Source organism: Streptomyces caeruleatus, from assembly GCF_001514235.1.
In the GTDB taxonomy this organism is placed as follows: Bacteria; Actinomycetota; Actinomycetes; order Streptomycetales; family Streptomycetaceae; genus Streptomyces; species Streptomyces caeruleatus.
Genome location: NZ_KQ948926.1, coordinates 429,861 through 486,997 on the forward strand (window position 1 = coordinate 429,861; position 57,137 = coordinate 486,997).

General features: G+C 71.0%; 46 protein-coding genes and 3 pseudogenes (1 of these 49 only partly in view). 23 read left to right on the plus strand and 26 right to left on the minus strand.

Annotated features, from left to right (window positions below):
- Window positions 1-171 precede the first annotated feature (171 nt).
- On the minus strand, window positions 172-978 hold the full coding sequence (locus AQJ67_RS10775) for a nuclease-related domain-containing protein (protein WP_062717867.1): 807 nt from the start codon (window positions 976-978) through the stop codon (window positions 172-174).
- Window positions 979-1,090: 112 nt separating this feature from the next.
- Between AQJ67_RS10775 and AQJ67_RS10780 the strand changes: the two genes are divergently transcribed.
- From AQJ67_RS10780 to AQJ67_RS10805, 6 genes are all read left to right on the plus strand, one after another.
- The gene (locus AQJ67_RS10780) at window positions 1,091-1,597 is read left to right on the plus strand and encodes a protein-tyrosine phosphatase family protein (protein ID WP_062717869.1); all 507 of its coding nucleotides are present in this window, start codon (window positions 1,091-1,093) and stop codon (window positions 1,595-1,597) included.
- A gap of 102 nt (window positions 1,598-1,699) precedes the next feature.
- The gene (locus tag AQJ67_RS10785) at window positions 1,700-2,473 is read left to right on the plus strand and encodes a hypothetical protein (RefSeq protein WP_062717871.1); all 774 of its coding nucleotides are present in this window, start codon (window positions 1,700-1,702) and stop codon (window positions 2,471-2,473) included.
- Complete coding sequence (locus AQJ67_RS10790; RefSeq protein WP_062717872.1) at window positions 2,470-3,705, plus strand: sensor histidine kinase; 1,236 nt, start codon at window positions 2,470-2,472, stop codon at window positions 3,703-3,705. The genes AQJ67_RS10785 and AQJ67_RS10790 overlap by 4 nt, the downstream gene beginning before the upstream one ends.
- Before the next feature lie 128 nt (window positions 3,706-3,833).
- On the plus strand, window positions 3,834-5,216 hold the full coding sequence (locus AQJ67_RS10795; protein ID WP_062717874.1) for an FtsW/RodA/SpoVE family cell cycle protein: 1,383 nt from the start codon (window positions 3,834-3,836) through the stop codon (window positions 5,214-5,216).
- Window positions 5,213-6,688 carry a penicillin-binding transpeptidase domain-containing protein gene (locus AQJ67_RS10800; protein WP_062717876.1) on the plus strand — a complete coding sequence of 492 codons (1,476 nt, stop codon included), beginning with the start codon at window positions 5,213-5,215 and terminating at the stop codon, window positions 6,686-6,688. The genes AQJ67_RS10795 and AQJ67_RS10800 overlap by 4 nt, the downstream gene beginning before the upstream one ends.
- A 73-nt stretch (window positions 6,689-6,761) precedes the next feature.
- On the plus strand, window positions 6,762-7,280 hold the full coding sequence (locus AQJ67_RS10805) for a DUF3291 domain-containing protein (RefSeq protein ID WP_062717878.1): 519 nt from the start codon (window positions 6,762-6,764) through the stop codon (window positions 7,278-7,280).
- Between the two features lie 17 nt (window positions 7,281-7,297).
- On the opposite strand, the gene AQJ67_RS10810 is transcribed toward AQJ67_RS10805, so the two are convergent.
- Entirely contained in the window at window positions 7,298-8,422 is a 1,125-nt protein-coding gene (locus tag AQJ67_RS10810) for a ferritin-like domain-containing protein (protein ID WP_062717880.1), read from the minus strand.
- 126 nt (window positions 8,423-8,548) lie between these two features.
- Here AQJ67_RS10810 and AQJ67_RS10815 point away from each other — a divergent pair, with 126 nt between their 5' ends.
- The 4 genes from AQJ67_RS10815 (at window position 8,549) to AQJ67_RS10830 (ending at window position 11,868) form a co-directional block, all read left to right on the plus strand.
- Window positions 8,549-9,487 carry an AurF N-oxygenase family protein gene (locus AQJ67_RS10815; protein WP_062717882.1) on the plus strand — a complete coding sequence of 313 codons (939 nt, stop codon included), beginning with the start codon at window positions 8,549-8,551 and terminating at the stop codon, window positions 9,485-9,487.
- 166 nt (window positions 9,488-9,653) lie between these two features.
- The gene (locus AQJ67_RS10820) at window positions 9,654-10,301 is read left to right on the plus strand and encodes a TetR/AcrR family transcriptional regulator (protein WP_062717884.1); all 648 of its coding nucleotides are present in this window, start codon (window positions 9,654-9,656) and stop codon (window positions 10,299-10,301) included.
- Window positions 10,294-10,611: a hypothetical protein gene (locus AQJ67_RS10825; RefSeq protein WP_208614940.1), complete on the plus strand. Its 318-nt coding sequence runs from the start codon at window positions 10,294-10,296 to the stop codon at window positions 10,609-10,611. Before AQJ67_RS10820 ends, AQJ67_RS10825 begins: the two co-directional genes overlap by 8 nt.
- Before the next feature lie 102 nt (window positions 10,612-10,713).
- A complete protein-coding gene (locus tag AQJ67_RS10830; protein ID WP_062717888.1) occupies window positions 10,714-11,868 on the plus strand; it encodes a C40 family peptidase in 1,155 nt (384 codons plus the stop codon).
- On the opposite strand, the gene AQJ67_RS10835 is transcribed toward AQJ67_RS10830, so the two are convergent.
- Genes AQJ67_RS10835 through AQJ67_RS10855 form a run of 5 tightly spaced genes read right to left on the minus strand, consistent with a single transcriptional unit; the run spans window position 11,786 to window position 17,727 of the window.
- Window positions 11,786-13,039 carry a styrene monooxygenase/indole monooxygenase family protein gene (locus AQJ67_RS10835; protein ID WP_062717890.1) on the minus strand — a complete coding sequence of 418 codons (1,254 nt, stop codon included), beginning with the start codon at window positions 13,037-13,039 and terminating at the stop codon, window positions 11,786-11,788. The two genes, AQJ67_RS10830 and AQJ67_RS10835, sit on opposite strands and share 83 nt — an antisense overlap.
- A 24-nt stretch (window positions 13,040-13,063) precedes the next feature.
- Window positions 13,064-13,702: a GTP-binding protein gene (locus AQJ67_RS10840; RefSeq protein WP_062717892.1), complete on the minus strand. Its 639-nt coding sequence runs from the start codon at window positions 13,700-13,702 to the stop codon at window positions 13,064-13,066.
- Window positions 13,683-14,111: a DUF742 domain-containing protein gene (locus tag AQJ67_RS10845; RefSeq protein ID WP_062717894.1), complete on the minus strand. Its 429-nt coding sequence runs from the start codon at window positions 14,109-14,111 to the stop codon at window positions 13,683-13,685. The genes AQJ67_RS10840 and AQJ67_RS10845 overlap by 20 nt, the downstream gene beginning before the upstream one ends.
- Entirely contained in the window at window positions 14,108-14,611 is a 504-nt protein-coding gene (locus tag AQJ67_RS10850) for a roadblock/LC7 domain-containing protein (RefSeq protein ID WP_062717897.1), read from the minus strand. Before AQJ67_RS10850 ends, AQJ67_RS10845 begins: the two co-directional genes overlap by 4 nt.
- Window positions 14,608-17,727: a nitrate- and nitrite sensing domain-containing protein gene (locus tag AQJ67_RS10855; RefSeq protein WP_079055880.1), complete on the minus strand. Its 3,120-nt coding sequence runs from the start codon at window positions 17,725-17,727 to the stop codon at window positions 14,608-14,610. The genes AQJ67_RS10850 and AQJ67_RS10855 overlap by 4 nt, the downstream gene beginning before the upstream one ends.
- A gap of 432 nt (window positions 17,728-18,159) precedes the next feature.
- Here AQJ67_RS10855 and AQJ67_RS10860 point away from each other — a divergent pair, with 432 nt between their 5' ends.
- On the plus strand, window positions 18,160-18,948 hold the full coding sequence (locus AQJ67_RS10860) for a protein phosphatase 2C domain-containing protein (protein WP_062717901.1): 789 nt from the start codon (window positions 18,160-18,162) through the stop codon (window positions 18,946-18,948).
- Window positions 18,949-19,038: 90 nt separating this feature from the next.
- On the opposite strand, the gene AQJ67_RS10865 is transcribed toward AQJ67_RS10860, so the two are convergent.
- Window positions 19,039-19,551, minus strand: a complete 513-nt coding sequence (locus AQJ67_RS10865) for a MarR family winged helix-turn-helix transcriptional regulator (RefSeq protein WP_062717902.1) — start codon at window positions 19,549-19,551, stop codon at window positions 19,039-19,041.
- A gap of 253 nt (window positions 19,552-19,804) precedes the next feature.
- On the opposite strand from AQJ67_RS10865, the gene AQJ67_RS10870 reads away from it, so the two are divergent.
- A complete protein-coding gene (locus AQJ67_RS10870; protein ID WP_062717904.1) occupies window positions 19,805-20,644 on the plus strand; it encodes a lysozyme in 840 nt (279 codons plus the stop codon).
- Window positions 20,645-20,896: 252 nt separating this feature from the next.
- Here AQJ67_RS10870 and lon read toward each other — a convergent pair whose 3' ends face one another.
- Both lon and AQJ67_RS10880 read right to left on the minus strand, forming a co-directional pair.
- A complete protein-coding gene (gene lon / locus AQJ67_RS10875; RefSeq protein WP_062717906.1) occupies window positions 20,897-23,311 on the minus strand; it encodes an endopeptidase La in 2,415 nt (804 codons plus the stop codon).
- Between the two features lie 89 nt (window positions 23,312-23,400).
- On the minus strand, window positions 23,401-24,264 hold the full coding sequence (locus tag AQJ67_RS10880; RefSeq protein WP_062717908.1) for a rhomboid-like protein: 864 nt from the start codon (window positions 24,262-24,264) through the stop codon (window positions 23,401-23,403).
- Window positions 24,265-24,441: 177 nt separating this feature from the next.
- Here AQJ67_RS10880 and AQJ67_RS10885 point away from each other — a divergent pair, with 177 nt between their 5' ends.
- From AQJ67_RS10885 to AQJ67_RS10900, 4 genes are all read left to right on the plus strand, one after another.
- Entirely contained in the window at window positions 24,442-25,119 is a 678-nt protein-coding gene (locus AQJ67_RS10885; protein WP_062717910.1) for a spermidine synthase family protein, read from the plus strand.
- A gap of 132 nt (window positions 25,120-25,251) precedes the next feature.
- Entirely contained in the window at window positions 25,252-25,989 is a 738-nt protein-coding gene (locus tag AQJ67_RS10890; RefSeq protein ID WP_003997964.1) for a response regulator transcription factor, read from the plus strand.
- Entirely contained in the window at window positions 25,986-27,092 is a 1,107-nt protein-coding gene (locus AQJ67_RS10895; protein ID WP_062717912.1) for a sensor histidine kinase, read from the plus strand. Before AQJ67_RS10890 ends, AQJ67_RS10895 begins: the two co-directional genes overlap by 4 nt.
- A 291-nt stretch (window positions 27,093-27,383) precedes the next feature.
- A complete protein-coding gene (locus tag AQJ67_RS10900; RefSeq protein ID WP_062717914.1) occupies window positions 27,384-31,178 on the plus strand; it encodes a multifunctional oxoglutarate decarboxylase/oxoglutarate dehydrogenase thiamine pyrophosphate-binding subunit/dihydrolipoyllysine-residue succinyltransferase subunit in 3,795 nt (1,264 codons plus the stop codon).
- A 266-nt stretch (window positions 31,179-31,444) separates the two neighbouring features.
- Here the strand turns inward: AQJ67_RS10900 and fxsT are convergent, their stop codons facing one another.
- From fxsT to AQJ67_RS10940, 9 genes are all read right to left on the minus strand, one after another.
- Window positions 31,445-34,405 carry an FxSxx-COOH system tetratricopeptide repeat protein gene (gene fxsT, locus AQJ67_RS10905; protein ID WP_062717915.1) on the minus strand — a complete coding sequence of 987 codons (2,961 nt, stop codon included), beginning with the start codon at window positions 34,403-34,405 and terminating at the stop codon, window positions 31,445-31,447.
- Between the two features lie 101 nt (window positions 34,406-34,506).
- Window positions 34,507-35,706 (minus strand): FxsB family cyclophane-forming radical SAM/SPASM peptide maturase, encoded by a 1,200-nt coding sequence (locus AQJ67_RS10910; RefSeq protein ID WP_079055881.1) that lies wholly within the window; start codon window positions 35,704-35,706, stop codon window positions 34,507-34,509.
- Window positions 35,703-35,855: a hypothetical protein gene (locus tag AQJ67_RS47585; RefSeq protein WP_159058751.1), complete on the minus strand. Its 153-nt coding sequence runs from the start codon at window positions 35,853-35,855 to the stop codon at window positions 35,703-35,705. The genes AQJ67_RS10910 and AQJ67_RS47585 overlap by 4 nt, the downstream gene beginning before the upstream one ends.
- Entirely contained in the window at window positions 35,852-39,115 is a 3,264-nt protein-coding gene (locus AQJ67_RS10915; protein WP_062717917.1) for a tetratricopeptide repeat protein, read from the minus strand. Before AQJ67_RS10915 ends, AQJ67_RS47585 begins: the two co-directional genes overlap by 4 nt.
- Window positions 39,116-39,117: 2 nt before the next feature.
- Window positions 39,118-40,116, minus strand: a complete 999-nt coding sequence (locus tag AQJ67_RS10920; protein WP_062717919.1) for an AAA family ATPase — start codon at window positions 40,114-40,116, stop codon at window positions 39,118-39,120.
- Window positions 40,117-40,252: 136 nt separating this feature from the next.
- A complete protein-coding gene (locus tag AQJ67_RS10925) occupies window positions 40,253-42,205 on the minus strand; it encodes a VMAP-C domain-containing protein (RefSeq protein ID WP_062717921.1) in 1,953 nt (650 codons plus the stop codon).
- Window positions 42,202-42,558 (minus strand): CU044_2847 family protein, encoded by a 357-nt coding sequence (locus AQJ67_RS10930; RefSeq protein WP_062717923.1) that lies wholly within the window; start codon window positions 42,556-42,558, stop codon window positions 42,202-42,204. The genes AQJ67_RS10925 and AQJ67_RS10930 overlap by 4 nt, the downstream gene beginning before the upstream one ends.
- Before the next feature lie 179 nt (window positions 42,559-42,737).
- Entirely contained in the window at window positions 42,738-42,917 is a 180-nt protein-coding gene (locus AQJ67_RS10935; RefSeq protein ID WP_030049542.1) for a DUF6104 family protein, read from the minus strand.
- Window positions 42,918-43,000: 83 nt separating this feature from the next.
- On the minus strand, window positions 43,001-43,846 hold the full coding sequence (locus AQJ67_RS10940) for a hypothetical protein (RefSeq protein WP_062717926.1): 846 nt from the start codon (window positions 43,844-43,846) through the stop codon (window positions 43,001-43,003).
- A gap of 171 nt (window positions 43,847-44,017) precedes the next feature.
- On the opposite strand from AQJ67_RS10940, the gene AQJ67_RS10945 reads away from it, so the two are divergent.
- Window positions 44,018-45,022, plus strand: a complete 1,005-nt coding sequence (locus AQJ67_RS10945; protein ID WP_062717928.1) for a DUF4097 family beta strand repeat-containing protein — start codon at window positions 44,018-44,020, stop codon at window positions 45,020-45,022.
- 1 nt (window position 45,023) lies between these two features.
- The gene (locus tag AQJ67_RS10950) at window positions 45,024-46,073 is read left to right on the plus strand and encodes a PadR family transcriptional regulator (RefSeq protein WP_062717931.1); all 1,050 of its coding nucleotides are present in this window, start codon (window positions 45,024-45,026) and stop codon (window positions 46,071-46,073) included.
- A 148-nt stretch (window positions 46,074-46,221) separates the two neighbouring features.
- Here the strand turns inward: AQJ67_RS10950 and AQJ67_RS10955 are convergent, their stop codons facing one another.
- The 4 genes from AQJ67_RS10955 to AQJ67_RS10970 all read right to left on the minus strand — a co-directional run bounded on the left by AQJ67_RS10955 (window position 46,222) and on the right by AQJ67_RS10970 (window position 49,638).
- Window positions 46,222-46,776, minus strand: a complete 555-nt coding sequence (locus AQJ67_RS10955) for a Clp protease N-terminal domain-containing protein (protein ID WP_062717933.1) — start codon at window positions 46,774-46,776, stop codon at window positions 46,222-46,224.
- The gene (locus AQJ67_RS10960; RefSeq protein WP_030049537.1) at window positions 46,776-46,985 is read right to left on the minus strand and encodes a helix-turn-helix domain-containing protein; all 210 of its coding nucleotides are present in this window, start codon (window positions 46,983-46,985) and stop codon (window positions 46,776-46,778) included. The genes AQJ67_RS10955 and AQJ67_RS10960 overlap by 1 nt, the downstream gene beginning before the upstream one ends.
- Before the next feature lie 117 nt (window positions 46,986-47,102).
- Window positions 47,103-48,065, minus strand: a complete 963-nt coding sequence (locus AQJ67_RS10965; RefSeq protein ID WP_062717934.1) for a zinc-binding dehydrogenase — start codon at window positions 48,063-48,065, stop codon at window positions 47,103-47,105.
- A gap of 349 nt (window positions 48,066-48,414) precedes the next feature.
- Complete coding sequence (locus AQJ67_RS10970; protein WP_062717936.1) at window positions 48,415-49,638, minus strand: NAD(P)-dependent malic enzyme; 1,224 nt, start codon at window positions 49,636-49,638, stop codon at window positions 48,415-48,417.
- A gap of 696 nt (window positions 49,639-50,334) precedes the next feature.
- Between AQJ67_RS10970 and AQJ67_RS10975 the strand changes: the two genes are divergently transcribed.
- The 4 genes from AQJ67_RS10975 to AQJ67_RS10990 all read left to right on the plus strand — a co-directional run bounded on the left by AQJ67_RS10975 (window position 50,335) and on the right by AQJ67_RS10990 (window position 54,982).
- Window positions 50,335-51,285: an ABC transporter substrate-binding protein gene (locus tag AQJ67_RS10975; RefSeq protein WP_062717938.1), complete on the plus strand. Its 951-nt coding sequence runs from the start codon at window positions 50,335-50,337 to the stop codon at window positions 51,283-51,285.
- Between the two features lie 31 nt (window positions 51,286-51,316).
- A complete protein-coding gene (locus tag AQJ67_RS10980) occupies window positions 51,317-52,273 on the plus strand; it encodes an amino acid ABC transporter permease (RefSeq protein WP_062717940.1) in 957 nt (318 codons plus the stop codon).
- Window positions 52,274-52,276: 3 nt separating this feature from the next.
- Window positions 52,277-53,038 (plus strand): amino acid ABC transporter ATP-binding protein, encoded by a 762-nt coding sequence (locus tag AQJ67_RS10985; protein ID WP_062717942.1) that lies wholly within the window; start codon window positions 52,277-52,279, stop codon window positions 53,036-53,038.
- Between the two features lie 285 nt (window positions 53,039-53,323).
- Window positions 53,324-54,982, plus strand: coding sequence for an AfsR/SARP family transcriptional regulator (locus tag AQJ67_RS10990; protein ID WP_208614941.1), 1,659 nt, complete (start codon window positions 53,324-53,326; stop codon window positions 54,980-54,982).
- A gap of 221 nt (window positions 54,983-55,203) precedes the next feature.
- Here the strand turns inward: AQJ67_RS10990 and AQJ67_RS48560 are convergent.
- A pseudogene (locus AQJ67_RS48560) lies at window positions 55,204-55,413 on the minus strand (helix-turn-helix domain-containing protein); the annotation flags it as partial.
- Window positions 55,410-55,664 (minus strand): annotated as a pseudogene (gene tnpA, locus AQJ67_RS11000) (IS200/IS605 family transposase); the annotation flags it as partial. The pseudogenes tnpA and AQJ67_RS48560, both read right to left, overlap by 4 nt.
- A 107-nt stretch (window positions 55,665-55,771) precedes the next feature.
- Between tnpA and AQJ67_RS11005 the strand changes: the two are divergent.
- The gene (locus AQJ67_RS11005) at window positions 55,772-56,437 is read left to right on the plus strand and encodes a hypothetical protein (protein ID WP_062717947.1); all 666 of its coding nucleotides are present in this window, start codon (window positions 55,772-55,774) and stop codon (window positions 56,435-56,437) included.
- Between the two features lie 292 nt (window positions 56,438-56,729).
- Here the strand turns inward: AQJ67_RS11005 and AQJ67_RS11010 are convergent.
- Window positions 56,730-57,137: pseudogene (locus AQJ67_RS11010) on the minus strand (SAM-dependent methyltransferase) (its annotated part continues 3 nt past the right edge of the window); the annotation flags it as partial.

The following is a 57,137-nucleotide window of genomic DNA, read 5'->3' on the forward strand; positions in this document are numbered from 1 at the left end:
GGGGGGGGCGTGGGGGCTTCCTCGCCGTGTGTGGCTGACGGTTGGTGGGGGCTGAGCGCGCAGTTCCCCGCGCCCCTGGGGGGTGAGCGGGCCGTAGGTTTCAGGGGCGCCGGTGTTTTTTGGGGGCTGGGGGTGTAGGTTTCCGCGGCTCTGGGGTCGTGAGGGTGTCCCTCAGGCTTGGGCGGACCACACTCGGCGGTCTCTCGCTATCGCGTGGAGGGACTCCACGTCTGCCGGTTTCAGTACGCCGCCCAGGTGGGCCAGGCCTGGTAGGTCGGTGTGCTGGAGGACGCGGATGTCCAGGTGGGGGGCGGTGATGGTGATGTCGGTGGGGGCGAGGAGGGCGAGGGCTGGGTGGACCTCGGCGGTGAGGGCGTGGGAGGCGCGGTCGGCGTTGTGGCGGAGGTGGCGCAGGAGGGGGGTGGGTTCGCGGCGGCCGAGGGAGATCATCGGGTCGGCGACGGTCACCTTCTGCTTACGGGCGTAGAGGGAGTGGACGGCGAACAGGCCGCCGGGGCCGAGCAGCAGATGGTGGATGCGGTCGCCGCCCGGGAGCGGCACGGAGTGCAGCGTGTGCCAGCCCGCGCCGTCCAGACGGTCCAGGGCCTCGCCGACCGTCTGCTCCGCGGTCAGCGCCCGGCGACGCGGGTCGGCGCGCAGCCGGTGGGAGGGGCCCGGGTCCCGGTCGAGGGCGACGAGGAGCGCCTCGCCGGGGCGGTTGGGCGCGAGGTCGTCGTCCGGGTGGAGGGCCAGCCGGGCCAGTTCGGCGGGGGTGGGGACCGGGGGCGGGCCGATGGTCACCGGGCCGGTCACGAAGGGGCCGAGGGCCTCCAGCACAGCGTCCTCGCGGTCGGCGGAGAGCAGGTTGATCCTGGCTGCCTCCCGGTCGTACCAGGCGACGTTCCGCCCGTCCTTGAGGCAGACGTAGAGCCGTTCCTGGCCGTGTCGCCAGGTCGGTATGACGCGCAGTCCGCTCATGCACCATCACCCCACTGACCATGGGAACAGGCGGGGTGCTGCGGGGGCAAGAACCCGGTTACCTTTGAGAGGAGTTGGGCAGACCGCCCTGGGGGTGGTTGGGGAGGCGCCGTTGCGTACCCGCAGGAAGCAACCCGACGTACCGGCTCCGGACAGCCCGTGGAGCGAGATCGAGCCAGGCCTGTGGATGGGCGGGCACGAGTTCCGGGGGCAGTCGGGGCGACTGGAGTTCGCGGTCGTCCGGGACCAGTTCGATCTCGTACAGACGCTGCTGCGCCTGCCCGGGCACGGGCCGGATCCCGGCGTCGAGCACCATGTGTGGCCGATTCCCGACGGGCCGCTGGACGGGACCCAGCTCGCGGGGGTGATACGGCTGGCGGAGGCGGCGTGCGAGGCGCTGGACGAGGGCCGCAGGGTCCTCGTCCGCTGTTGTCACGGGTACAACCGCTCGGGGCTCGTCGTCGCCCACGCCCTGACCCGCCGGAGCCGCTCCCCCGAGCAGGCGATCCGGCTGATACGCTCCCGCCGCTCTCCCTGGGCCCTGCACAACGAGCTGTTCGTCGACTACCTCCGAACCGGCCTGTCGACCGCCCGGCTCCTCGAAGAGCTCGCCGAGTAACCGTTTCCCACCGTTTCGCCCGTCCGCCCACCGGGTGCGCAAAAAGGACTTCCGTCCGAATAGTGTGTACGGGCCGACACCGCCCCGAGCCCCAGGAGAACCGTGCCCCGCAGCCGCCCCACGCGCGTCACCGCGCTCGTCGCCCTGCTGCTGGCGGCCGCGACGGCCTGCGGTGACGCCGGGGAGCTCCAGGGCGCGGGCCCGACCGAGACCGCGGTCAGCCCGGACAAGCTCTGGCCCAGTCTGACGCCGGCGTCCCGTCCCGCGTATGAGATCGGCGAGGTGAACCGGGAGGCCGTGAAGGGCGTCACCGTCCCCGGCGGGGATCTGCGCGACGTGAACCCGGTGGAGGTCGTCCGCAAGGAGATCGCCAAGAGCCGGGGGGACTACGAGGGCGCCGACGCGCCGTACCGCGACACCGGCCGGCTGATGGCCGACTGCGCCAAGGGCGCCGGGCACGGGAAGTGCCCGGTGCTGCGGCCGTACTACCGGGATCTGACCGGCGACGGGCGGCCCGAGCTGACCCTCGGGTTCCGGCTGCTGCCGGGCAAGACGACCGCGGTGCGCGTCTACACCGTGGAGAAGGACCGGCTGGTGCAGGTGATGAGCTGGGACGACGCCGTCAGCGCCGTCGAGCTGGCCCGGCGGTCGGTGATCATACGCTCACCGTCCGAGGTGGCCGGCTACGAGTACCGGCTCCAGTGGACCTGGGACGCGGACCAGAAGGCGATGCTGCTCACGCACGACGAGATGCTGCGCACCGGCCCGCGCAAGAAGAAGACGCCGAGCCCCTCGCCGTCGCACCCCGCCTCGCCGTCACGCTCCACCTCACCGTCCGGCTCGCATTCCGCGTCCCCCTCGGCGAGCACCCCATGAGGCTCGGGCTCCCCCAGTGGGCCGGCACGCTCGCCGCGAAGGCCGCCGTCTTCATCACGGTGATGTGCTGCGCGCTCGCCGCGCTGCTCGGCATCCTGGTGCACGTCTCGGTGACGAACCAGACCGTCGGCCAGGCCCGCGAGCTCGCGCTGTCCCGGCTGGAGGACGCGACCGCGGCGTTCGAGGCCGGCGACACCCTCCGGCACGGTGTCTCCGTCGACCCGCCCGAGCTGCCGGACTCCCTGCGCGAACTGGCCGTCGCCGGGGAGCGCGGCACGATGGTCGCCGACTCCCGGGGGCGGCCCACGATGTGGGCGGCGGGCCCCGCCGACGGTGCGCACGCCCTCGCGGTCGAGGTCGACTACTCGCAGCAGGCCCGCACCATCGAGGGTCTCGACCGGGCGATCCTGTGGTCGTCGGGGCTGGCGATCGGGGCGACGCTGCTGGTGGGCGCGTTCGCGGTGACGCGGGTGACGCGCCGGTTGCATGCCACGGCCCAGGTGGCCCGGCGGATCAGCGGGGGCGCCCTGGACGCGCGCGTCGACGATCCCCGTACGAAGGACCCGACCCGGCCGCAGGACGAGGTGGCCGCCGTGGCCGCCGCCCTCGACTCCATGGCGTCGTCGCTGCAGAGCAAGCTGCTGGCCGAGCAGCGGTTCACCGCGGACGTCGCGCACGAGCTGCGTACGCCGCTGACCGGGCTGCACGCGGCGGCGGAGTTGCTGCCGCCGGGGCGGCCGACGGAGCTGGTGCGGGACCGGGTGGCCGCGTTGCGGACGCTGACCGAGGACCTGCTGGAGATCTCGCGGCTGGACACCGGGCGTGAGCGGTCGGAGCTGGACACCGAGCCGCTCGCCGCGCTGGCGGAGCGGGTTGTCCGGGCGTCCGGGACCGAGACCGAGGTCGTTGTCGTGCGGGACCTTGTGGTGGAGACCGATCGGCGCCGGCTGGAGCGGGTGCTGGGGAACCTGGTGGCCAACGCGCACAAGCACGGGCGGGGGCCGGTGTCCCTGACGGTGGACGGGTCGGTGGTCACCGTTCGGGATCACGGGGACGGCTATCCGCAGTATCTCGTCGCGCATGGGCCGCAGCGGTTCCGTACGGAGGGTGGGGCCAAGGGGCATGGGCTGGGGCTGACCATCGCGTTGGGGCAGGCGGAGGTGCTGGGGGCGCGGCTGTCGTTTGCCAATGCGGTGGATGGGGGTGCTGTCGCGACTCTGGTGTTGCGGTGAGCGGGGGAAGCGGAAAAGGGCCCGGGCCCACAGGTCGTTTGCCGTCTGCCCGCATCCGAGGTACTCCTAGCCACGCTGGTGCTGAGCCATAAGGCACACAAGACGGACTAATTGTGTAAGTTCCGGACATGACCAAGGCCGGAACCACCCTGGTGGCAGCGGACACGCCCGCTCCCGCCGTACGTCTCCCCCGGCGCCGTGGCATCGAACTGGCCCTCATCGTCGTGGCCGTCCTGCTCTCCGTGTACGGCTACTGCGCGGTCGGTATCGCCCAGCACGGCACCGTCCCGCCCGGCGCCGCCGGCTACGGCGCCGGGCTCGGCGTACTCGCGTTGGTCGCGCATCTGGCGGTGCGTCTGCGCGCCCCCTGTGCCGACCCGTTGCTGCTGCCGATCGGCGTGCTGCTCAACGGCCTCGGTCTGGTCCTGATCTACCGGCTCGACCTGGAGACACCGGACGACCTGGCGGCCCCCGCCCAACTCGTGTGGTCCACCCTGGGCGTGGCGCTGTTCATCGTGGTCGTCCTCCTGCTGCGCGACCACCGGGTCCTCCAGCGCTACTCCTACGTCTGCGTCGTCGCCGCCCTCGTGCTCCTCACCCTGCCGATCTTCTTCCCCTCCGTGAACGGCGCCCGCATCTGGATCCGGATCGCCGGATTCTCCATCCAGCCCGGCGAGTTCGCGAAGGTGCTGCTGGCGGTGTTCTTCGCGGCGTATCTGGCCGCCAACCGCAGCGCGCTGGCGTACACGGGCCGGCGGGTCCTCGGGATCGACCGGCTGCAACTGCCCACCGGGCGTGTCCTCGGCCCGATCGTCGCCATCTGGCTGCTGAGCGTGGGCGTCCTGATCCTCGAACGCGACCTCGGCACCTCGCTGCTGTTCTTCGGCCTGTTCGTGGTCCTTCTCTACGTCGCCACCGGCCGCACCGGCTGGATCGCGCTCGGTCTGCTGCTCGCGGCGCTGGGCGCGGTGGCCGTCGGGCAGTTGGAGCCGCATGTGCACGGCAGGGTCGAGGACTGGCGGCATCCGTTCGCGTCGATCGAGGCGGGCGAGGGCCCGAACCAGCTGTCGCAGTCGCTGTTCGCGTTCGCGGCGGGCGGCATGCTCGGCACGGGGCTGGGCCGCGGTCACTCGATCCTGATCGGCTTCGCGGCCAAGTCGGACTTCATCCTCGCGACGGCCGGGGAGGAGCTGGGCCTGGCGGGCCTGTCCGCGATCTTCATCCTGTACGGCCTGCTGGTGGAGCGCGGCTACCGCGCCGGGCTCGCCCTGCGCGACCCCTTCGGCCGGCTGCTCGCGGTGGGGCTGGCCTCGATCGTGGCGCTCCAGGTGTTCGTCATCGCGGGCGGGGTGACGGGCCTGATCCCGCTGACCGGTATGGCGATGCCGTTCCTGGCGCAGGGCGGCTCGTCGGTGGTGACCAACTGGGCGATCGTGGCGCTGCTGATCCGGGTGAGCGACAGGGCGCGCAGCCGGCTCGGCGTGCCCAAGGGCGAGGAGGCGGCCCGATGACCCGGCACATCCGCCACGCCGCCTTCTTCTGCGCCGTACTGCTGGTCGCACTGCTGGTGAACGCCGCCCGCATCCAGGTCTTCGAGGCCCCGTCCTACGACGACAACATCGCCAACCGCCGCACCACGATCTCCCGCTTCGGCCAACCGCGCGGCGACATCCTGGTCGACGGGGCCCCGGTCACCGGATCCCGCGACACCCGGGAGCCGCTGCGCTACGAACGGACGTACACGAACGGCCCGATGTACGCCCCGGTCACCGGCTTCGCCTCCCAGGTGTACGGCACGACCCTGCTGGAGCACACGGAGGACGGCGTCCTGTCGGGCACGGACCCGCTGCTCTCGCCCTTCCCGCTCTGGAACGGCTCCGCCCGCGACCGGTATCCCAGCGGCGACGTCGTCACCACTCTCCGCGGGGCCGCGCAGCGGGCGGCGTACGAGGGGCTGGCGGGCCGCAAGGGGGCGGTGGCGGCCGTGGAGCCGGCGACGGGCCGCGTCCTGGCGCTGGTGTCGGCCCCGTCGTACGACCCGTCCGTGCTGTCCGGGAACCGTTCGGCGGTGGCCCGGTCCTGGGCGACGCTGAACCGCGACCCGGACAAGCCGATGCTGAACCGGGCGGTGCGCAAGACGTATCCGCCGGGTTCGACCTTCAAGGTGCTGACGGCGGCCGCCGCCCTGGACTCGGGAGTGATCGAGGACCTCGACAAGCCGACCGACTCCCCCGACCCCTACACCCTTCCCGGCACCAGGACCTCCCTCACGAACGAGTCCAAGGGCTGCAAGGACGTCCCGCTGCGCAAGGCGTTCGAGTTCTCGTGCAACACGGTGTTCGCGAAGCTCGGGGTCAAGGTGGGTGTGGACCGGATGGCGAGGACCGCGGAGGCCTTCGGCTTCAACGACGCGGACCTGAAGATCCCCTACTCGGTCGCCGAGAGCACCTTCGACACGAAGGTGGACAAGGCGCAGCTCGCCCTGTCGTCGATCGGCCAGTACAACACCCGTGCCACCCCGCTCCAGATGGCGATGGTCGCGGCGGCCGTGGCCAACGGCGGTCAGGTGCGCTCGCCGTATCTGGTGGAGCGCACGACCCGGGCGGGCGGTTCCACGGTGTCGACGGGCGGGTCGCGCCCGGCACGGCAGGCCATGCGGCCCTCTACGGCCGTCCTCCTCAAGGAACTCATGGTGGACGTGGTGCGCGAGGGCACCGGCTCGAACGCCTGGATCCCGGGTGCGACGGTCGGCGGCAAGACCGGCACGGCCCAGCACGGCCTCGGCAACTCCGGGACCCCGTACGCCTGGTTCGTCTCCTGGGCGAAGGGCGACACGGACCTGGAACCCAAGGTCGCCGTCGCCGTCGTGGTGGAGGACGCGGACGCCGACCGGGGTGAGATCAGCGGTGGCGGGGACGCGGCGCCGATCGCGCGGGCGGTGATGGAGGCGGTGCTGAACTCGCCGTCGCAGGACGCCCGTTGACGACACAGCCCGGGCGCCCACGTACTGAGACACCCCCTGGACCTGCTGTCCGCCCCGACCTACCGTTCGGTACATGACGACATCTGCCGCTCCGGAAGCCGCCTACGAACTCGCCCAGGTCAACATCGCCCGCCTCAAGGCCCCGTTGGACTCCCCGCAGTTGAAGGACTTCGTCGACAACCTCGAACCCGTGAACGCCGACGCCGACGCCGCCGACGGCTTCGTGTGGCGGCTGAAGGGGAACTCCGGCGACGCGACCGATGTGAGCGTCTTCGGCGACGAGTGGCTGATCATCAATCTGACGATGTGGCGCGACACGAACGCGCTGACCGCGTACATGTACCAGGGCCGTCACCGCGAGATGCTGGCCCGTCGCCGGGAGTGGTTCGAGCGGGTGCAGGAGGCGATGACGGCCCTGTGGTGGGTGCCCGCTGGCCACCGCCCGACGGTCGCCGAGGCGGAGTCCCGCCTCCTCCACCTCCGCACGAACGGCCCGACGCCGTACGCCTTCACGCTGCGTACGTCGTTCCCGCCGCAGGGAGCGGAGCCGGTGCTCGGCGAAGTGCCGGACGGCCTGGGCTGCTCGGCCTAGGGCCCGTCAGAACACCCCTAGACCTCGCCCGCCCCCTCCTCGCTCGCCCCCTCCTCGATCGCCTGCCCGACCTCGGCGACCCGCTCCCGCTCCTCGGCGGCGAACCGCTCGGCGTCCAGCTTCTCGGCGATCTCCTCGTCCTGTGCCATCAGCAGGTCCAGATTCGAGTTCCCCATCTCGAAGACGCCCATGTCCACATAGGCCTGCTGAAGGCGCGGGCCCCACAGCCCGATGTCCTTCACACAGGGAACGATCCGGGAGAAGAGCAACCGCCGGAACAGCTGCAGGAACTCCGACCGCTCACTGATCTGCTCGGCCTCCGTCTTCGCGATGCCGAAGTTCTCCAGAACCTCGACACCCCGCAGCCGGTCCCGCATCAGATAGCAGCCCTCGATGACGAACTCCTCGCGTTCACGGAGCTCGGCATCGGTCAACTGCTTGTAGTAGTCCCTGAGCGCCATCCGGCCGAAGGCCACGTGCCGGGCCTCGTCCTGCATCACATACGCCAGGATCTGCTTGGGCAGCGGCTTGGTGGTGGTGTCCCGGATCATCCCGAAGGCGGCCAGCGCGAGCCCTTCGATCAGCACCTGCATACCGAGATACGGCATGTCCCAGCGGCTGTCGCGCAGGGTGTCGCCCAGCAGGGCCTGGAGATTGTCGTTGATCGGATAGAGCATCCCGATCTTCTCGTGCAGAAAGCGCCCGTAGATCTCGGCGTGCCGCGCCTCGTCCATCGTCTGGGTCGCCGAATAGAACTTCGCGTCCATGTCGGGCACCGACTCGACGATCCGCGCCGCACAGATCATCGCGCCCTGCTCACCGTGGAGGAACTGGCTGAACTGCCAGGAGGCGTAGTGCTTGCGCAGCTCGCCGCGCTCCCGCTCGCTCATCTTCGCCCAGTACGACGTCCCGTACAGGGCCATCGCCTCCTCGGGCGTACCGAGCGCGTCGCACGGATCGACCTCCAGGTCCCAGTCGATCCTGAGCTGCCCGTCCCACTGCTTGTCCTTGCCCTTCTGGTACAGGGCCAGAAGCCGCTCACGCCCGTCGTCGTACTCCCAGCCGAAACGGGCGGCACCGGCCGCGGGCACCTGCCAGAGCGGCTCTCCGGGGTCGTTGGCGTACAGGTCATAGGTCGGCATGCCCCGCAGGCTCACACGCGATAGACGAGGCGTCAACAAGTCGCGCGCAAGGGATTGACGGTCTTGCTGACAAGCAGTCTCATAAGACGCGGACGGCATACCCCCGGTAACAGAGGTGAGCGACCGATGACGACCCTGACGGAAGCCGACGCGCTCGACGGACTGCGCGACGCACTCGGCCTGCTCAAGGACCGCGAACAGGTGGCCGAACGCCTCCTGGCCTCCTCGGCCAAGCACTCCTTCGACCCCGACAAGGAGCTGGACTGGGACGCGCCCTTCGAGGAGGGCAAGTGGTTCTGGCCCCCGGAGCTGGTCTCGCTCTACGACACGCCCCTGTGGAAGCGCATGAGCGAGGAACAGCGGATCCTCCTCTCCCAGCACGAGGCCGCCGCCCTCGCCTCCCTCGGCATCTGGTTCGAGATCATCCTCATGCAGCTCCTGGTCCGCCACATCTACGACAAGGCGGCGACGAGCGCCCACGTCCGCTACGCCCTCACCGAGATCGAGGACGAGTGCCGGCACTCCAAGATGTTCGCCCGCCTGATCTCCCACGGCGACACCCCCTGGTACCCCGTCAGCCGCGCCCATCAGCACCTCGGCCGCCTCTTCAAGACGATCTCCACCACCCCGGGCTCCTTCACCGCCACCCTGCTCGGCGAGGAGGTCCTCGACTGGATGCAGCGGCTGACGTTCCCGGACGAGCGGGTGCAGCCGCTGATCCGGGGCGTGACGCGCATCCACGTCGTGGAGGAGGCCCGCCACGTCCGCTACGCCCGTGAGGAGCTGCGCCGCCAGATGGTGACGGCCCCGAAGTGGTCCCAGGAGTTCACACGGGTCACCTCCGGCGAGTTCGCCCGGGTGTTCTCCGTGGCCTTCGTGAATCCCGAGGTGTACACGAACGTGGGCCTGGACCAGCGGGAGGCGATGGCCCAGGTGAAGGCGAGCGGGCATCGCCGGGAGGTGATGCAGACCGGGGCGAAGAGGCTGACGGACTTCCTGGACGACATCGGGGTGCTGCGGGGGGTGGGGCGGCGACTGTGGAGGTCGTCCGGTCTGCTGGCGTGAGCGGGGCTGAGCTCGGGGGGTGTCGCTCGCCCGCGCCGGCGGCGCGCCGGCCAACCCAGGGGCGCGGGGCGGTGTCGATATGCGGCTCCGCCGCGCGGGCGCGACCAGCCACAACGCACCCGCAGCCGCCAAATCTCAGCACCCCTACGGCGACTAGGCTGCACACATGCCCCCAGCCGCCCCGGCCTACCGCCGCCTCAGCGTCGAGGAGCGACGTAGTCAGCTCCTCGACGCCGCACTGGAACTGTTCGCGCACCGTACCCCCGAGGACGTCTCCCTCGACGACGTGGCGGAGGCGGCCGGGGTGTCACGGCCCCTGGTGTACCGGTACTTCCCGGGCGGCAAGCAACAGCTCTACGAGGCCGCCCTCCGCTCGGCCGCCGAAGAGCTCCAGCACTGCTTCGACGAACCCCGCGACGGCCCCCTCCTTCCCCGCCTCTCCCGCGCCCTCGACCGCTACCTCACCTTCGTCGACGAGCACGACACCGGCTTCAGCGCCCTCCTCCAGGGCGGCAGCGTCGTGGAGACCTCCCGGACGACAGCCATAGTGGACGGAGTCCGCCGCGCCGCGGCCGAGCACATCCTCAGCCACCTTGAGGTCACCGACCCCGGCCTCCACCTGCGCATGACCGTCCGCATGTGGATCACCGCGGTCGAGGCGGCGTCCCTGATCTGGCTCGACGAGGGGAAGCAGCCCCCCGTGGAGGAACTGCGGGACTGGCTGGTCGACCAGTTCGCCGCCGTACTCTCCGTCACCGCGAACCGTGACCCCCAGACCGCCGCCCTGGCCGAGAAGCTCGCGGCGGATGGCTGACACTGGTGCCGTGAAGAGCGAAGACACCCCCTTCGAGGGCGGCCCCCTGGACGGCCGCGTCCTGCCCGTGCTGCTGGGCATCACCGGCCACCCGCCCAAGACGTACCGCGTCCCGGTCCCCGACCCGCACGGCGGCCCGCCCACGGTCCTCGTCTACCACCGCGTGCCGCGCACCCCGGGCCGCATGGGCCTCTCCCGGCGCTGGAAGTACGAGTACGACCCCGAGGGCAGGCAGACCCGCCGTCTGAACTGGCCGTGGTCCAAGCCAGCCGCCACGCCGCAGGGCAAGCCGGACGACACGAACGAGTGATCGGGTTCCGCCGACCCGAGCACACCCGTCGCGCGAACACGTCGTCCCGGGCTAAGGCTCGCGATGCGGAGCAGAGATCCTCTCCGCATCGGAGGTGATGACGTGTCAGGAAGGCTTCTGCGTCTGGCGTGTACGGCGGCGTCGGCCGCCACGATCCTCGCGTCGGCCCCGGCGCCCGCGACGGCGGCACCCGAGCCGTCGTCCCCCGACCCGCAGGAGCGCTCCACCGCGAGCCTCCTGACGGACCTTCAGCGGCTGTACCGACAGACCGAACAGGCCACGGAGACCTACAACGCCACCGAGGAGAAGCTGAAGAAGCAGCGCACCGAGGTGACCCGCCTGGACGCCGCCCTGGCCCGCGCCCGTGTCTCCCTGCACCACAGCCGGGGCGCGGCCGGCCGCCTGGCCCGCCAGCAGTACCAGAACACCTCGGACATCTCCCCGTACATCCGTCTGCTCCTGGCCCGCGACCCCCAGCACGCCCTGGACCAGGGCCATGTCATCGGCCTGCTGGCACGCGAGCGCGCGGCGGCGGTCGGCCGGCTGACCGGCACGGAACGCAAGGCCGACGAGCTGGCCCGCAAGGCCCGCAAGGCCCTCGACGCGCGACTCGCCCTGGCGGCGCGTCAGAAGAAGGACAGGGACACCGTGAAGAAGCGCCTCAAGAAGGTCGAGGAGCTCCTGGCGTCCCTGACCACCGACCAGCTGGCGGCCCTGGCCGAGTTCGAGAAGACCGGCATCGCCAAGGCCCAGCGGGCCTTCCTGGCGTCCGGCGCCCTGGCCAAGGACGACCACAAACCGTCCTCCGAGGCCGACCGGGCCATCCGCTACGCCAGGAAGCAGCTGGGAAAGCCGTACAAGTGGGGCGCCGAGGGCCCCAGGTCGTACGACTGCTCAGGTCTGACGTCCGAGGCCTGGGCCCATGCCGGCACCCCGATCCCCCGCACCAGCCAGGAGCAGTGGGCGCGGCTGGAGCGCATCCCGCTGACCGAGCTGCGCCCGGGCGACCTGGTCGTCTACTTCCCGGACGCCACCCATGTGGCGATGTACCTCGGCAAGGGCAAGGTGATCCAGGCTCCGCGCACCGGCGAGAAGATCAAGGTCTCGCCGATCGCGTCGAACCCGGTCCTGGGAGCCGTCCGCCCGCAGGAGCCCTCGCAGGCGGACAAGCAGGTCAGGTCCCGGAAACCGCAGCGAGATATGCCGCGGTCTTCTCCGGATCGTAGAAGAAGTTCTCGAAGTCAGCCGGGTCGTTGAACCCGTTGGCGAACCGGTCGGCGACCGGCGGCAGCTGTCCGGCCGCGCCGATGAGGTTCAGGATGTGCTCCGGCGGCGGCGCCAGCATCGCGTTGGTCCACTTGGTGACGTGCTGCGCGGTGGCCCAGTACCGGTCGAACGTGGCGCGCATCCACGCCTCGTCGAACTCCTTCTCCCCGTGCTCGACGATCGAGGCGAGGTAGGCGGCGGCGCACTTGGAGGCCGAGTTGGAGCCCTGTCCGGTGATCGGGTCGTTCGCCACGACGACGTCCGCGACCCCCAGCACCAGCCCGCCGCCGGGGAGGCGCCCGATCGGGTTGCGCACGGTCGGCGCGTACCGCCCGCTCAGCACGCCGCCCGCGTCCGTGAGTTCGGCCTTGGTGGCCCGCGCGTACTCCCAGGGGACGTACTTCTCCATGAGTTCCAGGGTCAGGGAGAGGTGTTCCGCCGGGTCCTTCACGCCGTCGAAGACGTCGAGCGGGCCGCCGGGTATGCCCTCCCAGAACAGGATGTCCGCGCGCCCGGACGTCGTCAGGGTGGGCATGACGAACAGCTCGCCGACGCCGGGGACGAGGTTGCAGCGCACGGCCTCCTGGTCCGGGTGCTCCGGACGCGGGCCGAGTCCGTGGACGTACGACACGGCCAGCGCGCGCTGCGGCTCGCTGTACGGGGACCGCTCGGCGTCCCGCTCGAACATCTGGACGAGCTCGCCCTTGCCGGACGAGATCAGCACCAGGTCGTACGTGCGGGAGAAGTAGTCGAGGTCGCCGACCGCCGCGCCGTGGATGACCAGCTGGCCGCCGCGCTGCGCGAACGTCTCCATCCAGCCGGCCATCTTCACCCGCTGGTCGACCGACTGCGCGTACCCGTCGAGGTGCCCCCGCCAGTCGATCGCCCGCGCCGCCGGACCCTCGCTCCAGGAGCCGGGGGCCGCCACCGAGACGCCGAGTCCTTCGATCTTCGGGGCCTGGGACTCCCAGAAGTTCAGCTGGAGATCGCGCTCGTGCTGGAGTGCCGTGTGGAACATGCACTGCGTGGACATGACCCGACCGGAGCGGATCTCGTCCGCCGTCCGGTTGGACATCAGGGTGACCTCGTACCCGTGCGACTGGAGTCCGAGGGCGATCTGGAGTCCGGACTGACCGGCTCCGACGACGAGTATCTTCCGCATCCGGGGCTGTTCTCCTACTCGGCTCTACTCGGGGGTTTCGTCCAGGGCGTGTCGGACGAGGGCCAACAGGGTCTCGATGGCCGAAATCCGACGCCGCGCGTCCATGATCATGACAGGTATGTGCGCGGGCACGGTCAGGGCCTCGCGGACGTCCTCCGGCTCGAACAGCTCGCTGTCGTCGAAGTGGTTGACGGCGACGACGTACGGCAGCCCGCAGCTCTCGAAGTAGTCCAGCGCCGGGAAGCAGTCCTTCAGACGCCGGGTGTCGGCCAGGACGACCGCGCCGATCGCGCCACGCACCAGGTCGTCCCACATGAACCAGAACCGCTGCTGGCCCGGCGTGCCGAACAGGTAGAGCACCAGGTCGTCGTCGAGCGTGATGCGGCCGTAGTCCATGGCCACGGTGGTGGTCTGCTTGCCGGGCGTCGAGGTGAGGTCGTCGGTCCCCTCGCTCGCCTCGGTCATCAGGGCCTCGGTCTGCAGGGGCGTGATCTCCGAGACGGCGCTGACCAGCGTGGTCTTGCCGACGCCGAAGCCGCCCGCCACGACTATCTTCGTGGCGATCGGGGCCCGGGTGCGGTCGCTCTGCCAGGGCTGTTCGGGCCCCTCGTCGGCGAGGAGCGGGGAGACGCCGCGAGCGACGTCAGAGACGACGGAGTCCACTCAGCACCCTTTCCAGCAGCGCGCGTTCCGGCCGGCCCGTGCCATGGCCGGTTCCGGTGCCGTACACACGGATCTTTCCCTGGTCCGCGAGGTCGCTGAGGAGCACCCGGACCACACCGAGCGGCATCTTCAGCAGCGCGGCGATCTCGGCCACCGTGCGCATACGGCGGCACAGTTCGACGATGGCCCGCATCTCCGGCATCACCCGGGTGGAGAGGGAGCCATTCGTCAGTTCCCTGCGCTCCTCGGCGGCCTCCAGCGCGGCCGTGCTGCCGACGAACGTCTCCACGAGGAGGACGTGGCCGAAACGGGTACGGCCGCCGGTGAGCGAGTAGGGGCGCACGCGGGCGGGCTTGCGGTCGCCGCCGCGGACGGGGAGCTGGGGCCTGCTGTGCGGGGCGTTGCTCATCGGGTACTCCCTGCCGACGCGGTCTCGAGGGACTTCCGTAGCTCGCTGCGGAGTTCGGGGGTGAGCACGTGGCCGGCCCGGCCGACGAAGAGCGCCATGTGGTACGCCACGACGCTCATGTCGCAGTCGGCGGAGCCGTGTACGCCGAGCAGTGAGCCGTCGCTGATCGACATCACGAACAGGCTGCCCTCGTCCATCGCGACCATCGTGTGCTTCACGCCGCCGAACTGCATCAGCTTGGCGGCGCCGATGGTGAGGCTGCCGATGCCGGAGACGATGGTGGCCAGGTCGGCGGAGGAGCCTCGCGGGCCGGTGGGCTTGTCGGGCCTGGTTTCCCGGGCCTCGGCGTTTCGGGCGTGGTCAGAGGAGAGCAGGAGCAATCCGTCGGAGGAGACCACCGCGACTGACTGGATGCCCGGCACCTCCTCGACCAGATTCGTCAACAACCAGTGCAGGTTGCGGGCTTCACTGCTCAGTCCGAAGGTACTGGGCGCGGTCAACTGCTTGCCTCCTCGACTGTGCCCCCCGTGGCTGCTTCGGATTCTGCTATCGGGGCCTTGTGCTGGCCCGTCTGTTCGGCGATCTCTGCCTGTACCTCGCGGTGTCCCGCCTCCGCTCCCCTGCGGAATCCGCCGAGTCTCCTGCGGAGGGCTTCGGCGTCTACGGTGCCGGTCCGCCGGCGCGGGGCCTGTGCGGGGGTGGTGATCTTCGGGGTTCGCTTGGGGAGGCCCTTGTCGGTGAGGGGGTCCTCGTCCGGGGTGCGGGTGTGTTCCGCCTCGGCTGCGCCTTCGGCGGGGATTTCGTTCCCACCCGCACCACCCGTGCGGCCATCGTCGTCGGGTGCGGGTGGCCCCGGTGGGGCGTCCGCACCGTCGGCGGCCGCGGGCAGTCCGTCACTCCCCGGCGGTGGCCCCAGTGGGGCGTCCTCACCGTCGGCGACCGCGGGCGGTCCGTCACTTCCCGGCAGTGGCCCCAGTGGGGCGTCCTCACCGTCGGCAGCCGCGGGCGGTCCGTCAGTTCCCGGCGGTGGCCCCAGTGGGGCGTCCTCACCGTCGGCAGCCGCGGGCGGTCCGTCAGTTCCCGGCGGTGGCCCCGGTGGGGCGCCCTCACCATCAGTAGCCGCGGGCAGTCCGTCACTCCCCGGCCCACCGAACGCCTCAGCCGCCGCCCCGCCATCCTGCGGCCCACCAGCCGCCGGGCCACCGGGTGTGCGCTCTCCGGACGCCGGCTCGGTCAGCGGCTCTGCCGGGAGCAGGAGTTCCATCGTGGTCTCGGCAGGGTGTTCGCGCTCCTGCTCGGGCTCGGGGGCCGTCGGGGGGGCCTGGGGGGTCTCCCGTACGGCTTTCTCCGCGAGTTCCACCAAGGGGTCGGTGGCCTTGGCGCGGCCGTGGAGGACGTTGGAGTTGGCCTCCGCGTCGGCGCCGGGGAGGGAGAAGGTGTGGGTGCCGTCGGGGTGCCGTGCGTCCGAGGGGACCGCGGCCGTGGGTGCGGGGGCCAGGAGGCCCTTCGGCAGGACCGCGACCGCGGCCACACCGCCCTGCTTCTGCTCGCGGAGCTGGACGCGGACGCCGTGGCGGTGGGCGAGGCGGGCGACGACGTAGAGACCGAGGCCCAGGCCGTCGTCGCCCTCCTGGTCGTAGGAGTGCTCGGGGTCGAAGTCGGCGAGGCGGGAGTTGAGGCGGGTCAGGCGCTCGCTCGTCATGCCGATGCCCTCGTCCTGGACCGACAGCATGACCTCGCCGCTCTCCAGCAGCCAGCCGGAGACCTCGACGGGCAGGTCGGGCGGGGAGAACGAGGTCGCGTTCTCCATCAGCTCGGCCAGGAGGTGGGAAAGGTCGTCGGCCGCGAAGCCCGCCACGTGCGCGTGGGGCGGGAGCGCCGCGATGCGTACGCGCTCGTAGCGCTCGATCTCGCTGACCGCGGCCCGTACGACGTCGACCAGCGGGACCGGTCCCGCGTGCTGCTGGACATGCTCGGTGCCCGCCAGGACGAGGAGGTTCTCGCTGTGCCGGCGCATGACGGTGGCGAAGTGGTCGAGCTTGAAGAGCGTGGCGAGGCGCTCGGGGTCCTGCTCGCGCTCCTCCAGGCCCTCGATGACCGCGAGTTGGCGCTCGACGAGGCCGAGGGTGCGCAGGGCGAGGTTGACGAAGGTGTTGCCGATGCTGCCGCGCAGGCGCTCCAGCTGGGCGGTCGATTCCGCGAGTTCGGTGCGCAGACCCTCGCGCGCGTCGGCCATCTTCTGCCGCTGGCCGACGAGGTGCTTGCGGTCGGACTCCAGGGTGGTGATGCGCTCGTGGCGGGCGAGGGCGTGCGCGTGCAGGGCGTTGACGGAGTCGACGACCTGGGCGAACTCGTCCTTGCGGCCGGTGAACTTGACCGGCTCCTCGGCCGCCGGGTCCTCGGCGCGGGCGAGCCGGGCGGAGCCGAGGCGCAGCACGGCGAGGGGCCGGGTGAGGCTGCGGGCCATACCGGTGGCGACGCCGACGGCGAGCAGCGTCAGGGCGCCGAGGATCGCGATCCGGATCTCCAGCGCGGTGACGTCGTCGTCGCGCAGTTGCTCCAGGTCCTTGGTGCGGCGGTCGTAGAGGGCGGACTCCACACCGCGCATCAGGTCGACGCGGGCGGAGAGGGCGGCCTCGGCGCGCTTGGTGTTCGTGGCCAGGTCACGGTCGGAGAGCGCGGGCTGGTCGGTGAGGGCGGCGAGATAGCGGTTGGCGGTGTTGACCTCGGGGCCGGTGACCGTGGAGTCGTACGACGTGCGTGCCGTCTTGGGCGCGGTGTCGTGGAAGTCGGCGAGGGCGGCGTCGGAGCGCAGCCGGGCCTGCTGGGCGGCGGCGCTGAGGGCGGCGCGCTGCCGGGCGTCGGCGTCCGAGGAGGTCTTCTGGGTGCTCGCGATGCCGGTGATCGGGTCGACGACCGTCTCGGTGGTGGTCGGCACGCTCAGCGCGGCGAGCAGCAGCCCCCGCGCGGCGGCGGCCTGCTGGACGGCGGAGTCCAGCTCGGCGAGCGCGTGGGCGCCGGCCCCGGCGCGGGGCGGCGTCTGCTCGGCCAGGCTCTCGGCGATCCGGTGGAGTTCGGTGATGGTGGCCGAGTAGGCGGTGTGCGTTTCCAGCGCGGTGCTCTTGCCGGTGAGCGCGCCCCTGCGTACGGCGGCGATGGCGTCGAGGTCGTCGCGCAGCGAGGCGGGGGCGTCGGGGTCGGCGCGCAGTTCCTCGACCTGCCGGTCGACGCGGACGCTGCGCTGCTCGCTGGGCGCCTTGGACTTGGGGCGGCCGGCGGCGACGTACGACGTGACCTCGTCACGCTCGTCGGCGAGGGAGTGGGCGAGCGTGAGCGCGTTCTCCGTCTGCTCGGCGAGGGTCACCAGTTCCTGGGAGTCGTGCAGTTGCGCTGAGGCGGTGACGACCGAGGGGACGCCTGCGCCCGCGATGGCGGCGGCCACGACGGCCACGGCGACGATCAGCCGGTTCCGTACGTGTGTCGGACGCCCCTTGCCCGCGGGTGGGGCGTCGCCTGTGGTGCCGGTCGCGGCGCCGGGAGTGGGCTGCGTGCCCCCTGCGGAGGCCGTCTGCTTGCCTGAGCGACGAGGCCGCGTCTTCTGCACCGGTGCTCGCATTCCTGACTCGTGATACCCATGGGTCCGGATGACGCTCCGTCAACTACCGCCGACCTCGCGTACACCCCTCCCCCAAGCTCTCGCCCGCGAGCGGAGCTCGCTGATTGATGCAGCATTCGAGCAGGGGGTGTCCTCACCGGTCCCCGACCCTCCCAGTGCCGGTCGGTGACGGCCGCGCATCACCTGACCCGCCACCCGAAGGAGTGAACCCCGGAGGGGAGTTGGCGGGCAAGTTCCTCCGGCGCGTGCACACGCCTTGTACGGCAGGCCGGTTGGACGTCTGCGGCACGCGGTGGCAGGATTCGCCGCCACGCCTTCCCGGAGCGCTCCATTCCATCCCAAATCCGACGTCTGACCTGCGAGCCATCGCTCATTCAGCAGTCGATGTGACCCCTTCGTGGACCTTGTGAAGGGCTCGTGCAGACTGGCCGAATGCGAACAGAGCTTGTTTCGGAGCCCGGCGATCCGGCCCGCCCCAACGAGGACTTCGCGAGCGTCGGCCTTCCCGCCTCGGGACAGGGCGGCGTACTGGTGGTCCTGGACGGAGTGACCCCACCGCGGGGTGAGACGGGCTGTCTGCATTCGGTCCCCTGGTTCACGGCCCGGCTCGGCGGAGCCCTGACCGAACTGACCGTTTCACTCCCCGATGTGCCGCTCGCCGAGGCGCTGAGCCGGGCCATCACACGTACCGCTGACGCACACGCCCAAACCTGTGACCTTTCTCACCCACGCACCCCACAGGCCACGGCGGTTCTGGCCCGCTGGTCGCCGGAGACGGTCGAGTACCTGATCCTCTCCGACTCGGCCCTCCTGCTGGAGTCGCCCGACGGCACCATCACCCCGTGCCTGGACGACCGTCTGGCCCGGCTCCCCCGTGCCTCGCTGGCCACGGACGCCCTGATCGACGCCCATGTCCGCAACAAGGAGGGCGGCTTCTTCACGGCGGCCGCGGATCCGTCGGTGGCGGCGCGGGCGGTGACGGGGGTGCTGCCGCGCGGTGAGGTCCGGGCCCTGGCGGCGCTGACGGACGGGGCGACGCGCTGGGTGGAGAAGTTCCGGGAGGGCGACTGGGGGGACTGCTTCACTTTCGTACGGAAGGAGGGGGCGCAGGGCCTGGTGGACCGGGTGCGGGCGCTGGAACGGGCGGACGCGGAGGAGCGGACGTATCTGGGGCGGAGCAAGACGCACGACGACGCGACGGTGGTGTACGTGGAGTGGTGAGCGGGCAGGGGCTCCCGTGCTCGCCCCGGCCGGCCCGCGGCCCGATTCGGCGCTCCCCGGTGAAGCGCCGCGGCACCCCTTCGGCCTGCCCTACTTCTCCATGCCCCGGTTCAGCTGGTTGAGCAGCCGGCCCAGCTCCGCGACCTCGCGCGGGTCCCAGTGGGAGAGCTGCTCCACATAGCGCGCCCGCCGTGCCTCGCGCACCTTGGCGACCCGGCCCCGCCCCTCCTCCGTGAGGTGCACCAGCCACGCCCGTCCGTCGGCGGGGTCGGGCTCGCGGGCGACCAGGCCCAGGTCCTCCAGAGCGCGCAGCTGGCGGGACATGGTGGCCTTGCCGACGCCGATGTAGGCGGCGAGTTCGGTGGCGCGCAGCCGACCGGACTCGTCGAGCCGCACCAGCAGCCCGTACGCCGCCGACTCCAGGTCGGGATGGACCTCGCGGGCCATCTCGCCCTGCTTGGCCCGGGCGCGCCGGAACAGAACGGTCAACTCCCGTTCCAGATCGAGGAACTCGGGCCGGCCCGGAACACCGCCGGACGCCTCCTCGGAGGGCGCGCTCGCCGACCGCCCTCGCCGTTCGTCCCCGTTTCCGTCTTCCCGCACGTCAGCCCCTGCCTCGATTTTCCCGGTCCTGAAAGTTTCCGCCGCCCGCCGTCGTTGCCGCAGCTCCGTCAGTATTTCGCAGGCTCAGACCAACGGCAGCCGCCGGACCCCCTTCCACCAGCTCTTCTCGCTGCCTGGCGGCTCTGCCGAGACCGTTGCCGACATGCCCACGCCACAGAGTGGCCGGACGGCGGCCGGTCACGGATACGCGCCACTTCCCCACCGAGCGTCACCGAGCCTGCGGAGGCACGCTATGCCCGTGCACAGACCCGAACCGCTCCGCTCCCGGCACACCCCTGTCGCCGGGCTCCTGCTCGCAGCCCTCCTGACCCTGACCCTCCTTCTGCTGACCACCCGGCCCGCCTCCGCGTCCGCCGACGATCCCCCGGCCCGCGGCTCCGCCCACATGGGCATGGGCGTCCTCACCCACGACGGCACGGACGGCGAACCCGTCGCTGACCTGGCCGCTCAGACGGAAGGCGTGGACGTCTCCAGCCACCAGGGCGACGTCGCCTGGTCGACCCTGTGGGACAGCGGGGTGAAGTGGGCCTATGTGAAGGCCACCGAGGGGACCTACTACACCAACCCCTACTTCGCCCAGCAGTACGACGGCTCCTACGACGTCGGCATGATCCGCGGCGCCTACCACTTCGCCACCCCGGACACCACCAATGGCGCAACCCAGGCCGACTATTTCGTCGACCACGGCGGCGGCTGGTCCCGCGACGGCAAGACCCTGCCGGGCGCCCTCGACATCGAGTGGAACCCGTACGGCGACGCCTGCTACGGCAAGACCCCGACCGCGATGGTCACCTGGATCCGCGACTTCGTGAACCAGTACAAGGCCCGCACCGGCCGCGCCCCCGTCATCTACACGGCGACGAGCTGGTGGAAGCAGTGCACCGGCAACCACAGCGGCTTCGCCACCGCCAACCCGCTGTGGGTCGCCCGGTACGCCGCCGAGGTGGGGGAACTGCCGGCGGGCTGGGACTACTACACGATGTGGCAGTACACGTCCTCCGGCCCGACCGTCGGCGACCACAACCACTTCAACGGGGCGCTCGACCGGTTGAAGGCATTGGCCGACGGATAGCACGACGCCCCCGGCTGGGGGTCCGGGGGTTATCCCCCGGAAGATGCAGCAACGGGGCGCTGGACCGGTTGAAGGCATTGGCCGACGGTTAGCACAACGCCCCGGCTGGGGGTCCGGGGGTTATCCCCCGGAAGATGCAGCAACAGGGCGCTGGACCGGTTGAAGGCATTGGCCGACGGCTGATCCCTCTCGCGGTGGCGAAGGCCCGGGTCCCTCACGGGGCCCGGGCCCTGCCTTTCCGGTCGACGTCCGTCACGCCGCGACCGGAACCTCCGGCGCCGCGCCGTTGGTGGCCGGCGACAGCGCCAGCTCCAGGACCTGGCGGACGTCGGTCACGGCGTGGACGTCGAGCTTGTCCAGCACCTCGGCCGGGACGTCGTCCAGGTCGGGCTCGTTGCGCTTGGGGATGACGACGGTCGTGACGCCCGCCCGGTGGGCCGCCAGCAGCTTCTGCTTCACCCCGCCGATGGGCAGCACCCGGCCGGTCAGCGAGACCTCACCGGTCATCGCCACGTCCGTGCGGACCAGGCGGCCGGACAGCAGCGACGCCAGCGCCGTCGTCATCGTGACGCCCGCGCTCGGACCGTCCTTCGGCACCGCACCCGCCGGGAAGTGGATGTGCACGCCCCGGTCCTTCAGATCGGCGACGGGCAGCTCCAGTTCGGCGCCGTGCGAGCGCAGGAAGGACAGGGCGATCTGTGCGCTCTCCTTCATCACGTCACCCAGTTGGCCCGTCAGGGTCAGGCCCGCCGCGCCCGTCTCCGGGTCGGCCAGCGACGCCTCGACGTACAGGACGTCACCGCCCGCGCCGGTCACCGCGAGGCCGGTCGCGACGCCCGGGACCGCCGTACGCCGCTCGGCCGGGTCCTGCGCCGACTCGGGCACGTGGTGCGGCCGGCCGATCAGTCCGCGCAGGTCGCCGTCGCCGATGGTGAACGGCAGCTCCCGCTCGCCCAGTTCGTGCTGGGCCGCGACCTTGCGCAGCAGCCGTGCGATCGAGCGCTCCAGGGTGCGTACGCCCGCCTCGCGGGTGTACTCGCCGGCGAGCTTGCGCAGCGCGCCCTCGTCGAGCGCGACCTCGTCCGCCTTCAGACCTGCCCGCTCCAGCTGACGCGGGAGCAGGTGGTCGCGGGCGATGACGACCTTCTCGTCCTCGGTGTAGCCGTCCAGGCGGACCAGCTCCATGCGGTCGAGCAGGGCCTCCGGGATGGCTTCCAGGACGTTGGCGGTGGCGAGGAAGACGACGTCGGACAGGTCCAGTTCCACTTCCAGGTAGTGGTCGCGGAACGTGTGGTTCTGAGCCGGGTCCAGCACCTCCAGCAGGGCCGCCGCCGGGTCGCCCCGGAAGTCGGAGCCCACCTTGTCGATCTCGTCCAGGAGGACGACCGGGTTCATCGAACCGGCCTCCTTGATCGCGCGCACGATCCGGCCGGGCAGCGCGCCGACGTAGGTACGGCGGTGGCCGCGGATCTCGGCCTCGTCGCGGACGCCGCCGAGGGCGACCCGGACGAACTTGCGCCCCATGGCGTGCGCCACGGACTCGCCGAGCGAGGTCTTGCCGACGCCGGGCGGGCCGACGAGCGCGAGCACGGCACCGCCGCGCCGCCCACCGACGACACCGAGACCCCGGTCCGTACGACGCTTGCGCACCGCCAGGTACTCGGTGATGCGCTCCTTCACGTCCTCCAGGCCGGCGTGCTCGGCGTCGAGGATCGCCTTGGCGCCCTGGATGTCGTACGCGTCCTCGGTCCGCTCGTTCCACGGCAGTTCGAGCACGGTGTCGAGCCAGGTGCGGATCCACGACCCCTCGGGCGACTGGTCGGAGGACCGCTCCAGCTTGTCGACCTCCTTGAGCGCCGCCTCCCGGACCTTCTCCGGCAGGTCGGCGGCCTCCACGCGGGCGCGGTAGTCGTCGGACTCCTCGCCGTCCTGTTCGCCGTTCAGCTCGCGCAGTTCCTTGCGGACGGCCTCCAGCTGACGCCGCAGCAGGAACTCGCGCTGCTGCTTGTCGACGCCCTCCTGGACGTCCTTGGCGATGGTCTCGGCGACGTCCTGCTCGGCGAGGTGGTCGCGCAGTTGCTGGGTGGCGAGCTTGAGGCGGGTGACCGGATCGGCGGTCTCCAGGAGCTCGACCTTCTGCTCGGTGGTCAGGAAGGGCGAGTAACCGGAGTTGTCGGCGAGCTGGGACACGTCGTCGATGGCCTGGACGCGGTCGACGACCTGCCAGGCGCCGCGCTTGCGCAGCCAGGCGGTGGCGAGGGCCTTGTACTCCTTCACCAGTTCGGCGACCTGTCCGGGCAGCGGCTCGGGCACGCTCTCGTCGACCCGCGCGCCCTCGACCCACAGGGCCGCGCCCGGCCCGGTCGTCCCGGCGCCGATCCGCACCCGGCCGCGTCCCCGGATCAGGACGCCGGGGTCGCCGTCGGCCAGCCGGCCGACCTGCTCGACGGTGCCGAGCACACCGGTGCTCGCGTACGTCCCGTCGATGCGCGGCACCAGGAGCACCCGTGGCTTCCCGGGCTGCGAACGGGCGGCCGCTTGAGCGGCCTCCACCGCGGCGCGTACATCGGCGTCGTTCAAGTCCAGCGGGACCACCATCCCGGGCAGCACGACCTCGTCGTCGAGCGGCAGCACGGGCAGGGTGAGCGGTGTGGACGTCGAAGCCATGATCTCCCCTTAGGCAGTCAAGTTGAGTTATGCCGACTCAATGCACGGGGAGGCTCGAATGTTCCCGGACCCGGGTTCGCTGTGAGCGATCAGCGGCCGCACATACGGTGACCTCGGGCTTTCGTGGGATCAACGGTCAACGGGGCTCGATCCTTCCCGCCCGTCCCACCGCGAGCCCAGCGCCTGACGATCGGCCACATCCCGATCCCGATGGCCAGCGAGATGAGGTGTCCCCAATTGGTCAGCGGGTCCGTGAGGTTCAGGAGGTCCTGGAGCAGCATCCCGCCGAACAGCGCCAGTACCGGCCACCGCAGCCAGGGCCGCAGCAGCCCGGCCAGGGCACCGGTGCTGGTGGCGACGCCGAAGCTGATGCCGTAGTCGAGGCGGTACAGCGAACTGTCGGGAAGGTGGCCGACCAGCACGGCGAGCCCCACGGGGACCTCGGTCGCGAGCGTGGCCAGGGCGTGTCCGGTCAGGAAGACAAGGGCTGTGCGCACGCCGCCGATCCGCCGTTCCAGCGCGGTCAGCACGAGCAGGAAGCCGAGCGTGTACGGCCCCAGGAAGCCGCCCGCCACCCACAGGGCGCTGGCGAGCAGCACCAGCACGGGCGTCCGCACGAGGTGCGCGACATCGGTGCTGGAGCCCTGGTGCAGGGCGTGGACGAGGTCAGGGTCGGCGTAGGTGGCGATCAGCGAGGTGACGGCCAGGACGGCGGCGTAGGCGAGGGTGAACGGGGTGCCGGTGGGGGTGGGGAGCAGGCGCCAGGGGCGGAACGGACGGGTGCGCGGCGCGGTGGCCCCTGCGGGGACCGGCATCACGGGCGGCTTCGGTGTCACCGGAGGCGCCGTCACGGCGGCGACCGGCCCGCGCTGGCGGGGCATCCCGTCCAGCAGCTCCGCGACCTCGGGCTCGGGAACCGAGTCCGTCACGCCCCCGACCGCAGTCCGTTCCAAGGTGAGGCGCTCCTTCCGTTTTCCCCACCCTCGGACCACGGATCATCCATGTCTGTGATCTGCGCCACAGAACAGCGGATTCTCAGCAACCTCTCAACAAGTTCTCGCGTCTCACCCCTTCACGCATTCGAAGGTAAATCCCTCGGCCGGCCCGGCCGGACCTGCCAGGATGACCGGATGCCCACTTCGTTCGACATCCCCGAAGTCCTGGACCGTCGCGAGGGGCCGCACGGCGAGATCGTGCTGCGTCGGCACGGCGAACTGCTCCAGATCATCGCCAACGGCTGCTTCCTGATGGACACCTCCGACGGACGCTCGGAGCGGCTGCTGGTCGACGCGGCGCTCGGCGCGCTGGACGGGCGGCCCGCCCCGGAGGTGCTGATCGGCGGGCTCGGCGTCGGGTTCTCGCTCGCACATGCCGCCGCCGATCCGCGTCCGGGACGGATCGCCGTCGTGGAGCGTGAGCGCGCGATTATCGACTGGCATCTCGACGGCCCGTTGTCCGACTTCTCCGCCCCGGCCCTCGCCGATCCGCGCACCGAGATTCTGGAAACGGATCTCGTGGCGTACGTACATGAGACTTCCGCCACGTATGACGCCCTGTGTCTCGACATCGACAACGGGCCCGACTGGACCGTCACCGAGGGCAACGACAGCCTGTACTCACCGGCCGGACTGGCGGGCTGCGCAGGGGTGTTGAGGCCCGGCGGGGTGCTTGCCGTCTGGTCCGCCCAGCCGTCTCCGGAATTCGAAGAAACCTTGTGTAATGCCGGATTCCAACAGGTGCGTACCGAAGAGATCCCCGTTGCCCGGGGCGTTCCGGACGTCGTGCACCTCGCCGTACGGCCTGGATAGCCGTGGCGCGGTGACTCCCCGTACTCTGCTCACCTGACGCGGATCATTCAAGCGTCAATCGCAAGCATGCGCAGGCATAGCCAGTTAGCGGGATCACCCCACGGATTCCGGAAAGCAACTTTGGGGCGGGCGATGGAGCAGACACACACCTCCCACAACGGCACGGCGGCGACCCCCGGCGCCCAGCGCCGGGTCCTCGTGGTCGAGGACGATCCGACCATCGTGGACGCCATCGCGGCCCGCCTGCGCGCCGAGGGCTTCCTCGTGCAGACCGCGGGCGACGGTCCGGCGGCGGTCGACACGGCCGAGGCGTGGCAGCCCGACCTGCTGATCCTCGACATCATGCTGCCGGGCTTCGACGGCCTGGAGGTCTGTCGCCGGGTGCAGGCCCAGCGGCCGGTGCCGGTGCTGATGCTGACCGCGCGCGACGACGAGACCGACATGCTGGTCGGGCTCGGCGTGGGCGCCGACGACTACATGACCAAGCCGTTCTCGATGCGGGAGCTGGCGGCACGCGTGCACGTGCTGCTGCGCCGCGTCGAGCGGGCCGCGCTGGCCGCCACGACCCCGCGGTCGGGCATCCTGCGCCTCGGCGAGCTGGAGATCGACCACGCGCAGCGGCGGGTGCGGGTGCGCAGTGAGGACGTTCACCTCACCCCCACCGAGTTCGACCTGCTGGTGTGCCTGGCGAACACCCCGCGCGCGGTGCTCTCCCGTGAGCAGCTGCTCGCCGAGGTGTGGGACTGGGCGGACGCCTCCGGCACCCGGACCGTCGACAGCCACATCAAGGCGCTGCGCCGGAAGATCGGCGCCGAGCGGATCCGCACGGTGCACGGCGTGGGCTACGCCCTGGAGACCCCGACGCCATGAGCGACGGACCGGCCGCGCGGAGAGGCCCCGGGGGACCCTGGGGCGGCGTACGACCGTTCTCGATCAAGACCAAGCTGGGCGCGCTGGTCATCATCGCGGTGCTGATCACCACCGGCCTGTCGATGATCGCCGTGCGCACCCAGACGGAGCTGCGCTTCATCACGGTCTTCTCGATGATCGCCACACTGCTCATTACGCAGTTCGTGGCCCATTCGCTCACCGCGCCGCTGGACGAGATGAACGCGGTGGCCCGGTCCATCTCGCACGGCGACTACACCCGCCGGGTGCGCGACAACCGCCGGGACGAGCTGGGCGACCTCGCCGGCACGATCAACCTCATGGCCGACGAGCTGGAGGCCCAGGACCAGCAGCGCAAGGAGCTGGTGGCGAACGTCTCGCACGAGCTGCGCACCCCGATCGCGGGCCTGCGGGCGGTTCTGGAGAACGTCGTCGACGGCATCGCCGAGGCCGACCCCGAGACCATGCGCACGGCGCTGAAGCAGACCGAGCGCCTCGGCCGGCTCGTGGAGACCCTCCTCGACCTGTCCCGCCTGGACAACGGCGTCGTACCGCTGCGGCTGCGGCGCTTCGAGGTGTGGCCGTACCTGTCCGGGGTGCTGAAGGAGGCCAACATGGTCTCCTCGGCGCGCGGCGGCATGGCGTCGGGCTCCGGCAGCCACACCCGCACCGACGTCCATCTGCATCTCGACGTCTCCCCGCCGGAGCTGACCGCGCACGCCGACCCCGAGCGCATCCACCAGGTCGTCGCCAACCTCATCGACAACGCGATCAAGCACAGCCCCCCGCACGGCCGCGTGACGGTCAAGGCGCGGCGCGGCGCGCACCCGGAGTCGCTGGTGCTGGAGGTCCTGGACGAGGGTCCGGGCATTCCGCGCTCCGACTGGCACCGGGTCTTCGAGCGGTTCAACCGGGGTGCCGTGAGCCGTCCGCACGGGCCGGGCAGCGACGGCGGTACGGGGCTGGGGCTGGCCATCGCGCGCTGGGCCGTCGATCTGCACGGCGGCCGGATCGGAGTGGCCGAATCCGATCGGGGTTGCCGGATTCTTGTCACACTTCCAGGGCAGCCATCCGTACCAAGTTGACGTAAAGTTCGAAGCGGAGCGTCAAGATCCACGTCTGTCCTGGCTGACGGACACGTGTGATCAGGTACAGACCTGCGCCTTCGGCGTGTCAGGTCGTGATCGCGCCTTCCCATCTGAGGTCATCCGAAGCGGAACCACGCTTGTTTCCCGCCATTTCCAGGCACGAAACACGCTTTCCGATGTGACTTACGCGACGATGACCTTGCTCAGCCTGACCTTCCCGGCCATGGGGGCGTAGCCTTAATTCCCGCTGTCCATCACCTTGTGAAGCGGAAGAGGGCGGTTGCCGCCGTGTCGCCACAGTCCCCCAGTAACTCGAGCATCTCGACCGACGCAGACCAAGCGGGCAAGAATCCCGCGGCCGCGTTCGGTCCGAACGAGTGGCTCGTCGACGAGATCTATCAGCAGTACCTCCAGGACCCCAATTCGGTGGACCGAGCCTGGTGGGACTTCTTCGCCGACTACAAGCCTGGGGCGGCCGCCGCCTCGGCTCCGGCGGGTACTGCGGCCGCGGGGGCCGCAGAGACCACCACCACCGCTCCGGCCGCTCCGGCCGCCCCGTCGGTCCCCGCGCCGGCCCCCGCGGCCCCGAAGCCCGCGGCCGCCGCGCCCGCGGCTCCGGCCGCCCCGGCCCCGGCCGCCGCGAAGCCCGCCGCGCCCGCGCCGGCCGCGAAGCCCGCTCAGCCGAAGAAGGCCGAGCCCGCTGCCGCCGCTGCCGACGGTCCCGAGCTCGTGACGCTGCGCGGCCCCGCCGCCGCGGTCGCGAAGAACATGAACGCCTCGCTGGAGGTGCCCACGGCCACGTCCGTGCGCGCGGTCCCGGTGAAGCTGCTCTTCGACAACCGCATCGTCATCAACAACCACCTGAAGCGCGCCCGGGGCGGGAAGATCTCCTTCACGCACCTCATCGGGTACGCGATGGTGCAGGCCATCAAGGCCATGCCGTCGATGAACTACTCCTTCGCGGAGAAGGACGGCAAGCCGACCCTGGTCAAGCCGGAGCACATCAACTTCGGCCTCGCCATCGACCTGGTCAAGCCCAACGGCGACCGCCAGCTCGTGGTCGCGGGCATCAAGAAGGCCGAGACGCTGAACTTCTTCGAGTTCTGGCAGGCCTACGAGGACATCGTCCGCCGTGCCCGCGACGGCAAGCTGGGCATGGACGACTTCACCGGCGTGACGGTCTCCCTGACCAACCCCGGCGGCCTCGGCACCGTCCACTCGGTCCCGCGTCTGATGCCCGGCCAGTCGGTCATCATGGGCGTCGGCTCCATGGACTACCCGGCGGAGTTCCAGGGCACCTCCCAGGACACCCTGAACAAGCTCGGCATCTCGAAGGTCATGACGCTCACGTCGACCTACGACCACCGGGTCATCCAGGGCGCCGCCTCCGGCGAGTTCCTGCGGATCGTCGCGAACCTCCTCCTCGGTGAGAACGGCTTCTACGACGACATCTTCGAGGCGCTGCGCATCCCCTACGAGCCGGTCCGCTGGCTCAAGGACATCGACGCCAGCCACGACGACGACGTCACCAAGGCCGCCCGGGTCTTCGAGCTGATCCACTCCTACCGGGTCCGCGGCCACGTCATGGCCGACACCGACCCGCTGGAGTACCAGCAGCGCAAGCACCCCGACCTGGACATCACCGAGCACGGCCTCACCCTGTGGGACCTGGAGCGCGAGTTCGCCGTCGGTGGCTTCGCGGGCAAGTCCCTGATGAAGCTGCGGGACATCCTCGGTGTGCTGCGCGACTCGTACTGCCGCACCACCGGCGTCGAGTTCATGCACATCCAGGACCCCAAGCAGCGCCGGTGGATCCAGGACCGCATCGAGCGCGCCCACACCAAGCCGGAGCGCGAGGAGCAGCTGCGCATCCTGCGCCGGCTGAACGCCGCGGAGGCCTTCGAGACCTTCCTGCAGACGAAGTACGTCGGCCAGAAGCGCTTCTCGCTTGAGGGCGGCGAGTCCGTCATCCCGCTGCTGGACGCGGTCATCGACAGCGCCGCCGAGTCCCGCCTGGACGAGGTCGTCATCGGCATGGCCCACCGCGGCCGCCTGAACGTCCTGGCCAACATCGTCGGCAAGTCGTACGCCCAGATCTTCCGCGAGTTCGAGGGCAACCTCGACCCGAAGTCGATGCATGGCTCCGGTGACGTGAAGTACCACCTGGGCGCCGAGGGCACCTTCACCGGTCTCGACGGCGAGCAGATCAAGGTCTCCCTGGTCGCGAACCCCTCGCACCTGGAGGCGGTGGACCCGGTCCTGGAGGGCGTCTCGCGCGCCAAGCAGGACATCATCAACAAGGGCGGCACGGACTTCACCGTCCTGCCGGTGGCGATCCACGGCGACGCGGCCTTCGCGGGCCAGGGCGTGGTGGCCGAGACCCTGAACATGTCGCAGCTGCGCGGCTACCGCACCGGCGGCACGGTCCACATCGTCATCAACAACCAGGTCGGCTTCACGGCGGCCCCCGAGTCGTCGCGCTCCTCGATGTACGCCACCGACGTGGCCCGCATGATCGAGGCGCCGATCTTCCACGTGAACGGCGACGACCCCGAGGCGGTCGTCCGCGTTGCCCGTCTGGCCTTCGAGTTCCGCCAGGCGTTCAACAAGGACGTCGTGATCGACCTCATCTGCTACCGCCGCCGCGGTCACAACGAGTCGGACAACCCGGCCTTCACCCAGCCGCTGATGTACGACCTGATCGACAAGAAGCGCTCGGTGCGCAAGCTCTACACCGAGTCCCTCATCGGTCGCGGCGACATCACCCTGGAAGAGGCCGAGCAGGCGCTGCAGGACTACCAGGGCCAGCTGGAGAAGGTCTTCACGGAGGTCCGCGAGGCCACCTCGCAGCCGGCCGCCGCGGAGCCCTCGGACCCGCAGGCCGAGTTCCCGGTCGCCGTCAACACCGCGATCACCTCGGAGACCGTCAAGCGGATCGCCGAGTCCCAGGTCAACATCCCCGACCACATCACCGTCCACCCGCGGCTGCTTCCGCAGCTGCAGCGCCGGGCGTCGATGGTCGAGGACGGCACCATCGACTGGGGCATGGGCGAGACCCTCGCGATCGGCTCCCTCCTGCTGGAGGGCGTCCCGGTCCGGCTCGCCGGTCAGGACTCGCAGCGCGGTACGTTCGGCCAGCGCCACGCGGTCATCATCGACCGTGAGACGGGCGAGGAGTACACGCCGCTGCAGTACCTCTCCGAGGACCAGTCGCGGCTGAACGTCTACAACTCGCTGCTGTCCGAGTACGCCGCGATGGGCTTCGAGTACGGCTACTCGCTGGCCCGCCCCGAGGCGCTCGTGATGTGGGAGGCGCAGTTCGGCGACTTCGTCAACGGCGCGCAGACGGTCGTGGACGAGTTCATCTCCTCGGCCGAGCAGAAGTGGGCGCAGACCTCCGGCGTCGTCCTGCTGCTGCCGCACGGCTACGAGGGCCAGGGCCCGGACCACTCCTCGGCCCGCCCGGAGCGCTTCCTCCAGATGTGCGCGCAGAACAACATGACGGTCGCGATGCCGACCTCGCCGTCGAACTACTTCCACCTCCTGCGGTGGCAGGTGCACAACCCGCACCACAAGCCGCTGGTCGTCTTCACCCCGAAGTCGATGCTGCGTCTGAAGGCGGCGGCGGCGACGGCGGAGGAGTTCACGACCGGGCAGTTCCAGCCGGTCATCGGCGACTCCTCGGTCGACCCGGCCGCGGTCAAGAAGGTCGTCTTCTGCGCCGGCAAGGTCTACTACGACCTGGAGGCCGAGCGGAAGAAGCGCGGCGTCACGGACACGGCGATCATCCGCATCGAGCGCCTGTACCCGCTGCCGGGTGCCGAGCTCCAGGCCGAGATCGCCAAGTACCCGAACGCCGAGAAGTACCTGTGGGCCCAGGAGGAGCCGGCGAACCAGGGTGCCTGGCCGTTCATCGCGCTCAACCTGATCGACCACCTGGACCTGGCCGTCGGCGCCGAGGTCCCGCACGGCGAGCGGCTGCGGCGCATCTCGCGTCCGCACGGCTCGTCCCCGGCCGTCGGTTCCGCCAAGCGGCACCAGGCCGAGCAGGAGCAGCTGGTGCGTGAGGTGTTCGAGGCGTAAGCCTCCGGCGGTTCAGCCGACGCTCAGGGCCCGGTACCGAGTTCTCGCTCGGCACCGGGCCCTTCGCCCATCCCTGGGGGCCGTGGAGACCGTACGCGGCTGCGGGCCCGTCGTGGCTCGTCGCGCAGTTCCCCGCGCCCCTTGGGAACTGCGGTGCCGTCGGCTCATCAGAGCGGCCCGGATCTCCTTCGACCCGGCCAACCGGTTCACCGAGAAGCAGAAGATCGGGCTCTCGGTATTCGGGTTCAGCTTTCTGTGCCTGGGTGTCAGATCGGCTGAGGCTCGAAGTCCCAGTACGGCCGCTGCCGTTCGAGGATGTGCCGGGTCTGCGGGTGGTCGGCGCCGAGCCGTGAGGTCAGCCGGGCCACCGTGTCCCGGTGCAGCGCCTCGGACTCCTCCCGCTCGCCCAGCTGGGCCAGGTCCAGTGCGAGACCGGCCCGCAGGCTGATGGTGAGCACATGCGCGTCGCCCAGGACGCGCGCGGAACGCTCGGCGCTCTCCCGGCCCAGCGCCGCCGCGGCCTCGACCTCTCCTACGCCGGCCAGCGCGGCGACCTCGTTCTTCGCGCAGCCGATGGCCCAGGGGTGGTCCCGGCCAACCGCCCGTCGCATCTGGGCCGTGGTCTGCCGGGACAGCGCCAGCGCGGCCCGGTGCTCGCCCATGTCCCGCATGACGGTGCCGACGTTGTCCCGCGCGCCGATCGCGTACGGGTGGCGTTCGCCCAGCTGGGCGGCGTACTGGGTGGCGGTGGCCTCGGCCAGGCCCCTGGCCTCCTCCGTGAGTTCCAGGTCGCGCAGCAGCATCGCGTAGTCGCAGGACGCCATCAGCGTCTCGGGGTGCAGGGCGCCACGGCGGCGGATCAGCTTCTCGCGGACGCCGCGCAGCATGGCGTGCGCGAACTGGAGGTCTCCGACGCGCCGGGCGCACAGCGCGAGGTTGTGCTCGGCGAGCAGGGTCTGGCTGTGGGTGCGGTCCAGGACCTGGCTGTGGACCCGGGAGTTGTGGCCCTGGATGGTGAGCGCCTCGCGGTAGCTGCCGAGCAGCCGCAGCATCCAGGCGGTGCGCAGCGAGGAGTTGAGGGTGAGGGCGTCGCGCTCGCCGAGCAGGTCCAGCCGGGCCTCGTAGATCCTGCGGTGCAGCGCGAGGGACTCGGTGTAGTGGCCCTGGAGGCCGAGGGCGACGGCGAGGTTGCTGCGGATGGCGAGGGTGCGCGGCACCTGCTCGCCGCCGAGTTCGGAGGCGGCGCTCGCGGCGGCCTCGTCGAACAGGGCGCGGGCCTCCGGGTAGCGGCCGAGCGCCATGAGGGTGCCGCCGAGGCCGTCCTTGGCGCGGATCACCTCGATCGGGCGGACGTCCTCGGAGCGTTCGAGCCGGCCGAGGATCTCGCGGCCGACGGTCTCCGCCTCCGTGTACTTGCCCAGCCGGCGCAGCATGTTGGCGAGCTGGTGGACGGCGATGAGCACCGAGCGGTCGGTGTCGCCGGAGGTGCCCCGCCAGTGCTCCACGGCCTGGCGGCTGAGCCACCAGCCGTCGTGGTACTCGCCGCGCATCCGCAGGTACTCGATGCAGTTGAGGACGAGTTCGCGGGCGTCGTCGTCGGCCGACTCCAGGGCACCGGAGGGTTCCAGGTGCGGGATGAGGGCGGCGTACCGGGCCCAGTTGCCGGCCGAGGAGGAGTCGCGGGGGTCGGCGGAGACGAGGACCTTGCGGGCGGCGGCCGAGTAGCGCTGGGCGTCGGCCGGCGACTGGATGGACCGTACGAAGCGGTGGAAGAGGCGGTGCATGCGCAGGGTGCCGACGGTCTGGGTGTCCATGCGCGGCCCGGCCTCGTACTCGATCCGCATGGAGGTGATCTCGGACAGCCGGCGCAGGGCGGTGTTCCAGCTGCTGGGCTCGGCGATCAGCTCGTCCAGCTCGGCGGGCAGGTCGCCGTGCCGGGCGGTCTGCAACAGCCGTACCGGCACCACGTCGTGGGAGAAGCAGACCAGCAGGTTGAGCAGCTGCCAGGCGGATTCCGAGCCGTCGCGCAGGGTGTTGACGAGTTTGGCCCAGGCGACCTCGAAGCTCTCCGGGTACTGGCCGGAGGCCATGACGCCGAAGCGGTCCGGGCGGCCGTCGCGGATGTCCCGGATGTAGTCGTCGACCGGCACGGTCGGGTTGATGTCCAGCCAGGCGGCCGTCTGGTCGAGCAGCAGCGGCATGTCCTCCACGGCCTCGGCGAGCCGCTCGGCCTGGATGCCGCTGAGGCGCTCGGTGCGGCGCCCGGCGAAGGCGACGCTCTCGCGGCGTTCGAAGACGGGTACGGCGATGTTCTCGGCGTGGGCGCCCCACTCGCTGCGGTGGGTGGTGACGAGGATGTGGCCGCGTCCCTCGGGCACCAGGTCGATCAGCCGCTCCGGGTCGCCGGCGCCGTCCAGGACGAGCAGCCAGGGCCGGGCGGTGCGGTCGAGTTCCCGGCGGACGGCGGTGATGGTGTTCGCGAGGTCGCCGGAGTCGCGCAGGTCCAGGGCGGCGGCGAGGTCGGCGAACTGCTGGCGGGCGGTGACGCGTTGGGCGGCGTTGATCCACCAGACGATGTCGTACTCGCCGGCGAACCGGTGGACGTACTCCAGGGCCAGCTGGGTCTTGCCGAAGCCGCCGGGGCCGAGCAGCGCCACGGCGGCGCCGGTGGGTCCGGCGGCGGAGAGGGCGCCGTAGACCTTCTCCAGCAGTTCGGTGCGGCCGACGAAGCGGAGGTTGCGGCGCGGGACGTGCCAGACGTCCGGCGGATCGTCGGGGAAGCGGGGGCCGCGGCGCAGGTCGATCAGGACGCCCGGGGCGGGTATGCCGGCGCACTCCAGGACCCGGCTGCGCGCCACCTCGGGGCGCAGTCCGCGCAGTTCGACGGGGGCGAGGGCGATGACGGCCTCGGGCATGGGCCGGGCGGTGATGCTGACGGCGGCGATCCGGTCCTGGTACGTCGGCAGGACCTGGCGCAGTGCCTCGGCCCAGGCCTCGAACCGCTCGTTGCCCAGCCGTTCGTGCCAGTCGTCTATCACGAGCAGGACGCGCCCGGGCGCGCTGAGCAGGCTGGTGAAGGCCGCGGCGGTGGGCGGTCGGCGCAGCGGGTTCCACCTGATCAGCGTGGTGCCCCGTCCCGCGGCCCGGATCTGGTGGTCGATCCACTTGGCCCAGGACTCGCTCTGTCCGGCGAAGACCACCGTGACGTGTCCGAGTTCCGCCGCCATCTCGCCGTTTCCCCTCGACTGAACCTGGTCACGTCTGTGCACAGGTCATTCAATTGTGCGTCAAATGGGTTCCAGAGGTAATGAGTTGAGCATTGTTCCTGTCACCGAGCCGCGCGTGACGTCCGCTGGAGCCGGTGTGCGATGTGCCGGACGAGCCGCTCCAGGTCGGCGCAGTAGACACTGGGGTGCCGGAACCCGGTCCCGGGAGCGTACCGGTGCACGTAGTTCCCGCCCCCGCACACCTTGCCCACGGGACAGCCCAGACACTCTTCGGCCAGCGCCCGCTCCCCCAGCTGGCGTGCGGCGACGCCGGGGTGGCGCAGGGCCTGGTCGAAGGAGTGCCGGAAGACGTCGAGCCCGGTCTCCGAGGCTCCCTCGTACGCCGACCTGAGCGAGTCGACCTGCTCGATGGCGCCGTCCGTCTCCACCACGACGGCCGCCATCGGCGAGAGCCCCACGGCCTCGGCGCGGCTGGGCGAGCCGAGCAGCAGCCCGGCGATCTCCTGGAACAGCCGGATGCGCGTGCTGAGCCGCCCCTCGTCCCACCAGGCGTCGAAGACGGCGGCGAGCCAGTCGCCGTACGGCGTGGGGGTGGGCCGGTGCCGGCCCGGGGGCCGGCCAGGGATGCCGGGCGGCGGCCGGTCCCAGTTGGCGTGCGGGAGGAGGAAGTCGACGCCGGGCGGGCGCAGGGCGAGGAGCGAGCGGTAGACGTCCAGGGGGTCGACGGCCAGGTCGATCGTGCAGAGGATTCCGGCGTACGCCCGCGGTCGTGCCGCGAGCCGCTCGGCAGCCGCGCGGGCGGCGGGCCAGGCGGGGCGTCCGGCGTGGTCGACCCGGCGGGCGTTGTGCGCGGCGCGTCCGCCGTCGAGGCTGAGGCCGACCCGGATGCCGGCGGCGGCGAGGCGGTCGAGGGCGCCCGCCGTCAGCCGGGTGCCGTTGGTCTGGACGGTTGCGGTCACCCGGCAGTCGACGGCCTCGCGCACCGCGTCGGCGTAGGCGAGGACGGGGTCGGGGCCGGTCAGGAGGGGTTCGCCGCCGTGGAGTTCGACGCGGATGGCGTCGAGGCGGTGGCCGCGGACGTGCTCGGCGATTCGGTCCGCGACGCGGCGCATGGTGCGCTCGGGGGTGCGGGCCGGCCGGTCGCGCCAGCCGTGGTCGGGGCCCTGGTAGAGGTAGCAGTAGGTGCAGTCGAGGTTGCACCGGCCGTGCACCTTCAGCACGAACTGCCGGAAGGGGACGGGCCGGTGGGCCGTGGTGTCGAGCAGGGCGTACGGCCAGGGCGGGTGCGGGTGGGTCGTCATGGCGCGTCTTCGTAGTGGGCGACGACGAGGGGGTCCTGCTGCCGGTCGCGGAGTTCGGTGAGGATCGCGGCCAGTACCGGGTGGTCGGTCTGGTCGGGGGGTGCGATCTCCGGGAGGGGTATGTGGGTGTCGTCGACGGGGAAGGTCACTCGGCGGCCGTTTCGGGGGACTGACGGGACAGGAGCGCGCGCAGGAGACGGATGCGGTCGCGGTCGTCCGTGAGGCCGAGGGCACGGTCGTAGTCGGTACGGGCCTCGTAGTCCCTGCCCATCGCGGCGCGTGCCCGGCCCCGTTCGGTGAGGGCGGCGGCCACCAGCTCCACCTCGCCCGCCTCGTCGGCGATCTCGACGGCCTGGCTGAAGAAGTCGACGGCCTTGTGCAGGTCGGCGACGGCCGCCGTGCGCTCGTACCGCAGCCGGGCCACGTTGCCCCGGTTGATCAGGCACTGGGCGAGCAGCCATGGGTGCTCGGATCCGCGGGCGGCCTCCGCGAACAGCCAGTCCGCCTCGTACAGGTCGGTCAGCACACCGGCAAAGAGGTAGCGCCGGTAGTAGGCGCGCCCCAGGTTCCGGCGCAGCCACGGAAGCTGGGGGTCGTCCGGCAGGCACTCCTCGACCGCCTGACGCAGATGGTCGACGCTCCCGCCGATGTCCTCGGGCTCTCCTCTGAGGCCGAACCGGACGTACAGGGCCCGGCCGAGGTCGGCCAGCGTCCGCGGCCGTCGCCGGTCGTCCTCACCGAGCAGCCGCACCGCCTGCTCCCATGCCTCGATGGCGCGGTTGAGCTCGATCAGCCCTCCGGTCTGGTCGTGGCGGTCGCGGTATATCCGCCCGGCCCGCAGCAGGCACTCGAACCTGAGCTCCGGGTCGTCGCCCGCGGCTCGCTCGGCCTGCTCCACGGCGTACAGCAGCAGGCTCTCCTCGCGCTCGGTCGGCGGGATCTCCACGGCGGCGGCCACGTCCAGCCAGATCCGGCAGCGGTCGGCGGCCGGCAGGGCGGTCTCGTCCCGGACGGCCTCCATGAGGTCCTCGGCGGCGCTCGCGGCCGCGTCCGCGGCGGCGTCGGCGACCGGTGCGTACCCCTCGTGCTCCCGGGCCAGGTCGAGCCACAGCCGTCCTCGGGCGACCAGGGCGCGCACGGAGCCGGACAGCTGGAACCACACGTTCGCCGCGTCGACGGCCCGATGCAGGTGCAGCACGCGCCAGTCCGGGGCGTAGGGTCCCACGTCCGTCAGTGACCGGCGTACGCCGGTGAGCGCCTCCGCTGCGGCGCTTCTGCGGGCCTGTGTCGCAGGCTCCGTGTCCTCGTCGGCCACGACCGCGCCGAGGTGGAGGTCGGCCAGGTACAGCAGTACATCGCGCGCCCGCTCCGCCGCCCGCCCCGGCTCGCCCCGAGCCCAGTCCCGCAGGCTCTCAGGGATCCCGTCGAACTCGACCCCGCTCCCCCGCACCTCCTGCGCCTGAGCCCAGTGCACCAGTCCGAGGACGAGCCGGCCGCGCATCGTGACCGCCCGGCCGTCGAGCGTCTCCCACGCCTCCCGCAGGTCCTCGCCCACGCGGCGCACCCGCCACCGGGCGAGCAGCGCCTGGGCCAGCTCCTCGCCGGCGGTGACCCGTTCGCCGCCCGAGCCCGCGACCGCGACCGCCTGCCGTGCGTACTCCACCGCGGCGTCGAGTTCCCGGGTGAGCCCCTCGCCGTTGAACCGCGCCAGCGCCTTCCGGCCCAGATCGAGCAGTTCCGTCGCGCTCTGCCCGGCCGCCGTGGCGCCCGCCGCCGCGGGCAGCCGCGCCCCCAGGTCCCTGAGCACCTCGGCCGACACCTCGGCGAAGGCCCGCAGCCCGGCCGGTTCCCGCTCGCCCGGGCCCATGAGCTGTTCCGGGGCCGCGCCCGGCGGCACCGCGCCCCGCAGGAACGCGCCCGCGAGCGCGGGGAAGTTCCGCGCGCTGCGCCCGAACTTCCGTTCCACGTACTCGGAGCAGTGCTTGAACAGCAGCTCCACCTCGTCGACCGACAGCCGGGAGCGCAGCTCGCTCGCCACCCCCGGCAGGAAGTCGTAGCGCACGGCCCGTGGATCGTCCGCGTCCTCCCGCCGCCGCAGCAGCCCGCTGAGCAGCACCTCGGACAGGACGTCCGGTCCGCTCCCGGCCAGCATGGCGTGCTGGACGAGCTGCATCACCGGCAGGTACAGCGGCACCGCGGACAGGTACACCGCGAGGCGGCGCGCCTCGGACGACGCCGGGCGCCAGAACGTGCGAACGCGGTCCGCTCCGCTGCGTTCCTGCGCGGCCCGCACCGGCGCCGCGGACGCGGGATGGTCGGCCCGCACCCAGCCGGCCGCGGCGGACAGCGACTGTCCCGTCGCGCCGGACACCAGCCGCGCCCAGCCCTCCACCGACTCCCGCCGCAGCGCGAGCACGGGTACGGGCAGCGCGCCGCAGGCCACCGGCTCCTTGTCGGGCCGGAACAGCAGCGATCCGGCCGGGCCTTCACGCCGGTGCAACACCCCACGCCGGGCGGGCAGATGGGTGCGCAGCCACATCCGCTGCGGCAGCGGCTGTACGACGGCGACGGGCGCGGTGCCGGCCCAGCGGTGCAGCAGCCGCTGCACCTGTCCGCTGCGCCACATGGGCCCGGCGCAGTCGCTGAGGAGCAGGGTGACCCGGCGTCCGGTGGGGTCGCTGAGCTGCTCCGGTGCGTGCAGGGCGGCACCGGGCTCGGGGCCGGCCGCGCAGCCGGGGCGGCCGCCGGGCGCCTCGTGCAGATAGCGCACCTGCACCTCGCGGAAGGCGCCGGCGCGGGCACAGACCTGGCGCAGTTCGTCGAGGGCCTGCTGCCATACGACCGTCGAGGTGGAGACGTCCATCAGGAGCAGCAGCCGGGCCTCGCGGCGCCGGTCGGTGCGCAGGACGGGCAGGACGAGGCCGGACTCGGCGGCGCGCTCGGCGGTGGCGTGCTCGTCGAGGGTGCGCGGGACGGGGCGGACGGGGGCGCGGTAGCGCTGGAGGGGCCGTAACCCTCGTTGCAGGGCGAGGGGTTCGGGCAGGGCCGGTGCGGCGGGGACGCGGACCGGGGTCATCCGGACGTCGGTGCCGTCGCCGCCCGGGCCGGGCGCGAACAGGCGGGCGCTGTCGGGCTGCCGCTCCTCGTCGTCCTCGGCGGGCGTGCCGGGGGGCCGGGATGGGAGCGGGGGGAGTGTGCCGGTGCCGAGGGCCGGTTCCGGGCCGGGCGCGGGGGCCGTCTTCGCCCTGCCGGCCCGGTCCGGGGAGGCCGGCAGCCAGCGGGCCAGCCACAGGGCGTCGGCCAGTTCCTCGACGCCGGGTGGGATGCCCGCGTCCCGCATACGCGCGACCAGCGCCGTGAGCACGGGGCTCACGCCGTCGGCCGGGAGGTCGGGGGCGCGGGGCGTCATGGCTAGCGGGGCCCTCGGTCGAGGGGCTGCATCAGCAGTTCCGAGATCTCCTCGCGGCGCCGGTCGGCCTCCCGGGCGGCGTGCTGGGCGAGGAAGATGGCGTTGAGCAGCTGGTCGGTGGGGCGCAGCGCGCCGTCCGCCTCGGACTGGGTGAACTGGTCGACGAGGTCGCGGTTGGCCTCGTAGGCGCCGTGCCCGAAGTGGGCCTGGACCAGGGCGGCGAGCCTTTCGTCGCGCGGGGCCTTGAGGTCGAGCGGGATGCAGCGGCGCATCAGGGCGGCGGGGAACTCGCGCTCGCGGTTGCTGGTCATGATGACGAACGGGAAGGCGTGGCAGTGGACCTGACCGCCGGTCACCGTGACCCGGCGCCCGTCGTCGGTGAGGACGCGTACCTCGGGGTCGCGGTCGGCGATGCGCTCCAGCTCGGGGATGGCGAAGCGGCCCTCCTCCAGGACGTTCAGCAGGTCGTTCGGCAGGTCGATGTCGCTCTTGTCGAGCTCGTCGATGAGTAGCACCCGGGGCTTGTCGGCGGCGAGCAGCGCGGTGCCGAGCGGGCCGAGCTTGATGTACCGGCCGATGTCCTGGGCGCCTTCCTCGCCGGGCAGCTGGGCGTCCTGCAGGCGGCCGATGGCGTCGTAGGTGTAGAGGCCGTCGCGCAGTTCGCTGCGGCTGACGATCGGCCACTCCAGGACCCGGCCGAGGTCGAGCTCGTAGGCGACGGAGTGGGCGAGTGTCGACTTGCCGACACCGGGTTCGCCGGTGACGAGCAGCGGGCGCCTCAGGTACAGGGCGGCGTTGACGAGTTCGAGGGCGTCGGGGTCCTGGACGGGCAGCGGGACGGTGCGCTCGCCGAGCCTGCGGTGGGTGGCGGAGTCGAGCTGCGGGACCTCGTAGTCGACGGGCGTGGCGTCGAACTTCCGCCAGGGCGGTGGTTCGGGCAGCGCGTCGATCCTGGCCGGATCCGGCTCCCCGACGCCCCGGTAGATGAACCACTCGCTCATGGTGCGCTCCTCGTCGACGGTCGGTGGTGGTCCACGTCCTGGCCGAAGGGAGCGTCGTGCGCCCGCAGCGGGCCCTTGGAAACATACCCGGAACTGCCGTGGTACACCGGGGATTTCGGCCAGGCCTCGACGCTGTTCACAGCGGTGCGTCCACGGTTTCGGTCTCCTCGGCCGGGAGCGGGCGGCGCGGGTCGTCGTAGAGCAGGGCGAGCGGCTCGGCCCAGGCGCTGTCGGGCCGTTGTTCGCTGATGTCCTGCCGTACGTGCCGCAGCCGGTCGGGGAGTTCGGCGAGCGAGCCGAGCGTCTCGAGGAACTTCTCCACGCGCGCGTGGAGCGTGTCGCACTCCGGCGGACAGGCGCCGCGCTCGGGGTGCGGGCCGGTGTGCCAGAGCGCCACGGGGTGGCCGCCGCGCAGCGCGTGCTTCATGGCGACGTTGCCGGTGCCCTGGCCGGCCGGGCGGCACATCACGGGGATGCGGTGACGCTCGGCGGCTTGGTAGCCGGTGGCGTCCACGGCGCCCGGCGGGGGCATGCGCCAGCCCTCGAAGCGCCGCCCGGCCGTGATGCCCTGCCAGCGGTCGCGCCAGAGGTTGTCCGGATATCCCCGGCGCTCGAGAGCGCGCAGCACGAGGCGACGGCGTGCGCCCAGGTGCCCGGGGTCGTTCAGCGCGGCGATGTCCGCGAACCGCCAGCGGTGCACGGCGGTGTCGAAGTGCTCGGCGGGCAGTCCGACTTCGAGCGGTACGGGTTGGCCCTCCCGGTCCTTGGACTCCAGCAGTCCGCCCAGCGGGACGCGCAGCGCCTGGACGAGTTCGTCGGGCCGGCAGCCGTGCACGGAGGGGTCGGCCTCGTGGAGTTCGGGCAGGCCGTCGCCGTCGTCGTACCAGATCTGCCAGAAGAACCGGACGGGCTGCGCGCTGATCACCGGGTCCAGCAGCAGGGCCACGACGGGGCCCTCGCCGGGGCCGGGATAGGAGATCACGACGCGTTCCGGGCCGTGGTCCGCGGGGGGTGGCAGGAGTTCGTCGGGGAGGGCGACGTTCCGGGCCAGTGCGTGCAGGTCCTTGCGGGGGTCCCGGCGCAGCCGCCTGGTGATCCAGTCGGCGAGGGCGGGGTTCGCGGCGTCACGCGCGCGTGCGTGGGCCTCGACGAGGCCGAGGTAGCGCAGGAAGGTGAGCGGGTCGAGCGGGGTGGTGCCCGCGTAGAGCAGGCCGTGGCCGTCGCGCCAGGTCCGCAGCTCGGGTGTGGCGCCGGGCCATTTGTTGCCGCTGCGCGCCTCCCTGGCGATGACGTTGACGGTGGGTTCGTCGGGCGGGGGCGGCAGTTCGGCCAGCAGGGCGAGTGCCTGGCGCCGGTCGCGGGGTGTCCAGGCGGCGCCCTGGCCGTCCGCGGGTCCGCCCTGGAGGTCGATCCAGTTGTCCCCGCTCTCCGACACCGGCTCCTCGCCGTGCCAGCGGTCATGGGCGGCCATGACCGTGCGGTAGGTCTCCCCGAAGCGGCGCAGCGCGGCGATGGCCACCGCCTTGCCGCCGTCCTTGTCCCTGCGCTTCGACTTGATCAGCCCTACGACGGCTCCCGACTCCGGGTCGAGCAGCGGTCCCCCCGACATCCCGCTCTGGAGGTCGATGTCGGGCTTGATGATCAGCCCGTGCGTGTCCTCCTGGCCGTTGACCACGGCGTCCACCATGCGGAAGTGGGCCTCGGGCGGGCCGGGGTAGTAGCCACAGGCCTTCAGGGCGCCGGAGTGACGGGCGGCGCGGTCGGTGAGCCACACGCACTCGTGCGGGTGCTCGCCGGTCAGCCGGACCAGGGCCAGGTCCTCGGCCAGCGGGACCTTGGGGTTGCGCGGGTCGGTGATCAGCCAGTCCGCGAGCCGGGCCTCGGCGTCGACGCCCTCGCCGCGCACCCGGAAGGCGGCCGTGCGGTCCGCCGCGAGGTGCCGGCACAGCACATGGGCGGCGGTCAGCACCCAGCCGGGCGCGACGAAGAAGCCGCTGCCCCACAGGGGGCCGTCCTTGCCGCCGGCCGGGAGCAGATGGACGGTGGCCGCCCTGACCAGCTCGAAGAGACGATCGTGCCGCTCGCTCATGCGTCGACCGCTCTCCGGTCGCCCTCCTCCGCGCCGCCGCGATCGAACTTCCAGGTGAGGGTGACCTCCAGGGACGCCTTGGCCTCCCCACGCGCGAGCACCGCGACCGCGAGGCCCTCCTTGGCGGTCAGCTCCACGCCGAAGGTGATCGAGGCCTCGTCCGGCCTGGCCGCCCGGGCCGCGTCGAGCACGGTGCCGCCGACGGCCTTGATCAGCTCCTGGAGCTGTTCGACCTTGGCTACGGCGGCCTCGGTGAAGCCGACGTCCTCCTGGTCGTCGTAGGGGTCGGCCGCGCCGATCCTGGCGGTGATCACCGTGCCGTCCGGCAGTTCGACGTCCTGGATGTGACTCATAACGCTCCCCCGAAGAGCCCGAGCCGCCAGGTCAACCGATCCCGGACGGCGCCCACTTGAACAGCGACGAGGCTAATACCCAGGTTGGTTGCGGAAGTATGCGGGCGTCGCGCAGGAGTAGGCGGGTGTCGGCCGCGGGGGGGGGCGGCCGGGGCGGGCGCCGGCAGGTGACGGGATCCCTAGTCGTCGTCTTCGTCGTCCAGGCGGGCCAGCCACGTCGCCAGCCGTTCCACCGGCACCTCGAAGTCCGGGTTGAGATCGACGAACGTCCGCAGCTGCTCGGCGAGCCACTCGAAGGTGACCTCCTCCTCGCCGCGCCGCTTCTCCAGTTCCTCGATGCCACGGTCGGTGAAGTACAACTCTTGCTCCTGATACTGACGGGACAAGCCCTCGGGACCTACTCCCTCAGGGTATGCCGCGCCGTGCCGGACCTTCCCCGGCGTCAGTCGGGTACGTGCGTGAGGCCGTACGCCAGCCCCAGCGCGCCGTGCGCCAGCAGCACCGCCCCCGCCACGGCCCAGCCACCGCTGCGGCGCCGCAGACCCCAGACGGTGAGGGGCAGACCGGCCGCGACCTGGGCCAGGGCGAGGGCGGGTGAGCGGGGACCGCCGGCCCAGGGCAGCCAGGGGCCGAGGTGGCGGCCCTCGACGGCGTCGAGCTCCGCGCGCAGGGCGTGCAGCCGACCCGACCACGAGACCAGACGGATGTGCGGCTGGTCGCGGGCGGCCTCCTGGAGGCTGTCGGCGTCCTCGCCGGGGAGGAGGCCGACGGGCAGGGACAGGCCCGCGCGCGTGAGGACGGCGATCAGGCCACGCATGCGTGCCCGTGCGTCGGCCGCGGAGTCGGGGCGCGTCAGCGTTTCCAGGGACTGCATGTCCAGGACCGGGTCGAGCCCGAGCCGCCCGGCGAAGGTGCGCATGGCCTCGTCCTCGCCGGCCGGGGTGCCGTTGGCGAGCCACACGTAGCCGACGGGACGGCGGAAGCCGGAGGCCAGGGCGTATCCGGCGCGGTCGGCGTCCCACCACAGTGCGAGGACGGGCCAGGGCGCGCCGACGGCGAGGGCGGAGGCCCAGCCGGTGAGGACGCGGTCGACGGGTTCGCCGCCCCCGAGCCACGGCCGGCCCTCGGGAACGAGCACGCTCCACTCCCCGCCGGCCGACGCGAGCAGCATGTCCTCACGCAGCAGCCGGGCGGCGGGGGCGACGGACTCGGGCTCCGCGCGGCAGAGCAGCAGGGCGCCCGGGGCGGGGCGGGCCTGACGAGCGGTCCTGGACTGTTCCGTCGACACGACAACACGCTAGGCCGCTTTGTCCACCTCGCGAGATTTGTGATCACCAGAACGAGTGCCTTGACTTTCCCTCACCGCGATATATCGTGTTTTTCGTAAGACGCGATATGGCGTGTCGCGTTTCCCGTCCGGCCCGTGCGGCCGCGTCCGGTCGCCCAGGAGGTCCGCACCATGTCCGAGTGGTCCGTAGCAGAGCCCAGGAAGCTCACCTTCGACGAGCCGGTGAGCGAGCTCCGGGTGCGCGTCGTCAACGGAACGGTGAACGTCGTGGGGACGGACGAAGGTTCCGCCCGCCTGGAGGTCTCCGAGATCGAGGGCCCGCCCCTGATCGTCACCCAGCGGGACGGCACACTGACGGTGGCGTACGAGGACCTGCCCTGGAAGGGCTTCCTCAAGTGGCTCGACCGCAAGGGCTGGCGCCGCAGCGCGGTGGTCTCCCTGGCGGTGCCGGCCGGCACCCGCGTCGAGGTGGGGGTGGTCGGCGCCGGCGCGGTGGTCTCCGGGATCCACGGCCCGTCGGTCGTCAAGGGCGTCACCGGTGACACGACCCTCGTCGGCCTGTCCGGCCCGGTCCGCGCCGACACCGTCTCCGGGAACCTGGAGGCCCAGGCCGTCACCGGCGACCTCCGTTTCAACTCCGTCTCCGGCGACCTCACGGTCGTCGAGGGCTCGGGCCCTTCCGTGAAGGCGGACTCGGTCAGCGGCTCCATGATCGTCGACCTCGACCCGGAGGGCCCGACCGACGTCCGGCTGACCAGCGTCTCGGGCGAGATCGCCATCCGGCTGCCGGCCCCGGCGGACGCGGACGTCGAGGCCAACACCGCGAGCGGCAGGATCTCCAACGCCTTCGAGGGCCTGCGGGTGCACGGCCAGTGGGGAGCGCACAAGATCACCGGCCGCCTGGGCGCCGGCACCGGCAAGCTCCGGGCGACGACGGTCTCCGGTTCGATCGCCCTGCTGCGCCGCCCGCCGAGGGAGGACGAGCCGTGGGAGGCGGAGGCCTGGGAGGAGCCCGAGCCGCCGGCCACGGACCCGACGACCGACCCGCTGCCCCACCGGCACGACACCTCGGGGGACAATTCCGTCTCCGGCCAGGACACCGACGCGACGGACACCCCACCCCAGTCCGCACCCCACGCCCCGGCCGACGGCACGACCGACAAGAAGGTGCTCTGACATGCCTCCCGTCTTCGCCCACGGCCGCCTCCGCCTCTATCTGCTGAAGCTGCTGGACGAGGCCCCCCGCCACGGCTACGAGGTGATCCGCCTCCTCGAAGAGCGCTTCCAGGGTCTGTACGCCCCGTCGGCAGGCACCGTCTACCCCCGCCTCGCCAAGCTGGAGGCCGAGGGCCTGGTCACCCACACCACCGAGGGCGGCCGCAAGGTCTACGCCATCACGGACGCCGGCCGCGCCGAACTGGCCGACCGCTCCGGCGAACTGGCCGACCTTGAGCTGGAGATCAGGGAGTCGGTCGCCGAACTGGCCGCCGAGATCCGGGCCGACGTACGCGGCGCGGCCGGTGACCTGCGCCGCGAGATGCGAGCGGCGGCCTCCGAGGCCCGCCAGGGCAACGGCCCCCGGCCGGACACCCCCTTCTCCGACCTCTCCGACTACACCGACAAGGAGGCTTGGCGCGCCGCCAAGGAGGAGATGCGCCGCGCCAAGCAGGAGTGGAAGGAACAGGCCCGACGCGCCAAGGACGAGAGCCGCCGCGCCCGCGAGGAGGCCCAGCGCGCCCGACGCCAGGCCAAGGAGGCCCAGGACCGCGCCCGCACCGAGGCCCAGGAGGAGGTCCAGCGCATCGCCCGCCGGGTCCAGGAACACGTACAGGACCACTTCGTCCGCGGCGACTGGCCGACGGGCGTACGGGAGGGCCTGACCGAGCTGGCCAAGGAGTTCGGCGAATTCGGCAAGGACTACGGCAAGGAGTTCGGCCGCGACTTCGGCTTCGGCCGCCAGGACACCACGAAGTCCCCCCAGCACCAGCCCGACTACTCGGACACCCCCGAGGACTTCCCCGCCGACTACGAGCCCACCTGGGCCCACGAGCCCCCCACCGACGACCCGACCCGCGACCTGGACCGCCTGCTCGACCGCTTCCGCGACGACATCCGCGACGCGGCGAGGGACCACGGCGTCACCCCAGACCAGCTCAGGGACGCCCGCCGCCACTTGTCGACGGCGGCGGCCCACATCGGTGCCCTACTGCGCACGCCGAGGCAGTGACGCCGGCCCCCTGGGCGGTACGGCAGCCGCTTCTGCGGCACTGCCCGGTCCGGCGGCCCCCAGCGGGGCCCCGGGCCGGCACCCCGCCGACCCCCGCCGCCCACGTCCGCCCGCCCACGTCCGCCCGCCCGGACCCGCCCACTTCAACTCAACCGGCCTTGGCCTGTCCCCCGCCATACAGCACCCAGGTGACGGACTCGTACGTCACTCCGTGATCGGCGAGCACCTCGGCGGGCACGCCGGGGCGGCTCACGAGCGCCAGCAGGATGTGCTCGTCACCGATGTGCCGGTCCCGACGGGCGACTGCGATACGCAAGGCCCGCTCCAGCACATCCTTGGCACCCCGGCCGAACGACGGCCGCCCCGACCACCACCCCTTGTCCTTGGGGTTCCCGGACAACGCCCCGACCCCGTGCGCTTCCTCCACCCGGGCGACGATCTCCGCGACATCGATCCCCAGCCCGGCCAGCGCATCGGACTCGGCCTGGGACAGCCCGCCCCTGCGCCGAGCCTCGCCCAGTTCCCGCCGCACGGAGTCCAGCCAGGCCCCACCCCCGAGCGCGGCCAGCACGAACGAGCCCCGGCTCCCCTCCCGGTCGAGCAGGGCAAGCAGCAGATGCTCGGCATCGACGCTTCCCTCTCCGGCCTGCTCGACCGCCCCCGTCACCACCGCACGGGCGTCCTTCGTGAACCGCTCGAACATCAACGCCTCCCGTACTTCTTGTGCACGGCCTGCCTGCTGACCCCGAGTTCCGCGGCGATCTCCTGCCACGACCACCCCTGATTGCGCGCACTGCGCACCTGCACCGCCTCCAGCTGCTCCAACAACCGGCGCAACGCCGCTACGGCCCGCAACCCGACCCGCGGATCGCGGTCCCCGGCCCGCTCGGCAAGATCTGTGGCTTCACCCATACCGTCAACCTAAGTTGACAGAGCGGCCCTCGTCAACCCCAGTTGACAAACAAAAACGGCGGGCACGAGGCAAAGCCCCGAACCCGCCGCAAAGCGCAACCACCACTACCGGCACTGTCAGTTGGTGAGCACGATCTTCCCGAACTGCTCTCCCGAAGCCATCCGCTCGAAGCCCTCCCGGGCCCGCTCCATGGGAAGCACCTCATCGATCACCGGCCGCACCCCCGTGGCGGCACAGAAGGCCAGCAGATCCTCCAGCTCGTCCTTCGTCCCCATCGTGGACCCGACGACCTTCAACTCCAGGAAGAAGATCCGCGTGAGCTCGGCATGCGAGGGCCGGTCCCCACTCGTGGCACCGGAGATCACCAGCGTGCCCCCGGGCTTCAGCGACTTCACGGAGTGCGACCAGGTGGCGGCACCGACGGTCTCGATCACGGCATCGACCCGCTCCGGCAGCCGAGCCCCGGACTCCACCGCCTCCACGGCCCCCAGCTCCACGGCCCGCTTCCGCTTGGCCTCATCCCGGCTGGTGGCGAAGACCCGCAGCCCCGCGGCCTTCCCGAGCACGATGGCAGCGGTGGCGACGCCGCCCCCGGCCCCCTGCACCAGCACCGAGTCCCCGGGCCGTACGCCCGCGTTGGTGAACAGCATCCGATAGGCGGTCAGCCAGGCCGTGGGCAGACAGGCCGCCTCCTCGAAGGACAGCTCCTTCGGCTTGGGAAGCACATTCCACGTGGGCACGGCGACCTGCTCGGCGAAGGCCCCCTGATACCGCTCCGTCAGGATCGACCGCGGCTCCTTGGGCCCCACCCCATGCCCACTCTGTCCGATCACAGAGTGCAGGACGACCTCGTTGCCGTCCTCGTCGACCCCGGCGGCATCACAGCCGAGGATCATCGGCAACCGCTCCTCGGGCAGACCCACGCCCCGCAGTGACCAGAGGTCGTGATGATTGAGCGAGGCGGCCTTGACGTTGACGGTACTCCAACCGACGCGGGCCTCAGGGGCCGGACGCTCCCCCAACTCCAGTCCGGAGAGCGGCTCGTCGCGGTCGATTCGGGCGGCGTAGACAGCGAACATGACCTTGACGATAGGCTCCCCGGCCGACCGACGGAACCACGGCTCCCTGTGAGACACGCCCGCTTGACGAGCCACGAAACCTGATGTGCCCGGCGCACCCCCACGGCGCGGCACCCGCGTATGGCGGCAAGGGGACGAACCGCACTACGCGACCCCCCACGCACCGCAACAGGCCGCCGCAGGCATCCCCCGCCCCACCGCCGCAGGCACCCGCAGGCACCCCCCGCCCCACCGCCGCAGGCACCCGCAGGCACCCCACCCAATCGGCCGCACCCAAAAAGACGGCCCCGCCCACCAGGGCGAGGCCATCCAGCGCAGCTCAGTACAGCTCAGCTCCCGGCAGGGCCGGTTACCGCCGAGCAACCCCCTCCGCCCGAGCCGCCGCGGCCACCGCGGCAGTGACCGCCGGCGCCACCCGCTCGTCGAACGGCGACGGAATGACGTAGTCCGCGGCAAGGTCGTCCCCCACCACAGCAGCCAACGCCTCGGCCGCAGCGATCTTCATGCCCTCGGTGATCCGCGACGCCCGAACCTGCAGCGCCCCCGCGAAGATCCCCGGGAACGCCAGCACGTTGTTGATCTGGTTCGGGAAGTCCGACCGCCCTGTCGCCACGACCGCCGCGTACTTGTGCGCGACGTCGGGGTGCACCTCGGGGTTCGGGTTGGCCATGGCGAACACGAACGCGCCCTCGGCCATGGAGGCGACGGCCTCCTCCGGCACCGTACCGCCGGACACGCCGATGAAGACGTCCGCACCCTCCAGAGCCGCCTCCAGCGACCCGGTGATGCCCGCCTTGTTCGTGAACCCGGCAAGCTCCCGCTTGACCGACGTCAGGTCGTCCCGGTCGGCCGACACGATGCCCTTGCGGTCGGCCACGGCGACATCCCCGATGCCGGCCTCGACCAGCATCTTCGCGATGGCGACACCGGCCGCACCGGCCCCCGAGATGACGGCCCGCAGATCCCCGAGCCCCTTCCCGGTCAGCCGCGCGGCGTTCCGCAGCGCGGCCAGCGTGACGACGGCCGTACCGTGCTGGTCGTCGTGGAAGACCGGAATGTCCAGCCGCTCCTGGAGCCTGCGCTCGATCTCGAAGCACCGGGGCGCCGAGATGTCCTCCAGGTTCACACCGCCGAAGGACGGCGCGAGCCGCACCACGGTCTCGATGATCTCGTCGACGCCGGTGCAGGCGAGAGCGATCGGCACGGCGTCGACGCCGCCGAACTGCTTGAACAGAATCGCCTTCCCCTCCATCACCGGAAGGGAGGCCTCGGGCCCGATGTCCCCGAGCCCGAGAACGGCCGTGCCGTCGGTCACGACGGCGACCACGGACGACTTCCACGTGTAGTCGTGCACGAGCTCCGGCTGCTCGGCAATCGCGCTGCACACCTTCGCGACGCCGGGCGTGTACGCCAGGGACAGGTCGTCCTTGTCGCGGACCGGCACGGTGGCCTGCACGGCCATCTTGCCGCCACGGTGCAGCGCGAAGGCCGGATCGAAGGAATCGAGGGGTTCGACCCCGCCGTCCTGATCGGTATTGCCGCCGCTGCGAGGATTGACGATCTCCGCTGCCACTTTGTCTGACCCCTTAAGTGTTCATGGTTTGAGGGTGGGACCACTCCTGGTGAGAAGTGGGCGGGACCGCGTATGACCCTGCTCGTTGATACGTGCGACGTACGACGTACGGGCACATACGCGACGGGCGCGCCGCACACGCGCCCTGAGCCCCGGATGAGGGGTGTAAAGAACCTTCTTACCGGACGGACGCCGCCGACGACGAGTCCAATACGTGCAAGATCACATGACCGGAAGGGAAACACGCACGCGGACGACACGAATCGGACACGAGCCGATGACGATGCCGGTGCGATTCATGACCAAATAAGCCGACAATCGACGACGTACAGTGCAAAGAGTAACTGTCAAACGCAAAACAACCCGGCAGTCGGCCCCCAACGGGTCGCGGCCGATCCACAACTCGCGCACATCCCGGGATACGCCGAAGATCTTTCGGCCGGAAGGGCAGATTCCCGTAGAAGGTGCGGCCAGGATGTCCGACCTGAGGCGGTTCGGAAGTCACCCGTTATCCGATTTTGACATCGCGGGCGCCCTGAATGCCTAAGTCCGAATGGCAAGATGCCGTAATCACACGAGGTCGCTGCACTCGAAGGTGTGTGCTCTCGTCGACCTAGGAAACCAAGGCGTCGGCCGATCCCATCGGCGGGCGCCCGCCGAATCGGCAACTCCACCCATCCGCCGGAGGAACCCACCATGACCGCACGCTCCACCCGTCGTACGACCGCCACGCGCTCCCGGCTGGCAGCGGTCGGCTCGATCGCGGTCGCAGGCGCCCTGATTCTCACCGGCTGCGGTGACCAGACGAACAAGGACGACGGCGACACCAAGACCAACGCTGCCCCGCTGTTCGACAAGCTGCCCAAGAAGATCCAGGACGCGGGCGTCATAAAGGCCGGCACGAACGCCGAGTACGCGCCCATGGAATTCCAGGAGGGCGGGAAGATCGTCGGCGTCGACCCCGACATCGCCGCCGCGCTGGGCAAGAAGCTGGGGGTGGAGTTCCAGTTCACCTCCGGCTCCTTCGACAACCTGATCACCTCCCTGAACTCCGGCCGTTACGACGTGGCCATGTCCTCCATCACTGACACCCCAGAGCGCCAGGAGGGCCTGAACGACAAGGGCGACAAGCTCGGCCCGGGCGTCGACTTCGTCGACTACTTCGTGGCCGGCACCGCCGTGTACGTCCAGAAGGGCAACCCGAAGAAGATCAACTCGATCGAGGACCTCTGCGGCCAGACGGCGGCGGTGCAGCGCGGCACGACGTACGAGAAGGCGCTGCAGACCCAGTCCAAGGCCTGCACGGACGGCGGCAAGAAGAAGATCGACATCGAGTCGTTCGAGAACGACACCGAGGCCCAGACCCGCGTGAAGTCGGGCGGCGCGGTCGCCGGCGTCAACGACTACCCGGTGGCCGTGGACCTGTCCCGCAAGGCCGACGGCGGCAACGCCTTCGAGGTCGTCGGCAAGCAGGTCGCCGCCGAGCCGTTCGGCATCGCGGTGAACAAGGACAACAAGCAGCTCAGCGCGGCCCTCGAAGAGGCTGTCAACGCCATCATCGAGGACGGCACGTACAAGAAGATCCTCGAGAAGTGGGGCGCCGAGACCGGCGCCATCGACAAGGCCGCGATCAACGGCGGCAAGTGACCGTCCCGAGCAAGACTGAAGGGCAGTCACAGTGACTGACAAGTTCGACAAGGAGCAGGCCGACGCCAACCCGTCGGCCGCCGTCTCCAAGGACGGCGGGGCCCTCCCGCCCGAGGCGATCAAGGCCATTCCGGTGCGGCACTACGGCCGCTGGGTCAGCGGTGTGGTCGTGCTGGCCCTGGTGGCCCTGCTGGTCAACGCCTTCGCCACCGCCGAGAAGATCCAGTGGAACGCGGTCGGTGAGTACGTGTTCGACGACACGGTCCTCCCGGGCGCCGGCCGCACGCTGCTGATCAGCGTCCTCGCAATGATCCTGGGCGTGATCCTGGGCGTGATCCTGGCCGTGATGCGCTTGTCCAAGAATCCGGTGACGAGCTGGGTGGCCTGGGTCTACATCTGGTTCTTCCGCGGCACACCGGTCTACGTCCAGCTCCTCCTCTGGTTCAACCTGGCGCTGATCTTCCCGGTGCTGAATCTCGGACCGATCTACAAGGACGAGATGGTCGACGTCATGACCCCGTTCATGGCCGCCCTGCTGGGCCTGGGCCTGAACGAGGCGGCGTACATGGCGGAGATCTGCCGCGCCGGTCTGATGGCCGTCGACGAGGGCCAGACCGAGGCCTCGCACGCGCTCGGCATGAGCCATGCGAAGACGCTGCGCCGCATCGTGATCCCGCAGGCGATGCGGGTGATCGTGCCGCCGACCGGCAACGAGTTCATCAACATGTTGAAGACCTCGTCGCTGGTGTACGCGGTGACGTACAACGAACTGCTGCGCGCCACCTCCACAATCGGCTCCACGTCGTACGCCGTGATGGAGATGCTGTTCGTGGCGTGCATCTGGTACCTGGTCATGACCAGCGTGTTCAGCGTCTTCCAGTACTACCTGGAGCGCCGCTACGCCCGCGGCTCACTGCGCCAGCTGCCGCCGACGCCGTGGCAGAAGATCAAGGCCAACATGATCCCCCTCTCCAGCTGGCGGCGATAACCCATGAACGCAATGGTGAAGGCCGAGGGCGTCCGCAAGTCCTTCGGCGCGGTACAGGTCCTCAAGGGCATCGACCTGGAGGTGCAGACCGGCGAGGTGTTCTGCCTCATCGGCCCCTCCGGCTCCGGCAAGTCGACGTTCCTCAGGTGCATCAACCACCTTGAGAAGATCAACGCCGGGCGGCTGTACGTCGACGGCGAGCTGGTCGGCTACCGCCAGAAGGGCGACAAGCTGTACGAGCTCAAGGACAGCGAGGTCGCCCAGCAGCGCCGGGAAATCGGCATGGTGTTCCAGCGGTTCAACCTGTTCCCGCACATGACGGCCCTTGAGAACGTCATGGAGGCGCCGGTCCAGGTCAAGGGCACGAGCAAGGCCCAGGCCAAGGAGCGCGCACGGGAGCTGCTCGACCGCGTCGGCCTCGCCGACAAGGCCGGCAACTACCCCTCCCAGCTCTCCGGCGGCCAGCAGCAGCGCGTGGCGATCGCCCGGGCGCTGGCGATGGACCCGAAGCTGATGCTCTTCGACGAGCCGACCTCGGCACTCGACCCGGAGCTCGTCGGCGAGGTCCTCGATGTGATGCGGGACCTCGCGGAGGACGGCATGACGATGATCGTCGTCACACACGAGATGGGCTTCGCCCGCGAGGTCGGCGACTCTCTGGTGTTCATGGACGACGGCGTTGTCGTCGAAGCCGGCCGCCCGCGCGAGGTCCTGACGAACCCCCAGCACGATCGCACCAAGTCGTTCCTCTCCAAGGTGCTCTGACCACGTACGCGTTCATCGCCCCGCGCCCCGCCATGCACCTCTGTATGGCGGGGCGCATGGCGTCCTGCTCAAAGGTCTGCAAACAGCGAAGTCTTCAACGGGCAAAGAGTCAGGCTGCCCGGGCAACCCACAGGACGGATTTCGGACTCCCCATTGCAGTGACAGTTGATCGCTGAACACGGGGATGTTCCAGTGAAGTACCGCATACTCGGGCCATTGCACGTGCGTACGGAGACAGGGGAACCGCTGGTGCTACGGCGCCGCAAACCCCGTCTCCTGCTCGCCATGCTGCTGCTGTGCAACGGCCGCACTGTCTCCACACGCGAGTTGACCGACACGCTGTGGCAAGACGCACCGCCGGCGTCGGCCCGGGCCAATTTTCACTCCTATGTCTCGACTCTGCGCGAGCATCTGGGCGACACCCTGCTGACGGCCGCGCATGGCGGATACCGGGTTCAAGTCGCGACAAAGGACCTCGACGCGGCTCTTTTCGCCCACCTCGTCGCCAAGGCCCGTACCGCCGCGCGTACCGGCCGTCCGCAGGAGGCTGTGCGAGGCTTCACAACGGCTCTGAACCTGTGGCGGGGCGAGGTTCTGGAGACTCTGGAGATGACGCAGACCCTGCGGGACGAGGCAGCCGGGCTGCGGGAGTTGCGCCTGTCGGCCGAGGACGAGCTGATGGACGCGTACCTCGATGTCCGTGAACCGGCACACCTCGTCGCGGAGTTCAGGAAGCTGGTGCGTGCGGAGCCGTATCGTGAGCACCGGTGGGGCCGACTGATGACGGTTCTGCACCGTTGTGGGCGCGTCAAAGAAGCGCTGGCGACCTATCAAGAGCTGTCCGCCCTCCTCGACGGCGAGCTAGGGGTCGGGCCCTGTGAGGAACTGCGGGCGCTGCACGACCAGATCTTCGCGGCAGCCGACACAGGCCGGGACACGGTGTTCCCGCAGCCCCGGTGGCAGGGTCCACAGCCGTACGTCAGTGTTGTCGGACGAGAGCAGCAGCATGCCGAACTTGCTGCACTCACGATGCGGGGCGGGCTGGTGACCATCACGGGCCCCGGCGGCTGTGGCAAGTCAGCGCTCGCCCTGGCCACGGCGCAGACACTGGCCGCCCGTTTCGCGCACGGGGTGACTGTCATTGACCCCGCCACGGCCGGGACCATGGCCCCCGACACGCTGCCCGGCCCCGGCACCGGACGGCACACCCTTGTCGTACTGGACGACTGCGAGCACCAGCCGAGCGTGGCTGCTTTGGCCCGCAGGCTGCTCTCCCAGCCGGGCAGCACCGTGCTGGCCACCTCGCGGGCGCCGCTGCGCATCAGCGGAGAGGTGACGTGGCCGCTGGGTCCCCTGCCCACTCCGGTGGCGGACGAGGAGACAGCCGCAACCCGGTTGTTCGTGCAGCGGGCCGCGCAGGCGACCCCCGGTTTCCGCGCAGGCGTCGGGCACCAGGCGCTGGTAGCACGGATCTGCCGTAGCCTCGACGGACTGCCGCTGGCCATCGAACTGGCAGCGACCCGGCTGCGGGTTCTCTCCCTCCCCGAACTCGCCGAACGACTGGACACAGGCTTGGAGTGTCTGCTGGCCCCGGCCACGGGCGTACCCCGGAGGTATGAGAGCCTCACGTCCGCGTTCGTCTGGGCGCATGACCGCCTCAGCACGAACGAGCGACTGCTGTTGCGTCATCTTGCCCAGTGGGAGGGCGAGTTCAGCCTGGCCGACGTGGAAACCACGGTTGAGTTCCACCGCCAATCCGGTTGTGCACTTCAACTGCTGGCCGGACTCGTCGAGCAGTCATTCGTCCAATCGCAGGACACGCCTGACGGTCGCAGGCTCCGGCTGCTGGCGCCGGTACGGGCGTTCGTCGCGCAGGTGGCCGCGCAGGAGCGAGTTGGGGATCGCTGGGCAGTACTCAGAGCCGTTCCGGCGTCCACCGGGTAGCGAGCTGCTGAGCTCGCAGATCTCGCGCGCGCGACAGCCTGGTCTTCGTGACTCCACCCACGACTGAAGTCGCGGGCTTCCTGCGCCGGTGGCTAAGCCTCCGCGCAGAGGACCAGCCCGGCCCTGTGCAGGACGTTCAGCGCGCTCACGCGGTCGGCGTTCTCCACCAGACCGCGCGGGCAGGTGCGGGAGGTGTTGCGGGCGTCCACCGGGATCGCGCGGCGACCGGCACTCTCAGCCTTGTTCGCCAGGTCCTTGGGCTGCGCGGATTGGTCCCCGTACCTGGTGCTCCTCTTCGAGCTGTGCCGGTAGGCATCCCGGCGTTCCTGCAGGGCTCCGTTGTAGAGCGAGCAGTGATCGGCCGGCATGGCCCGCAGCAAGGCTTCCTGACCGGCGGTCGGCCTGAGCAGGAACTTGTAGGCACGTGTCAGCCCTGCGCCCCTTTGCCCTTCTTCCAGGGGCGCTCCCACTGGGTGTTGATGTACTTCTCCACCATCGTCGCGCTTACCGTGCCGGCCGAGGCGGCGAAGTACGACGACGACCACAGCGTGGGCATCCGTGACTTCAGATGCGGGAACTCGGTCCGCAGGACGCGGGAAGTGAAGCCCTTGAACTGGTTCGCGACATACGAGGCGGACGACTTCGGATCGTGCTTGACGAAGAGGTGCACGTGGTCCGGCACTTCACCCCGCCATACATATGTGCATGGCGGGATGCGTGGCTTCCGGCGCGATCATCACTGTCGCCCGGCGGCCGTTGAGTGCCGCCTTCTCATGAAGAGAGCAACGCATGAAGGTGAAGAAGAGGCTCCTCGCGGTGGTACCGCTGGCCCTGACGATGGTCGTCGGTGTGAACACGGAGGCGAACGCGGCCGACACCGCCAAGCACTGGTCGACCAGGACGTACAGCGGCGGTTTCTCCGCCTGGTCCGCACCGCTGGGCCGATGCGTCTCACTCAGCGTCACCGGACAGATGCAGTACCGCTGGTGGCTCAAGCAGCCCCACGGCAACCGCAAGGACGTCTGGATCGATCAGGTCAAGCTGAAAAACCCGCAACTGAAGATGATCGTCAGGGGTCAGTGCAACGGCGGCCACGCGGCGTACCGGAACGTGGACAGCATCAAGATGTCGCAGTACATCTACGACCGCGGGTGCAAGACCTCCACGGCCATCACCGTCAACGCCCCGTTCGCCATCGGCGTCACGCCGACCAGGGAGTGCGGCCGTTTCAAGGTGGCCAAGGCGTCGTCTGCGTGGAACAGGAAGGACCACGCCTACGTCCAGAACAACACCGGCACTCCCGTCACCTTCAAGCCGGACAACTGGGACGCCACCCCCCACCCGGGTCACAAGCAGATCTGCCTGCGGAACGACCTGTCCGCCCGGGTGGTCCTGGGCCGCCAGGACGACGCGTTCAGCAAGTCCATCAGCGTCTGCGCCGCGGTTTTCCACTAGGACAGCGTCCGGCTTTCACAAAGAGGCGGTAGGGGATCCCCGTACCGCCTCTTTCGCATGGTTCACCAAGGCAGCAGCTGACTTGGAGACGCAGGTGGGCTTCCAGCTGGGCGCCACTGTCCGTGGACTGGACGTTCAGGGTGCGGTTCATTGCAAGAGATGCTGAAGACGGCACCGCCGGCCGCCTCACCTTTGATGCACTCGATCCGCGCGGGCGTCGGCCTTCGCGGGCATCACATGGAAGGCGAGCACCACCCCTACGAGCCTTGGAAACAGGCCTCGCTTACGGGCCCTACTTCAGCGCCAGCAACAGCGTGTCCGAAGGCGAGCACCACACCGGCCGCGCCTCCCCGAACCCCTTCTCGCGGAGCACGCGCGCGTGCCACTCGGCGGACGGCATGTCGCCGTCGGCGTGCTCGCCGTAGATCGCGAAGCGCCGGGCCGTGGGTTCGGCGAGGACCGGGTCCTGCGCCGCCAGCCGCCACCACTCGGACCAGTCGAGGGCGCCGTCCGCCTTGGCCTGATCCATGCGGGCGTGGCGCAGGGCGCGCTCGGCCGCGTTGATCCGGGGCGTCGAGTCGTCGATCATGTGGTCCGCGTTCAGGAACACACCGCCGTCGCGGACCAGCTCCGCGATCTGACCGTAGAGGGCCGCGAGGGGTTCACGGTGCAGCCAGTGCAGGGCCGTGGCGGTGAGGAG

Bases quoted from the DNA above. Each gene is read 5' to 3' on its own strand.
- AQJ67_RS10975 (WP_062717938.1), top strand. From the start codon at position 50,335: ATGACCGCACGCTCCACCCGTCGTACGACCGCCACGCGCTCCCGGCTG.
- lon (WP_062717906.1), bottom strand. From the start codon at position 23,311: ATGGCTTCGACGTCCACACCGCTCACCCTGCCCGTGCTGCCGCTCGAC.
- AQJ67_RS10845 (WP_062717894.1), bottom strand. From the start codon at position 14,111: ATGAGCAACGCCCCGCACAGCAGGCCCCAGCTCCCCGTCCGCGGCGGC.
- AQJ67_RS10960 (WP_030049537.1), bottom strand. From the start codon at position 46,985: ATGGGTGAAGCCACAGATCTTGCCGAGCGGGCCGGGGACCGCGATCCG.
- fxsT (WP_062717915.1), bottom strand. From the start codon at position 34,405: ATGGCGGCGGAACTCGGACACGTCACGGTGGTCTTCGCCGGACAGAGC.
- AQJ67_RS10985 (WP_062717942.1), top strand. From the start codon at position 52,277: ATGAACGCAATGGTGAAGGCCGAGGGCGTCCGCAAGTCCTTCGGCGCG.
- AQJ67_RS11005 (WP_062717947.1), top strand. From the start codon at position 55,772: ATGAAGGTGAAGAAGAGGCTCCTCGCGGTGGTACCGCTGGCCCTGACG.
- AQJ67_RS10855 (WP_079055880.1), bottom strand. From the start codon at position 17,727: ATGCGAGCACCGGTGCAGAAGACGCGGCCTCGTCGCTCAGGCAAGCAG.
- AQJ67_RS10920 (WP_062717919.1), bottom strand. From the start codon at position 40,116: ATGAGCGAGTGGTTCATCTACCGGGGCGTCGGGGAGCCGGATCCGGCC.
- AQJ67_RS10945 (WP_062717928.1), top strand. From the start codon at position 44,018: ATGTCCGAGTGGTCCGTAGCAGAGCCCAGGAAGCTCACCTTCGACGAG.
- AQJ67_RS10810 (WP_062717880.1), bottom strand. From the start codon at position 8,422: ATGCCGACCTATGACCTGTACGCCAACGACCCCGGAGAGCCGCTCTGG.
- AQJ67_RS10790 (WP_062717872.1), top strand. From the start codon at position 2,470: ATGAGGCTCGGGCTCCCCCAGTGGGCCGGCACGCTCGCCGCGAAGGCC.
- AQJ67_RS10775 (WP_062717867.1), bottom strand. From the start codon at position 978: ATGAGCGGACTGCGCGTCATACCGACCTGGCGACACGGCCAGGAACGG.
- AQJ67_RS10915 (WP_062717917.1), bottom strand. From the start codon at position 39,115: ATGACGCCCCGCGCCCCCGACCTCCCGGCCGACGGCGTGAGCCCCGTG.
- AQJ67_RS10835 (WP_062717890.1), bottom strand. From the start codon at position 13,039: ATGCGGAAGATACTCGTCGTCGGAGCCGGTCAGTCCGGACTCCAGATC.
- AQJ67_RS10885 (WP_062717910.1), top strand. From the start codon at position 24,442: ATGCCCACTTCGTTCGACATCCCCGAAGTCCTGGACCGTCGCGAGGGG.
- AQJ67_RS10825 (WP_208614940.1), top strand. From the start codon at position 10,294: ATGGCTGACACTGGTGCCGTGAAGAGCGAAGACACCCCCTTCGAGGGC.
- AQJ67_RS10795 (WP_062717874.1), top strand. From the start codon at position 3,834: ATGACCAAGGCCGGAACCACCCTGGTGGCAGCGGACACGCCCGCTCCC.
- AQJ67_RS10925 (WP_062717921.1), bottom strand. From the start codon at position 42,205: ATGAGCGAGCGGCACGATCGTCTCTTCGAGCTGGTCAGGGCGGCCACC.
- AQJ67_RS10955 (WP_062717933.1), bottom strand. From the start codon at position 46,776: ATGTTCGAGCGGTTCACGAAGGACGCCCGTGCGGTGGTGACGGGGGCG.
- AQJ67_RS10910 (WP_079055881.1), bottom strand. From the start codon at position 35,706: ATGACGACCCACCCGCACCCGCCCTGGCCGTACGCCCTGCTCGACACC.
- AQJ67_RS10870 (WP_062717904.1), top strand. From the start codon at position 19,805: ATGCCCGTGCACAGACCCGAACCGCTCCGCTCCCGGCACACCCCTGTC.
- AQJ67_RS10815 (WP_062717882.1), top strand. From the start codon at position 8,549: ATGACGACCCTGACGGAAGCCGACGCGCTCGACGGACTGCGCGACGCA.
- AQJ67_RS10820 (WP_062717884.1), top strand. From the start codon at position 9,654: ATGCCCCCAGCCGCCCCGGCCTACCGCCGCCTCAGCGTCGAGGAGCGA.
- AQJ67_RS10930 (WP_062717923.1), bottom strand. From the start codon at position 42,558: ATGAGTCACATCCAGGACGTCGAACTGCCGGACGGCACGGTGATCACC.
- AQJ67_RS10990 (WP_208614941.1), top strand. From the start codon at position 53,324: ATGCTGCTGCTGTGCAACGGCCGCACTGTCTCCACACGCGAGTTGACC.
- AQJ67_RS10965 (WP_062717934.1), bottom strand. From the start codon at position 48,065: ATGTTCGCTGTCTACGCCGCCCGAATCGACCGCGACGAGCCGCTCTCC.
- AQJ67_RS10800 (WP_062717876.1), top strand. From the start codon at position 5,213: ATGACCCGGCACATCCGCCACGCCGCCTTCTTCTGCGCCGTACTGCTG.
- AQJ67_RS10895 (WP_062717912.1), top strand. From the start codon at position 25,986: ATGAGCGACGGACCGGCCGCGCGGAGAGGCCCCGGGGGACCCTGGGGC.
- AQJ67_RS10890 (WP_003997964.1), top strand. From the start codon at position 25,252: ATGGAGCAGACACACACCTCCCACAACGGCACGGCGGCGACCCCCGGC.
- AQJ67_RS10950 (WP_062717931.1), top strand. From the start codon at position 45,024: ATGCCTCCCGTCTTCGCCCACGGCCGCCTCCGCCTCTATCTGCTGAAG.
- AQJ67_RS10860 (WP_062717901.1), top strand. From the start codon at position 18,160: ATGCGAACAGAGCTTGTTTCGGAGCCCGGCGATCCGGCCCGCCCCAAC.
- AQJ67_RS10805 (WP_062717878.1), top strand. From the start codon at position 6,762: ATGACGACATCTGCCGCTCCGGAAGCCGCCTACGAACTCGCCCAGGTC.